Source organism: Klenkia taihuensis, assembly GCF_900112525.1.
In the GTDB taxonomy this organism is placed as follows: domain Bacteria; phylum Actinomycetota; class Actinomycetes; order Mycobacteriales; family Geodermatophilaceae; genus Klenkia; species Klenkia taihuensis.
In genome coordinates this window covers 504,897-562,567 of record NZ_FOMD01000002.1, presented here as the reverse complement: position 1 = coordinate 562,567, position 57,671 = coordinate 504,897, and the positions used below count along the sequence as shown (strand labels likewise).

General features: G+C 74.8%; 49 protein-coding genes and 1 tRNA gene (2 of these 50 cut by a window edge). 21 read left to right on the top strand and 29 right to left on the bottom strand.

Translation table 11 applies throughout. The annotated features are described in order from the left end of the window. The 4 genes in view from BM158_RS10665 to BM158_RS10650 are tightly spaced (at most 40 nt apart) and all read left to right on the top strand, a layout consistent with a single transcriptional unit that may run on beyond the window. A protein-coding gene (locus BM158_RS10665) for an ABC transporter permease (protein WP_229827698.1) crosses the window boundary here: on the top strand, window positions 1-366 show its end. Its footprint begins 558 nt before the window's first position; only the last 366 of its 924 coding nucleotides appear in the window; its start codon lies off the left edge, out of view; it ends in the stop codon at window positions 364-366. Then, window positions 363-2,045, top strand: coding sequence for a dipeptide ABC transporter ATP-binding protein (locus BM158_RS10660; protein WP_091557733.1), 1,683 nt, complete (start codon window positions 363-365; stop codon window positions 2,043-2,045). Before BM158_RS10665 ends, BM158_RS10660 begins: the two co-directional genes overlap by 4 nt. A 40-nt stretch (window positions 2,046-2,085) precedes the next feature. Further along, complete coding sequence (locus BM158_RS10655) at window positions 2,086-2,283, top strand: ribbon-helix-helix protein, CopG family (protein ID WP_191328689.1); 198 nt, start codon at window positions 2,086-2,088, stop codon at window positions 2,281-2,283. Then, a complete protein-coding gene (locus BM158_RS10650; RefSeq protein ID WP_091557730.1) occupies window positions 2,280-2,666 on the top strand; it encodes a type II toxin-antitoxin system death-on-curing family toxin in 387 nt (128 codons plus the stop codon). The genes BM158_RS10655 and BM158_RS10650 overlap by 4 nt, the downstream gene beginning before the upstream one ends. Here BM158_RS10650 and BM158_RS21510 read toward each other — a convergent pair. After that, complete coding sequence (locus BM158_RS21510; protein ID WP_091557728.1) at window positions 2,663-3,067, bottom strand: hypothetical protein; 405 nt, start codon at window positions 3,065-3,067, stop codon at window positions 2,663-2,665. The two genes, BM158_RS10650 and BM158_RS21510, sit on opposite strands and share 4 nt — an antisense overlap. 95 nt (window positions 3,068-3,162) lie before the next feature. Here BM158_RS21510 and BM158_RS10640 point away from each other — a divergent pair, with 95 nt between their 5' ends. The 3 genes from BM158_RS10640 to BM158_RS10630 are packed head-to-tail and all read left to right on the top strand — an operon-like array spanning window position 3,163 to window position 8,050. Beyond that, window positions 3,163-3,927: a VOC family protein gene (locus BM158_RS10640; RefSeq protein WP_091557726.1), complete on the top strand. Its 765-nt coding sequence runs from the start codon at window positions 3,163-3,165 to the stop codon at window positions 3,925-3,927. Window positions 3,928-3,953: 26 nt separating this feature from the next. After that, window positions 3,954-5,954, top strand: a complete 2,001-nt coding sequence (locus BM158_RS10635) for a TPM domain-containing protein (RefSeq protein WP_165628888.1) — start codon at window positions 3,954-3,956, stop codon at window positions 5,952-5,954. A 56-nt stretch (window positions 5,955-6,010) separates the two neighbouring features. After that, window positions 6,011-8,050 carry a TPM domain-containing protein gene (locus BM158_RS10630; RefSeq protein ID WP_131802017.1) on the top strand — a complete coding sequence of 680 codons (2,040 nt, stop codon included), beginning with the start codon at window positions 6,011-6,013 and terminating at the stop codon, window positions 8,048-8,050. Between the two features lie 105 nt (window positions 8,051-8,155). Here the strand turns inward: BM158_RS10630 and BM158_RS10625 are convergent, their stop codons facing one another. From BM158_RS10625 to BM158_RS10600, 6 genes are all read right to left on the bottom strand, one after another. Then, window positions 8,156-9,124, bottom strand: a complete 969-nt coding sequence (locus BM158_RS10625) for a pirin family protein (protein ID WP_091557720.1) — start codon at window positions 9,122-9,124, stop codon at window positions 8,156-8,158. A 1-nt stretch (window position 9,125) separates the two neighbouring features. Beyond that, window positions 9,126-10,139 carry a pirin family protein gene (locus tag BM158_RS10620; protein WP_091557717.1) on the bottom strand — a complete coding sequence of 338 codons (1,014 nt, stop codon included), beginning with the start codon at window positions 10,137-10,139 and terminating at the stop codon, window positions 9,126-9,128. Window positions 10,140-10,181: 42 nt separating this feature from the next. Beyond that, the gene (locus BM158_RS10615) at window positions 10,182-11,594 is read right to left on the bottom strand and encodes a GH1 family beta-glucosidase (RefSeq protein ID WP_091557715.1); all 1,413 of its coding nucleotides are present in this window, start codon (window positions 11,592-11,594) and stop codon (window positions 10,182-10,184) included. A 2-nt stretch (window positions 11,595-11,596) separates the two neighbouring features. After that, the gene (locus BM158_RS10610) at window positions 11,597-12,475 is read right to left on the bottom strand and encodes a carbohydrate ABC transporter permease (protein ID WP_091557712.1); all 879 of its coding nucleotides are present in this window, start codon (window positions 12,473-12,475) and stop codon (window positions 11,597-11,599) included. Continuing rightward, window positions 12,472-13,470: a carbohydrate ABC transporter permease gene (locus BM158_RS10605; RefSeq protein ID WP_091557710.1), complete on the bottom strand. Its 999-nt coding sequence runs from the start codon at window positions 13,468-13,470 to the stop codon at window positions 12,472-12,474. Before BM158_RS10605 ends, BM158_RS10610 begins: the two co-directional genes overlap by 4 nt. 67 nt (window positions 13,471-13,537) lie before the next feature. Then, window positions 13,538-14,845, bottom strand: a complete 1,308-nt coding sequence (locus BM158_RS10600; RefSeq protein ID WP_091557707.1) for an extracellular solute-binding protein — start codon at window positions 14,843-14,845, stop codon at window positions 13,538-13,540. 189 nt (window positions 14,846-15,034) lie between these two features. Between BM158_RS10600 and BM158_RS10595 the strand changes: the two genes are divergently transcribed. Genes BM158_RS10595 through BM158_RS10580 form a run of 4 tightly spaced genes read left to right on the top strand, consistent with a single transcriptional unit; the run spans window position 15,035 to window position 19,616 of the window. Continuing rightward, window positions 15,035-16,072, top strand: a complete 1,038-nt coding sequence (locus tag BM158_RS10595; protein ID WP_229827699.1) for a LacI family DNA-binding transcriptional regulator — start codon at window positions 15,035-15,037, stop codon at window positions 16,070-16,072. A gap of 57 nt (window positions 16,073-16,129) precedes the next feature. Next, a complete protein-coding gene (locus BM158_RS10590) occupies window positions 16,130-17,719 on the top strand; it encodes a circularly permuted type 2 ATP-grasp protein (protein ID WP_091557704.1) in 1,590 nt (529 codons plus the stop codon). Next, window positions 17,713-18,663 (top strand): alpha-E domain-containing protein, encoded by a 951-nt coding sequence (locus tag BM158_RS10585; protein ID WP_091557702.1) that lies wholly within the window; start codon window positions 17,713-17,715, stop codon window positions 18,661-18,663. The genes BM158_RS10590 and BM158_RS10585 overlap by 7 nt, the downstream gene beginning before the upstream one ends. Before the next feature lie 5 nt (window positions 18,664-18,668). Then, a complete protein-coding gene (locus tag BM158_RS10580) occupies window positions 18,669-19,616 on the top strand; it encodes a transglutaminase family protein (RefSeq protein ID WP_091557700.1) in 948 nt (315 codons plus the stop codon). Here BM158_RS10580 and BM158_RS10575 read toward each other — a convergent pair. The 4 genes from BM158_RS10575 to BM158_RS10560 all read right to left on the bottom strand — a co-directional run bounded on the left by BM158_RS10575 (window position 19,600) and on the right by BM158_RS10560 (window position 23,318). Next, window positions 19,600-20,091, bottom strand: coding sequence for a GNAT family protein (locus tag BM158_RS10575; RefSeq protein WP_091557697.1), 492 nt, complete (start codon window positions 20,089-20,091; stop codon window positions 19,600-19,602). The two genes, BM158_RS10580 and BM158_RS10575, sit on opposite strands and share 17 nt — an antisense overlap. 140 nt (window positions 20,092-20,231) lie before the next feature. Then, window positions 20,232-21,167 (bottom strand): hypothetical protein, encoded by a 936-nt coding sequence (locus BM158_RS10570; protein ID WP_091557695.1) that lies wholly within the window; start codon window positions 21,165-21,167, stop codon window positions 20,232-20,234. A 7-nt stretch (window positions 21,168-21,174) separates the two neighbouring features. Beyond that, the gene (locus tag BM158_RS10565) at window positions 21,175-21,882 is read right to left on the bottom strand and encodes a hypothetical protein (protein WP_091557693.1); all 708 of its coding nucleotides are present in this window, start codon (window positions 21,880-21,882) and stop codon (window positions 21,175-21,177) included. Then, entirely contained in the window at window positions 21,879-23,318 is a 1,440-nt protein-coding gene (locus tag BM158_RS10560) for a prealbumin-like fold domain-containing protein (protein ID WP_091557691.1), read from the bottom strand. The genes BM158_RS10565 and BM158_RS10560 overlap by 4 nt, the downstream gene beginning before the upstream one ends. 110 nt (window positions 23,319-23,428) lie before the next feature. On the opposite strand from BM158_RS10560, the gene BM158_RS10555 reads away from it, so the two are divergent. Further along, a complete protein-coding gene (locus BM158_RS10555) occupies window positions 23,429-25,228 on the top strand; it encodes an ABC-F family ATP-binding cassette domain-containing protein (protein ID WP_091557689.1) in 1,800 nt (599 codons plus the stop codon). Window positions 25,229-25,245: 17 nt separating this feature from the next. Here the strand turns inward: BM158_RS10555 and BM158_RS10550 are convergent, their stop codons facing one another. After that, window positions 25,246-25,617 carry a helix-turn-helix domain-containing protein gene (locus BM158_RS10550; RefSeq protein ID WP_207506378.1) on the bottom strand — a complete coding sequence of 124 codons (372 nt, stop codon included), beginning with the start codon at window positions 25,615-25,617 and terminating at the stop codon, window positions 25,246-25,248. A 62-nt stretch (window positions 25,618-25,679) separates the two neighbouring features. On the opposite strand from BM158_RS10550, the gene BM158_RS10545 reads away from it, so the two are divergent. The 6 genes from BM158_RS10545 to mnhG are packed head-to-tail and all read left to right on the top strand — an operon-like array spanning window position 25,680 to window position 32,025. Beyond that, window positions 25,680-28,604 carry a Na+/H+ antiporter subunit A gene (locus BM158_RS10545; RefSeq protein WP_091557683.1) on the top strand — a complete coding sequence of 975 codons (2,925 nt, stop codon included), beginning with the start codon at window positions 25,680-25,682 and terminating at the stop codon, window positions 28,602-28,604. Next, complete coding sequence (locus BM158_RS10540; protein WP_091557679.1) at window positions 28,601-29,197, top strand: Na(+)/H(+) antiporter subunit C; 597 nt, start codon at window positions 28,601-28,603, stop codon at window positions 29,195-29,197. Before BM158_RS10545 ends, BM158_RS10540 begins: the two co-directional genes overlap by 4 nt. Beyond that, a complete protein-coding gene (locus BM158_RS10535; protein ID WP_091557676.1) occupies window positions 29,197-30,777 on the top strand; it encodes a Na+/H+ antiporter subunit D in 1,581 nt (526 codons plus the stop codon). Before BM158_RS10540 ends, BM158_RS10535 begins: the two co-directional genes overlap by 1 nt. Beyond that, on the top strand, window positions 30,774-31,346 hold the full coding sequence (locus BM158_RS10530) for a Na+/H+ antiporter subunit E (RefSeq protein WP_091557672.1): 573 nt from the start codon (window positions 30,774-30,776) through the stop codon (window positions 31,344-31,346). The genes BM158_RS10535 and BM158_RS10530 overlap by 4 nt, the downstream gene beginning before the upstream one ends. Then, the gene (locus BM158_RS10525; protein ID WP_091557669.1) at window positions 31,343-31,633 is read left to right on the top strand and encodes an MrpF/PhaF family protein; all 291 of its coding nucleotides are present in this window, start codon (window positions 31,343-31,345) and stop codon (window positions 31,631-31,633) included. The genes BM158_RS10530 and BM158_RS10525 overlap by 4 nt, the downstream gene beginning before the upstream one ends. After that, a complete protein-coding gene (mnhG, locus tag BM158_RS10520) occupies window positions 31,630-32,025 on the top strand; it encodes a monovalent cation/H(+) antiporter subunit G (RefSeq protein ID WP_091557666.1) in 396 nt (131 codons plus the stop codon). The genes BM158_RS10525 and mnhG overlap by 4 nt, the downstream gene beginning before the upstream one ends. Window positions 32,026-32,029: 4 nt before the next feature. Here the strand turns inward: mnhG and BM158_RS10515 are convergent, their stop codons facing one another. The 5 genes from BM158_RS10515 to BM158_RS10495 all read right to left on the bottom strand — a co-directional run bounded on the left by BM158_RS10515 (window position 32,030) and on the right by BM158_RS10495 (window position 41,450). Continuing rightward, window positions 32,030-35,449 (bottom strand): error-prone DNA polymerase, encoded by a 3,420-nt coding sequence (locus BM158_RS10515; protein ID WP_091557663.1) that lies wholly within the window; start codon window positions 35,447-35,449, stop codon window positions 32,030-32,032. Window positions 35,450-35,467: 18 nt separating this feature from the next. Continuing rightward, complete coding sequence (locus BM158_RS10510) at window positions 35,468-37,060, bottom strand: DNA polymerase Y family protein (protein WP_091557660.1); 1,593 nt, start codon at window positions 37,058-37,060, stop codon at window positions 35,468-35,470. Continuing rightward, window positions 37,057-37,761: a hypothetical protein gene (locus BM158_RS10505; protein ID WP_091557657.1), complete on the bottom strand. Its 705-nt coding sequence runs from the start codon at window positions 37,759-37,761 to the stop codon at window positions 37,057-37,059. The genes BM158_RS10510 and BM158_RS10505 overlap by 4 nt, the downstream gene beginning before the upstream one ends. 92 nt (window positions 37,762-37,853) lie before the next feature. After that, window positions 37,854-39,584: a 2-isopropylmalate synthase gene (gene leuA / locus BM158_RS10500; protein WP_091557654.1), complete on the bottom strand. Its 1,731-nt coding sequence runs from the start codon at window positions 39,582-39,584 to the stop codon at window positions 37,854-37,856. A gap of 264 nt (window positions 39,585-39,848) precedes the next feature. Beyond that, complete coding sequence (locus BM158_RS10495; RefSeq protein ID WP_091558787.1) at window positions 39,849-41,450, bottom strand: phospholipase D family protein; 1,602 nt, start codon at window positions 41,448-41,450, stop codon at window positions 39,849-39,851. A 60-nt stretch (window positions 41,451-41,510) separates the two neighbouring features. On the opposite strand from BM158_RS10495, the gene BM158_RS10490 reads away from it, so the two are divergent. Together BM158_RS10490 and BM158_RS10485 are read left to right on the top strand one after the other, a co-directional pair. Beyond that, window positions 41,511-42,776, top strand: a complete 1,266-nt coding sequence (locus BM158_RS10490; RefSeq protein WP_091557652.1) for an aspartate kinase — start codon at window positions 41,511-41,513, stop codon at window positions 42,774-42,776. Continuing rightward, window positions 42,773-43,813: an aspartate-semialdehyde dehydrogenase gene (locus BM158_RS10485; RefSeq protein WP_091557649.1), complete on the top strand. Its 1,041-nt coding sequence runs from the start codon at window positions 42,773-42,775 to the stop codon at window positions 43,811-43,813. Before BM158_RS10490 ends, BM158_RS10485 begins: the two co-directional genes overlap by 4 nt. Before the next feature lie 18 nt (window positions 43,814-43,831). Here the strand turns inward: BM158_RS10485 and BM158_RS10480 are convergent, their stop codons facing one another. The 9 genes from BM158_RS10480 to BM158_RS10440 form a co-directional block, all read right to left on the bottom strand. Continuing rightward, a complete protein-coding gene (locus BM158_RS10480) occupies window positions 43,832-45,637 on the bottom strand; it encodes a S9 family peptidase (RefSeq protein WP_229827701.1) in 1,806 nt (601 codons plus the stop codon). Window positions 45,638-45,648: 11 nt separating this feature from the next. Continuing rightward, complete coding sequence (locus BM158_RS10475; protein WP_091557642.1) at window positions 45,649-46,695, bottom strand: hemolysin family protein; 1,047 nt, start codon at window positions 46,693-46,695, stop codon at window positions 45,649-45,651. Beyond that, window positions 46,692-48,026, bottom strand: a complete 1,335-nt coding sequence (locus tag BM158_RS10470) for a hemolysin family protein (protein WP_091557638.1) — start codon at window positions 48,024-48,026, stop codon at window positions 46,692-46,694. The genes BM158_RS10475 and BM158_RS10470 overlap by 4 nt, the downstream gene beginning before the upstream one ends. Window positions 48,027-48,081: 55 nt before the next feature. Beyond that, on the bottom strand, window positions 48,082-49,437 hold the full coding sequence (locus BM158_RS10465) for an amidase family protein (RefSeq protein ID WP_229827702.1): 1,356 nt from the start codon (window positions 49,435-49,437) through the stop codon (window positions 48,082-48,084). Then, entirely contained in the window at window positions 49,434-50,312 is an 879-nt protein-coding gene (locus tag BM158_RS10460; protein WP_091557634.1) for a DUF350 domain-containing protein, read from the bottom strand. Before BM158_RS10460 ends, BM158_RS10465 begins: the two co-directional genes overlap by 4 nt. Beyond that, window positions 50,312-51,628, bottom strand: a complete 1,317-nt coding sequence (locus tag BM158_RS10455) for a glutathionylspermidine synthase family protein (protein WP_091557631.1) — start codon at window positions 51,626-51,628, stop codon at window positions 50,312-50,314. The genes BM158_RS10460 and BM158_RS10455 overlap by 1 nt, the downstream gene beginning before the upstream one ends. 1 nt (window position 51,629) lies before the next feature. Then, the gene (locus BM158_RS21505; RefSeq protein WP_131802016.1) at window positions 51,630-52,034 is read right to left on the bottom strand and encodes a hypothetical protein; all 405 of its coding nucleotides are present in this window, start codon (window positions 52,032-52,034) and stop codon (window positions 51,630-51,632) included. Window positions 52,035-52,118: 84 nt separating this feature from the next. Further along, window positions 52,119-52,195 (bottom strand) — tRNA-Pro (locus BM158_RS10445). Window positions 52,196-52,211: 16 nt separating this feature from the next. Further along, window positions 52,212-53,129: a metallophosphoesterase gene (locus tag BM158_RS10440; RefSeq protein WP_091557624.1), complete on the bottom strand. Its 918-nt coding sequence runs from the start codon at window positions 53,127-53,129 to the stop codon at window positions 52,212-52,214. 57 nt (window positions 53,130-53,186) lie between these two features. Between BM158_RS10440 and BM158_RS10435 the strand changes: the two genes are divergently transcribed. Then, a complete protein-coding gene (locus BM158_RS10435; protein WP_091558778.1) occupies window positions 53,187-53,642 on the top strand; it encodes a GatB/YqeY domain-containing protein in 456 nt (151 codons plus the stop codon). Between the two features lie 56 nt (window positions 53,643-53,698). Here the strand turns inward: BM158_RS10435 and BM158_RS10430 are convergent, their stop codons facing one another. The 3 genes from BM158_RS10430 to bagA all read right to left on the bottom strand — a co-directional run. After that, the gene (locus tag BM158_RS10430) at window positions 53,699-55,999 is read right to left on the bottom strand and encodes a penicillin-binding protein (protein ID WP_091557621.1); all 2,301 of its coding nucleotides are present in this window, start codon (window positions 55,997-55,999) and stop codon (window positions 53,699-53,701) included. Window positions 56,000-56,086: 87 nt separating this feature from the next. Continuing rightward, window positions 56,087-57,265, bottom strand: a complete 1,179-nt coding sequence (bagB, locus tag BM158_RS10425; RefSeq protein ID WP_207506376.1) for an ATPase BagB — start codon at window positions 57,263-57,265, stop codon at window positions 56,087-56,089. Next, on the bottom strand, window positions 57,262-57,671 hold the final stretch of the coding sequence (gene bagA / locus BM158_RS10420; protein WP_207506374.1) for an ATPase BagA. Its footprint extends 562 nt past the window's final position; only the last 410 of its 972 coding nucleotides appear in the window; the start codon falls outside the window, past its right edge; its stop codon occupies window positions 57,262-57,264. Before bagA ends, bagB begins: the two co-directional genes overlap by 4 nt.

Genomic DNA, 57,671 nt, shown 5'->3' with positions numbered 1-57,671 from the left:
CTGCGCAACGCCACCCGCTCGCTGCCGCTGATCGTCACGCTCAACGCCTCCGAGGCGATCCTGACCCTCGCCGGGCTGGGCTTCCTGGGCTTCGGCATCCAGCCCACCGCCGCGGCCGAGTGGGGCTTCGACCTCAACCGGTCGATCTCCGACGTCACCAGCGGCATCTGGTGGACCTCGATCTTCCCGGGCGCGGCGATCGTGCTCACCGTGCTCGGGCTGACCCTGGTCGGCGAGAGCCTCAACGACCTGGCCGACCCCCGGCTGCGCAGCCGCCGCCGGGCCGCCGACGTCCCGCCGCCGGCCGACGTCGCCGTCACCCCCGGCGGCGGGCTGGCCGCCGGCACCGAGGGAGGGACCCCGTGACCGGACCCGTCGTCGACATCAAGGACCTGCGGGTCACCTTCGCCACCGACGGCGGGGACGTCGCCGCCGTCAAGGGCGTCTCGCTGCAGCTGCAGCCCGGCGAGGTGCTGGCCATCGTCGGGGAGTCCGGCAGCGGCAAGACCGTCACCGCCCGCACCGTGCTCGGCCTGCTCCCGGAGACCGCGCTGACCCGCGGCGCCGTCGTGCTGCGCAGCAAGGACGGCGGCACGACCTCCGACGTGGTCACCCTGCGCGGCGGTGACCTGCGGTCGGTGCGCGGCCGGGACGCCGCCATGGTCTTCCAGGAGCCGGGCAGCGTGCTCAACCCGGTCTACCCGGTCGGCTGGCAGATCGCCGAGGGCCTGCGCGCCCACGGCGACGTCTCCAAGAAGGAGGCCCGCGAGGTCGCCGTCGACGTGCTGCGCCGGGTCGGCATCCCCGACCCCGAGGAGCGGGTCGACCACTACCCGCACCAGTTCTCCGGCGGGCAGAAGCAGCGCATCGTCATCGCCCAGGCGCTCGCGCTCAACGCCGGCGTGATCATCGCCGACGAGCCGACCACCGCCCTCGACGTCACCGTGCAGGCCGAGATCCTGGACCTGCTGCGCCGCTGCCGCGACGAGTTCGGCGCGTCGATCGTGCTGATCACGCACAACATGGGCGTCGTCGCCGACCTCGCCGACCGGGTCGCCGTCATGTACCAGGGCGAGCTGGTGGAGACCGCCGACGTCGCGACGCTGTTCGCCGACCCGCAGCAGGAGTACACCAGGACGCTGCTGGGCTCCGTGCCCAAGCTCGGCCAGGGTGCTGCGCGTGCCCGCGACCGCGCCGCCCGCCGTCCCGAGGGCTGGGCCGAGCAGCCGGCCGTGGTCACCGCCCGCGACCTGCGGATCGTCTACCCGGGCCGGTTCCGCAAGCCCGACTTCACCGCCGTGGACGGCGTGGACTTCACGATCGCCCCGGGCGAGGTGCTCGGCCTGGTGGGGGAGTCCGGCAGCGGCAAGTCCACGATCGGGCGGGCCATCGCCGGCCTGACGCCGGTGTCGGGCGGGTCGCTGACGGTGCTGGGCACCGAGGTGGCCGGGATCAAGGAGAAGGCGTTCCGCCCGGTGCGCCGGCGGATCGGGTTCGTCTTCCAGGACCCGGCCACCAGCTTCAACCCGCTGCTGACCATCGCCGACGCGGTGGCCGAGCCGCTGGTCGTGCACGGGCAGGCAGGGGACACCGACGGCGCCCGCGGCCGGGTGGACGAGCTGCTCGAGGCCGTGCAGCTGCCGAAGGCGTTCGGCGACCGCTTCCCGCACGAGCTGTCCGGCGGGCAGCGGCAGCGGGCGTCGCTGGCCCGGGCGCTGGCCCTGCAGCCCGAGCTGCTCATCGCCGACGAGCCGACCTCGGCGCTGGACGTGTCGGTGCAGGCCCGGGTGCTGGAGCTGTTCGACGAGCTGCAGCGGGAGTTCGGGTTCGCCGCGCTGTTCATCAGCCACGACCTGGCCGTGGTCGACCTGCTCGCCGACCGGATCGCGGTGCTGCACCACGGCCGGCTGGTCGAGGAGGGCACCGGCGAGCGGGTGCTCGGCGCCCCGCAGGACCCCTACACCCAGCGGCTGCTGGCGTCCCTGCCGGTGCCCGACCCGGCGGAGCAGGCCCAGCGCCGGGCCCGGTGGGCCGCCCTGCGCTGATCCGGCTGACAGTGTGGTACCGCGGCGGTACCGTGACCGGGTGGCGATGAACCTCCGGTTGACCGACGACGAGGCCGAGGCCCTACGGGCCCGGGCCGAGCGCGACGGCACATCCATGCAGGACGTCGCCCGCGCCGCCATCCGGGAGTACGTCAGCGACCGGCCGGCGCGGCTGCGCACTGCCATCAGCCGGGTGCGGGACGAGGACGCCGAACTGCTCCGCCGCCTGGCGCAGTGAGCCGGGGAGGGGAGGTCGTCGACCACCTCTCCGTGGAGGACCTGCTCGAGGTCGCGGCCGGGGTCGTCGACGGGGTCCAGGTCCGCGACCTGGGCATGCTGGCGTCGGCGGCCGCCCGGCCACGGACGACCGTGTTCGGTGCCGACGCCTACCCGACCTCCCCCGAGAAGGTGGCGGCGCTGATGCACTCGCTGGCGCGCAACCACCCGCTCGTCGACGGCAACAAGAGGCTGGCCTGGGCCGCAGGCCGGGTGCTCTGCCTGCTCAACGGGCTCGACCTGGTGCTCGACGTCGACAGGGCCGAGCGGCTCGTCGTCGCGGTCGCCGCGGGTGAGGTGGACGTCGCCGAGGTCGCGGCGGTCGTCGCGGACGGGCTCCGCTAGGACTCCGCGACGAGCTCGCCGAGGCGGGCCCGCACGGGTCCGCCCCGGGGGCAGGCCCACCCGGCCTGCCCGTCGCGGACGGCGAGGTCCATCGGGTGGGTCGTGGGGTGGGCCGGGCAGACCGGCCAGTTCGACCGGTGGGTGCCGGCCAGCGCCTCCCACGCCCATTCCTGCACCTGACCGGCGAGGTCCAGGGCCTGCTCGTCCGCGTCGTCGTGCAGGTCGATCCGCACGCCGGTGCCGCCGCCGAGCCCGGTGCCGACGGCGTCGTCCCAGAGGTAGAGCGAGGGCGAACCGGGGTCGCCGGTCCAGTCCTGGTCGACCACCCGGGGCAGCGGGCCGCCGCTGGTGCGCAGGTCGCGGAGGACGGGCTCGAGCGCGCGGGCGAGGGCGGGGTGCACGGCACCAGCGTGCGGGGGACGGCGGTGGCTGTCCCCCGGATTCCTGTCGGACCCCGGTGGGAGGGTGCCCGCACCACCGACCGCGAGGAGGACCGATGCCCACCCGGACCACGCCCTGGCCCGCCGGCACCCCGTGCTGGATCGACCTGGCCAGCACCGACCTGCCGGCCGCGCGCACCTTCTACGCCGAGGTGTTCGGCTGGCACCTGCCCGAGGGCGCCGAGGCGGCCGGCGGCTACGCCAGCGCCGAGGTCGGCGGCTCCCGGGTCGCCGGGGTGGGCCCGACGATGCGCGAGGGCCAGCCCTCGGCCTGGATGAGCTACTTCGCGACCGACGACGTCGAGGCGTCGGTGGCCGCGGCCCGCGAGGCCGGCGGAACGGTGCACACGGGCCCCGACCAGGTCGGTCCGCTGGGCTCGCTCGCCGTGCTGGCCGACCCGACCGGAGCGGTCTTCGGGCTCTGGCAGGCCGGGCAGCACCCCGGTGTGGAGCGGTACAACGAGCACGGGTCGCTGGTCTGGAACGAGGCGGCGGTGTCCGACCCGGCCGCCGCCCGCACGTTCTACACGGCGCTGTTCGGCTGGTCCTGGGACCCGGTCGAGGGCATGGGCACCTACCAGACCTTCCGGCTCGGCGACCGCTGGCTGGGCGGCCTGGGCGGGGCCGACGACTCCCCGGTGCCCGGCTGGGGTGTCTGCTTCGCGGTCACCGACACCGACGCCACCGTCGCCGCGGTGACCGAGCGCGGCGGTTCGGTGCTGCTGGCGGCGCAGGACTCCCCGTACGGCCGGTACGCCGTGGTCGCCGACCCGCAGGGCGCGGCCTTCTCGCTGATGCAGACCTCCGGCGAGGCGGCCTGACCCCCGGCTGCGACAGGATGGCGGCCATGCCACGACGCCGCGCCGTGCTACCGGTCCTGCTGACCCGCCTGGTGGTCGCCCTCGGGCTCGTGGTGGGGCCGGTGCTGCTGGCCGGGCCGGCCGCGGCGCAGGCCCCGTCGCGGCTGGCCACCGAGGTGACCGACGACGCCGGGGTCCTCTCGGACGCCGACCGGTCGGCCGTCCAGCAGGCCATCGACGGGCTGCGCGACGACCAGGGCGTCCAGGTCTTCGTGGCCTTCGTCGACTCCTTCGACGGCACCCCCTCGGAGGACTGGACCGAGGAGACCGCGCGGCTGTCGGACCTCGGGGACGACGACGTGCTGCTGGCCGTCGCCGTCCAGGACCGCTCCTACTCGGTGTCGGCGTCCTACGAGCTGGTCGACGACGCGCAGTTCGCCGACCTCTCCGCTGCCGTCGAGGACCGCATCCGCGAGCAGGACTGGGTCGGCGGCGTGCAGGCGCTGACCGACGAGCTGCGCCCGGACCGCACCGGCTGGTGGGTCGCCGGCGGGGTGGTCGCCGCCGGCGCGGTCGGCGGTGGCGGGTACGCGCTGGTCCGCCGCAGGCGCCGGGCCGCCGAGGAGGCCGAGACCATCCGCCGCAACGGCCCGTTCCCCGACGAGAGCACCGAGCAGCTGCGCAACCGGGTCGGCAGCGGCCTGCTCGAGGTCGACGAGGCGGTGCGGGCCAGCCAGCTCGACCTCGACTACGGCCGGTTGCAGTTCGGCGAGCAGCCCGTGGCCGAGCACGCCACCACCCTGGCCACGGCGCGGGGCGAGCTGGACCGCGCCTTCGCCATCCAGCAGGAGCTCGACCTGGTCGAGACGCCGGACACCCCGGTGGAGGACCGGGCGGTGCGGGAGAAGCTGGCCGAGCAGCTCGAGCTGCTGCACGCCGCCGACACCCGCCTGGACGCCGCGGCCGCCGAGTTCGCGGCCCTGCGCGACCTGGAGAACACCGCTCCCCAGGTGCTGGCCGGGCTCGCCGGCCGGGTGACCGCGCTGCGCGGGCGGCTCCCCGGCGAGGCCGCCCGGGTGGCCGGCCTGCAGCAGCGCTACGCACCGTCGTCGACGGCCGAGGTGGCGGACGTGGTGCCCCGGGCCGAGCAGGCCGTCGCCTCCGCCGAGGCCGCCCTGGCCGCCGGGCAGCAGGCGGTGGCGGCCGGCACCGGTGGCCGGGCGGTCGGTCCGGTGCACGCCTGCGAGGCCGCGATCACCGCGGCGCAGACCCTCCTCGACGGCGTCGGCCGGCACGAGCAGCAGCTGGCCGCGGCCGACACCGAGGCGCCCCGGCTGCTGGCTGAGGTCGACGCCGAGCTGGCCCGGCTGCAGACCGTGCCGCCCGCCGAGCTGGCCGCCGCCGGTGGTGGCGACGCCGCCGGGGTGCTCGCCTCCGCCGGGGCCGCCCGCACCGCCGCGGAGCAGGCCTTCCGCACGACGCCGCGCGACCCGTTGACCGCGGTGGCCCGGTTGACCGAGGCCGACACCGTGCTCGACGCCGCCCTGCTCGCGGTGGACCAGGCCCGCGAGCGCACCGCGAAGGCGACCGAGCAGCTGCCGGCCGCGCTGGCCTCGGCCCGCGCGGCGGTGGGCGACGTCCGCGGTCGGCTCTCGCTGGGCGGCGGCGGGGTCGGCAGCTCGGCCCGCACCCGGCTGGCCGACGCCGAGCGGCAGCTGGTCACCGCCGAGGGCGCCGCCGGCGCCGACCCGGTGGCCGCACTGGCCGCCGCCGTCGGAGCGCGCAGCTCGGCGGACGCGGCCCGGCAGCAGCTGCAGGCCGACCTGGACGCCGCCCGCCGAGCCGCGCAGGCCCGCGACCGCGACTCCGGGTGGGGCGGGTCCGGCGGCGGGTGGAGCTCGGGCGGGTCGTGGGGCGGCGGCCGGTCCTACCGGTCCTCCAGCAGGTCCCGGTCCTCGTCGTCGCGGTCCTCGTCCCGGTCGTCGTCGGGCCGGCGGTCCAGCGGCAGCCGGTCGGGCGGACGGCGCAGCCGCGGCGGCCGCTTCTGACCCCGGCGTCCACAGGCGCTGCGGCGACGGGGACCGCGGACGGGGACGATGGGGGCATGCGCCCCCCGCTCCGCCTGCTGGCTGGTTCCGCCCTCGGACTCGTCGTCGCCCTCACCGGCGCCGGCCCGGCGCTGGCCGACGAGCCGTTCGCCCCGACCTCGCAGCTGGTGGACAACGCCGACGCGCTGACCAGCAGCCAGGAGAGCACGGTCACCGACGCGCTCCAGCAGCTGCGCAGCGAGGACGGCACCCAGCTCTACGTGGTCTTCGTCGACACCTTCGACGGGGCCCGGGCGGAGGACTGGGCCGAAGAGGCCTACCAGCTGCGAGGCATGGGCGGTGACGACGTCCTGTTCGCCGTCGCGGTGGACGATCGCAACTACTCCCTGGCCGGCAACGCCGGGGGGAACACCACGGAAGCCGACCTGCAGGCGATCGTGTCCAGCGACGTTGAGCCGTACCTGTCCGACCAGGACTGGGCCGGCGCTGCGACCACCCTGGCGCAGGAGCTGCAGCCCAGCGATGCCGGCACGTACGCCTTCGGCGGGCTGGTCGGGGTCGCCGTCCTCGGCGCCGGCGGCTACGCGCTGGTCCGCAACCGGCGGAGGAAGAAGGTGCTGGAGGCATCCCGCGCCCGGGCCGCCGAGATCGCCGCAGCCGAGGAGGCCGCCCGCGACCCGTTCCACGGCACGTCCACCCAGGACCTGCACTACCGCGCCAGCGGCGAGCTGCTGTCGCTGGACGAGGCGGTGAAGACCAGCGCCATCGACGTCGACTACGCCCGCGCCCAGTACGGCCCGGACTCGGTGACGGCGTCGGCCGCGGCGCTGCAGGAGTCCCGCGACGAGCTGGCCCAGGCCTTCCAGATCCGGCAGGAGCTCGACGACGAGATCCCGGAGGACGAGCCCACCCAGCGCCGGATGCTCGCCGAGCTGCTGGCCCTCACCGGGTCGGCCCGGGCCCGGCTGCAGCAGCAGGCGTCGGCGCACCGCGAGCTGCGGCGCCTGGAGGACGACGCCCCCGCCGCGCTGCAGCGCATCGAGCCCGAGATCGACCAGGTGGCCGGCCGCATCGCGCCCGCCGAGCAGACCCTCGCCGACCTCTCCGGCCGCTACGCCCGCTCGACCTGGGCCGCGGTCGCCGAGAACGGTCGCGAGGCCGGGGAGCGGGTCGAGCTGGCCCGCCGCGCGGTCGCGCACGGCCGCGAGGAGCTCGCCGCCGGGCGGCAGGCGGGCGCGGTGCCCGCCGTCCGCGCGGCCGAGGAGGCGCTGGCCCAGGCCCGCCGCCTGCTCGCCGCCGTCGACAAGCTGGTCGCCGACCTGCAGGCCGCACCCGAGCGGTTCACCGCGGTGCGCGAGGAGACCGAGCGGGACATCGCCGAGGCCAGGGCCCTGCTGGAGCGCGGCGTGGACACCCCCGGCCTGCGGGAGCAGCTGGCCCGTGCCGAGGCCGCGCTCACCGCGGCGCAGCGACCCACCCCGGACGGCGAGCTGCCCGACCCGGTCGCGGCCACCCGTGCCCTCGACGACGCCGACCAGGCGCTGGAAGCCGCGCTGGAGCCGGCCCGCGACGCCCGGCAGCAGCAGGAGCGCGCACTGGCCCACCTCAGCCAGGCCCTGAGCGCGGCGGCCGGCACCGTCGACGCCACCAGCGACTTCATCGCAACCCGGCGCGGCGCGGTGCGCGCGCAGGCCCGCACCCGCCTGGCCGAGGCCGACCGGCACCTGGACGAGGCCAACCGGCTGGCCGCCGCCAAGGACCCGGTCTCCGCGCTGCGCGAGGCCCAGCAGGCCCAGCGGATGGCGCAGGAGGCCATGTCGCAGGCGCAGCGGGACGTGCACGAGTTCCAGCAGGGGTCGGGCTACGACCAGTACGGCGGTTGGGGCCCGAGCACCCGGCGGGGAGCCGGTTACGGCAGGCGCGGCGGCAGCGTGGGCGAGGCCATGATCGGCGGCATCGCCGGCGCGGCGCTGGGCAACATCCTTTTCGGCGGCCTGGGCGGTGGCTACGGCGGCGGCTACGGCGGCGGCGACGGCGACTTCGGCGGGGGCGGGGACTTCGGCGGCGGCGACTTCGGCGGTGGCGGCAGCTTCTGACTGGAGGCCACCCCGACCCCGGCGTCACCTGACGGTCGGGACCCACAACCGGTGGCGAACGGGTCCCAGCCGTCACGTGACGCCCGGCGGGGTGGGGGAACGCGACTAGCGCTCCCGCCCGCGGGGCTTGAGCGGCACCGGGGGCATCGGCGGTGCGGGGGTGCGCTCGCCGTCCTCGAAGCCCTCGACGTGGCCGAACCGCTCGCCGGCCTCCCACTGCTCGCGGAACCCGGCCACCTCGTCGCCCTCCCGGCCGACGAAGTTCCACCACATGACGATCTGCTCCTCGAACGGCTCCCCGCCCAGCAGCAGCAACCGCGAGGGCGCCGAGGCCGAGACGCGCAGCGTCCGCCGTCCGGTGCCGAGGTAGAGCATCGAGCCGTGCTCGACGGGGGCGCCCTCGACCACCGAGGACCCCGACGAGGCGAGCACGGCGTGCTCGAAGCCGGGCTCCAGCGGCACCTCGACGTCGGCGCCGGCCTCCAGCGCCAGGTCGACGCCGACCATGGGCGACCAGGCGGTGCCGGGCGAGGTGGCCCCGCCGAGGGACCCCATGAGCACGGTCGCCGTGAGGCCGTCGGAGGAGAAGCCCGGCAGCGCGGCGTGGTGCTCGAAGGCCGGCGCGGTGTCGCGGGAGGCGTCGGGCAGCGCCACCCACAGCTGCGCGCCCTGCAGCAGCCGGGGGTGGGGGACCGGGGACTGCTCGGAGTGGCTGATGCCGTGCCCGGCCGTCATCAGCGCCAGCTCGCCCGGCCCGAAGGAGACGTCGCTGCCGAGGGAGTCCTTGTGGTGCACCCGGCCCTCGATCAGCCAGGACACCGTCTGCAGCCCGGTGTGCGGGTGCGGGATCACCTGCATGCCGTCGGTGCCGGCGACGTCGTCGGGGCCGTAGTGGTCGACGAAGGCCCACGGGCCCACCATCCGGCGGCCCAGGGTCGGCAGCAGCCGCCGGACCTGCATCCGCTCGCCGAGGGTGACCGTCTTGCCGGGCAGCAGGTCCAGGACCGGGCGCGGCGCCACGGGCCCCAGCCCGCCCAGCAGGTGCGGGGAGGGCCGGGGCTCGAGGTCGCTCACGTCAGGAATCCTGCCCGGCGGCAGAGCCGACGTCGACCGTGTCGCGCACCCCCGTGTGCGGGACGTGCGCGGCCGGGATGCTGCCCAGCCGGCCGGCCTGGAAGTCGGTGAAGGCGTCCATGACCTCCTGCCGGGTGTTCATCACGAACGGCCCGTACATCGCGATCGGCTCGCGGATCGGCCGCCCGCCCAGGATGACCACCTCGAGCGAGGGGGTCCGGCTGTCCTGGTGCTCGGCACCCTTGACGGTGACCGTGTCGCCGGGGCCGAAGACGGCGAGCTGCCCGCCGGTCACCGGGTGGTCGTCGATGCCGACCTTGCCGTTGCCGCTCAGCACGTAGACCAGCGCGTTGAACGACGGGTCCCACGGCAGGTCGAGGGTGGCCCCCGGCGCGATGGTCGCGTGCACCATCGCCATCGGGGTGTAGGTGGTCCCCGGCCCGGCGTGCCCGCCGACGTCGCCGGCGATCACCCGCAGGAACGCACCGGCGTCCGGGCTGGCCAGCAGCACGGCCTGGTCGGCGCGCAGGTCCTGGTAGCGGGGCTCGACCCACTTCTGCGCCTTCGGCAGGTTGACCCACAGCTGCAGGCCGTGGAACAGCCCGCCGCTGACCACCAGCGACTCCGGCGGCCGCTCGATGTGCAGCACGCCCCCGCCGGCGGTCATCCACTGCGTGTCGCCGTTGGTGATCGACCCGCCGCCGCCGTGGCTGTCGGCGTGCTCGAAGGTGCCGTCGATGATGTAGGTGACGGTCTCGAAGCCCCGGTGCGGGTGCCACGAGGTGCCCTTCGGCTCGCCCGGCGCGTACTCGACCTCGCCCATCTGGTCCATGTGGATGAACGGGTCGAGGTCGCGCAGGTCGACCCCGGCGAAGGCCCGGCGGACCGGGAAGCCCTCGCCCTCGAAGCCGCGCGGCGCGGTGGTGACCGAGCGGACGCGGCGGCGCACGGTCCGCGGTGCGGGCACCGGGACCCGGGCCAGCGTGGTGGTGTCCTCGACGGTGACGGCGGGCATCCCGACCTCCTGAGTTGAGTGCTCAACTACCTGTCGGCCACCCTAAGGCATCGACGCCGTCCGGTGTTCCCGCAGCACGTCGGCGTAGACCAGGGCACTGTCCTTCGGCGTCCGCACCTGGGTCGGGTAGTCCACGTGCACGATGCCGAAGCGCTGCGCGTACCCCCGTGCCCACTCGTAGTTGTCCAGCAGCGACCAGGCGAAGTACCCCCGGACGTCGACCCCGGCCTCGACCGCGTCGGCGACCGCGGCCAGGTGGTCCAGCAGGTAGGCCACCCGCTCCGGGTCGTGCACCCGGCCGTCGGACCCGACCTCGTCGGGCCAGGCCGACCCGTTCTCGGTCACCACCAGCGGCAGGTCCGGCGCCAGCGACCCCAGCCAGCCCAGCAGCGAGGTGAACGCGGGGGCGTCGATGCCCCAGCCCATCGTGGTGGTCGGGCCCTCGGGCTCGAGCTCGTCGACCTGCTCGGCGCCGATGAAGGAGGAGTGCTTCCCCGTCGGGGCGCCGGTGTCGCGGACGACGGAGCTGAAGTAGTAGTTCACGCCCAGCCAGTCCAGCGGCGCGGCGATGACCTCCAGGTCGCCGTCCTGCACCGGCAGCGGGGCGCCGGCGGCGGCGAGGTCGGCGACCACGTCCTCCGGGTAGGCGCCGGTGACCACCGGGGTCACGAACATCCGGTTCTGCTGGCCGTCGCAGCGCCGGGCGGCGTCGACGTCGGCGGGGGAGTCGGTGGCCGGCGCCATCGGCGTGAAGTTCAGCGTCAGCCCCAGCGAGGTCGCCCCCTGCTCGCGCAGCGCCCGGGTGCCCAGGCCGTGCGCGAGCAGCAGGTGGTGGGTGGCCCGCGAGGCGGCGACGGCGTCGCGGACCCCCGGGGCGTGCTGGCCGGACATGTGGCCCAGCAGTGCGCTGCACATCGGCTCGTTGAGCGTCGACCAGTGCGTGACCCGGTCCCCGAGCGCGCCGTGCAGCACCTGCGCGTAGTCGGCGAACCGGTGGGCGGTGTCCCGGTCGGTCCACCCGCCGCGGTCCTGGAGCGCCTGCGGCAGGTCCCAGTGGTAGAGCGTCAGCCAGGGCTCGACGCCGGCGCCGAGCAGCTCGTCGACCAGCCGGGAGTAGAAGTCCACCCCGCGCTGCTCGACCCGGCCGGCGCCCTCGGGCAGCACCCGCGACCACGACGTGGAGAACCGGTAGGCCGACAGCCCCAGCTCGGCCATCAGCGCGACGTCCTCGCGGTAGCGGGCGTGGTGCTCGGCGGCCACGTCGCCGGTGTGGCCCTGGTAGGTCGTGCCGGGGGTGTGGCTGAAGGTGTCCCAGATGGAGGGGCCGCGGCCGTCGGCGGTGACGGCGCCCTCGATCTGGTAGGCCGCGGTGGCCGCGCCGAAGGTGAAACCGGGCGGGAACCGGAGGCCGGTGGCCCGGGGGGAGGGAGCGGTGGTGGTCTGCAGGGTGGTCATGATCAACCTTTCACGGCGCCGGCCATGATGCCGCCGACGATCTGCTTGCCCAGGAGGGCGAAGACGAGCAGGACGGGGAGGGTGCCGAGCAGGGTGCCGGCCATGATCACCGCGCGCTGGGGCACGTAGCCCGAGCCGAGGTTGGCGATGGCGACCTGCACGGTCGGGTTGGCCGCGGTGAGCGCGATGATCGGCCAGAAGAACTCGTTCCAGGCGGTGAGGAAGGTCAGCATCGCCAGCACCGCCATCGCCGGGCGGGCCACCGGCACCACGATGGAGAAGAAGATCCGGTGGGTCGAGGCGCCGTCGACCCGGCCGGCCTCCAGCAGCTCGTCGGGCAGCGCGGTGACCAGGTACTGGCGCATGAAGAACACGCCGAAGGCGCTGACCAGCGTGGGCAGGACGACCGCCTGCAGCGAGTCCACCCACTTCAGCTCGGCGATCATCATGAACAGCGGGATCACCGCCAGCTGGGTGGGCACCATCATCGTGCCGACCACCAGGGCCAGCAGACCGCCGCTGCCCCGGAAGCGCAGCTTGGCGAAGGCGAACCCGGCCAGCGTGCAGAACAGCACGGTGCCGACGGTGATCGAGCCGGCCACGACCACCGAGTTCACGATGGCCAGCCCGAGCGGGGCCTGGTCCATCGCCGCCGACACGTTCTCGAAGAACGTCGCGTTCGGCAGGAACGGCGGCGGGGTGGCCGCGATCTCGGCGTTGGTGTGCGACCCGGCGACCAGGCTCCAGTACAGCGGGAAGACCGACAGCAACCCGGCCAGCACCAGCAGGGTGTAGGCGACCGGCCCGGCCCGCCCGGCCTTCGTGCCCGGCCGTCGGCCGCTGGTCCGCGCGGGGGTCGGCGGGGTGAGGACGGCGGTCATCGGCGGGCTCCCTCGCGGCGCGCGCGGTACCGGCCGACCAGGGCGGCGGAGCCGACGACGGCCAGGATGATCAGGAACATCGCCCACGCCGTGGTGGCGGCCTGGCCGATGTTGAAGTTGGTCCAGCCCTGCTGGTACATCAGCAGGCCCAGCGTCTGGTACTGGTTGCGGGCCCCGCCGGTGGTCGCCCCGTTGCCGCCGAACAGCAGCGGCTCGCCGAACAGCTGCACCGCGCCGATGGTGGAGACCACGACGGTGAACAGGATCGTGGGCCGCAGCGACGGGATCGTGACGTGCAGGAACTGCCGCCACTTGCTCGCGCCGTCCATCTCGGCGGCCTCGTACAGCTCGCCGGGGATGGACTGCATCGCGGCCAGGTAGATCAGCGCGTTGTAGCCGGTCCACCGCCAGGTGACGATGACGGCGATGGCGACCTGGCTGGACAAGGTGCCCGACTCCCAGTCGATGCGGTCCAGGCCGACGGCCTCCAGCGCGGTGTTGATGATCCCGTAGTCGCGTCCGAACAGGGTGGCGAACACCAGGGTCGCCGCGGCGATGCTCGTGGCGTAGGGGACCAGCATGAGCGTGCGGAAGAAGGTGCGGCCGCGCAGCTTGTAGTGCAGCAGGTGCGCCAGGCCCAGGGCCAGGCACAGCTGGGGGACCGTGGAGAGGACCCCGATGGTGATGGTGTTCCGCAGCGCGTTCCAGAAGAAGTCGTTGGTCAGCAGCGCGGCGTAGTTGTCCAGGCCCACGAAGGTGCCGCCGCCGATGTCCGAGAGCCGCGCGTCGTGCAGCGAGACCCACGCGGTGAACAGGAACGGGAAGAGGCTGAAGGCGCCGAAGACGACGAAGAACGGCGCGACGTAGGCGTAGCCCCACCGGTTGCGCGACAGCGACGGGCCGCGGCGGCGCGGGACGGGGGGCGGGGTCGGGTCGGGCGGGACGGGGACGGCCGGCGCGGTCACGGTCCGCGGGCTGTCGTCGGCGAGGGTCACGGGCTCTCCTGGGCGGGGGTGGACGGGGGACGGCGCCCCGGGCGGGGGACCCGGGGCGCCGTGCCGGTCAGCCGGTGATCTGCTCGATCGCGGCCAGCGCGTCGGCGTAGGCCTGGTCGGGGTCCCGGCTGCCGTCGGCCACCGTGGTCAGGGCCGCGGAGAAGGCGTCCTGGATCTGGGTGTCGTACGGGCTGATCGGGGTGCGCCGGACGGCGGCCGCCGCCTCGCCGAACACCTGGCCGATCGGGGCGTCGCTGAAGTACTCGCTCACCGCGTCGGCGACCTCGGGGCTCTCGGCGGCCACCGAGCTGGAGGGGAAGAAGCCCTGCTCGGTGAACATGCGCACCTGCTGCTCCGGGGCGGTCAGCCACTCGGCCAGCGCCGTGGCCTCCTCGACGTGCTCCCCGCTGCTGGGCACGCCGAGCCACGAACCGCCCCAGGTGCTGCCCGACTCCGACTGCCCGGGCAGGGTGGCGATGTTCCACAGCCCGGCGCCCTCGTCGCCCAGCTGCGAGGTGATGTAGCTGAGCATCCAGGACGGGCAGGCGATGGTGGCGAACGCGCCGTTGGCGAAGGCGGCGTTCCACTCGTCGCTGAACTGGGCCAGGCGGGCGGTCAGCCCGTCGCCGGCGGCCTGGCTGGCCAGCCCCCAGGCGGACTGGACGCCGTCGCTGTCCTCGACGACGGGGTTGCCGTCCTCGTCGGCGTAGGTGGTGTCGCCCTGCCGGACGGCGGGGGCGAAGACCGAGTTCGGGCTGTCGACGAAGGCGCTGCCCTCCTGCCGGGTGGGCGAGGCGAGGTACTGCTGGCCGGTGGCCAGGTAGTCGTCCCAGGTCGGCCACAGGGCGCTGACCGCAGCCGGGTCGGTGGGCAGCCCGGCCTGCGCGAAGAGGTCCTGCCGGTAGCACATGGCCTGCGGGCCGGCGTCCGTGCCGAGGCCGATGACGCGGCCGTCGTCGGTGCTGGCCTGGTCCCACTTCCAGTCGTAGTACGAGCTCTCCAGCTCCTCGGCGTTGTCCTCCGCGGCGAAGTCGACGAAGGCGTCGGCGTGGTTGGCCGCGACGTCGGAGACGAAGCCGATCTCGATGCCCTGGATGTCGGCCATGCCCGACCCGGCGGCCAGCCGGGTCTGGAGGGCCTGGTAGTAGGGGCCGGACTGCGCCACGACCGACTGCTCGATCCGGATCTCGGGGTGCAGGTCCATGTACTCCTCGTAGAGGCCGGCCTCCTCGTAGCCGAAGGTGCCGTACAGGCCGAGGGTCAGGGTGATCTGGTCACCGTCGTCGCCCCCGTCCGAGCCTCCGCAGCCGGTGGTGAGCAGGGCCAGGGCGAGCGTTGCTCCGGCAGCTGCGCGCGCCCGTCGTCGTACCGTCATCGGACCTCCCAGGTAGCCGTCGGGTCGTGCACCGGTGCCCGCCGACGGGGCCCGTGAGAACGCTCTCACGGGTTTCGGACGGAAGCGTGGCGGGGGTCACAGGAGCCTGTCAAGGACCTGGGCGAAATTCGTGGGAGCGCTTCCACGGACCCCTTCCGTCGAGGGCCCGGATGCCGCACGATGGCCCCCGTGACCACCGAGCTGACCAGCGGCGCCCGGCCGGGCACGCCCACCCTCGACGAGGTGGCCGTGCTCGCCGGGGTGTCGCGGGCGACGGTCTCGCGGGTGGTCAACGAGTCGCCGAAGGTCAGCCCGGAGGCCCGCGAGGCGGTCCAGGCGGCCATCGCGCAGCTGCGCTACGTGCCCAACCGGATGGCCCGCAGCCTGGTCACCCGGCGGACCGACACGGTGGCCCTGGTGCTCAGCGAGCCCAACACCCAGGTCTTCAGCGACCCGTTCTTCGCCAGCATCGTGCACGGGGTGTCCGCCGCCCTGGTCGACACCGAGCTCACCCTGGTGCTGCTCACCGCCCGGGACGCCCGCGAGCAGCAGAAGATCGCCCGCTTCGCGCGGCAGGGCCACGTCGACGGCGTCGTCCTCATGTCGCTGCACAGCGAGGACCTGCTGCCCGACGTGCTCAGCGGCGCCGGCGTCCCGCTGGTGCTGTGCGGGCGGCCCTACGACGGGCGGTCGGTGGCCTACGTCGACGCCGACAACGTCGGCGGCGCCCGGGTCGCGACCGAGCACCTGGTCGGCCTGGGCCGGCGCCGGGTGGCCACGGTGACCGGCCCGACCGACATGATCGCCGGGGTCGACCGGTACACCGGCTGGCAGCGCGCCACCGCGGACGCCGGCCGGGCGGTGGACCCCGCACTGGTCGCGCACGGCGACTTCACCGAGGCAGGCGGCGAGGCCGCGATGGCCCGGTTGCTGGACCAGGCCCCCGACCTGGACGCCGTCTTCGTCGCCTCCGACCCGATGGCCGTCGGCGCCCTGCGCGCGCTGCGGGCCGCCGGGCGCCGGGTCCCCGAGGACGTCGCGGTCGTGGGCTTCGACGACGCCGAGGTCGCCCGCACCTGCGACCCCCCGCTGACCACCGTCGCGCAGCCGCTGGACCTGATGACCGGCGAGCTGGTCGAGCTGCTGCGCCGGCAGATCGAGGGCGTGGCCGCGCCGGCCGAGACCCGCACCTGCCCCACCCGCCTGGTGGTCCGGGGATCGGCGTGATCCGGTCCCGCGCGCGTCGAAACGCGCCGTTCACCGCCCGGAACTAGGTTCACCGCCATGGCGGACCTCTTCGACGGCTACCCCCTCGGGGAGCAGTGGGACGAGATGTTCGGCGCACCGGCCCAGCCGCGGCCGCCGTACGCCGGGCTGTTCGGCTCGCTGCAACCGATGTCGGGCGAGGAGCTGGCCGCGCGCGCCGACGTGCTGAGCCAGACCTACCGCGACGCCGGGGTGACCTTCGCCCACGCCGGCGAGGAGCAGCCCTTCCCGCTGGACATCGTCCCGCGCATCATCGGTGCCGACGAGTGGGCCCACGTCGAGCGCGGCGTGGCCCAGCGGGTGCACGCGCTGGAGGCCTTCCTCGCCGACGTCTACGGCGCCGGCCAGGTGTTCGCCGACCGCGTCGTGCCGCGCAGCGTGATCACCACCAGTGCGCACTTCCACCGCGCAGCGCACGGCCTGGTGCCGCCCAACGGCGTGCGGGTCCACGTGTCGGGCATCGACCTGGTCCGCGACGAGGCCGGCGACTTCCGGGTGCTCGAGGACAACCTGCGCTCGCCGTCCGGGGTCAGCTACGTGATCACCAACCGGGCGGCGATGAGCCAGGTGCTGCCGGAGCTGTTCGGCGACCACCGCATCCAGCCGGTCGCGGACTACCCGTCCAAGCTGCTCGCGGCGCTCAAGGCCGCCGCCCCGGCGTCGGTCAGCGACCCGGTGGTCGTCGTCCTCACCCCCGGCGTCTACAACTCCGCCTACTTCGAGCACGCCCTGCTCGCCCGCCAGATGGGCGTCGAGCTGGTCGAGGGCCGCGACCTCGTCTGCTCGGGCGGGCAGGTCAGCATGCGGACGACGGACGGCCAGCAGCGGGTCGACGTCATCTACCGCCGCATCGACGACGAGTTCCTGGACCCGGTGCACTTCCGCTCCGACTCGGTCATCGGCTGCGCGGGCGTGCTCAACGCCGCCCGGGCCGGCCGGGTGACGATCGCCAACGCCGTGGGCAACGGCGTCGCCGACGACAAGCTGATCTACACCTGGGTGCCCGACCTCATCCGCTACTACCTGGGCGAGGAGCCGGTGCTGGCCAACGCCGACACCTACCGGCTCGACGACCGCGACGCCACCGAGTGGGTGCTGGAGAACCTCTCCTCGCTGGTGCTCAAGCCGGTCGACGGGTCCGGCGGCAAGGGCATCGTCATCGGCCCGCGCGCCGACGAGCAGACCCTCGAGGGGCTGGCGCTCAAGGTGCGCGAGAGCCCCCGCGACTGGATCGCGCAAAAGCCGATCGGGTTGTCGACGTCCCCCACGCTGATCAACGGCCGGATCGCCCCGCGGCACGTCGACCTGCGGCCCTTCGCGGTCAACGACGGCAAGGACGTGTGGGTGCTGCCCGGCGGGCTGACCCGGGTGGCGCTGCCGGAGGGCGAGCTGGTGGTCAACTCCAGCCAGGGCGGCGGGTCCAAGGACACCTGGGTGATCTCCGGTCCCCGCCCGGCCGACGCACCCCCGCCGGACCGCACGCAGATCGAGTTCACCACCGCCGACCTCCCGGCCGAGCCGCCCGCGCAGGACCCGGGCCCGGCCAACGACAACGCGGTGGGCCAGGGCCAGCAGCAGCAACAGCAGCAGGGGGTGCAGCCGTGCTGAGCCGGATCGCCGAGTCGCTGTTCTGGATCGGCCGCTACGTGGAGCGCGCCGACGACACCGCCCGGATCCTCGACGTGCACACCCAGCGGCTGGTCGAGGACCCCTGGATCGACGAGCGGCGGGCCTGCCACAACCTGCTGTCCCTCATGGGCATCCCGTGCGAGCCGGCCGAGGCCGACACCGAGCGGGTGCTGGCCACCCTCGCCTTCGACCGGATCGCGCCCAGCTCCATCGTCGGGGCGCTCAGCGCCGCCCGGGAGAACGCCCGCGGGGCCCGCGAGGTGCTGTCGGCGGAGATCTGGGAGTCGCTCAACGTCACCCACAACGCCCTGCCGCAGCAGCGCACGATGGCCCGCCGGTACGGCCCGCACTCGCTGTTCCGGTTCGTCCGCGAGCGCTCGGCGATGGTGTTCGGCCTGGCCGACGCCACGATGAGCCGGGACGAGAGCTGGCTGTTCCTCATCCTGGGCCGCTCGCTGGAGCGCGTCGACATGACCAGCCGGATGCTGTCCACGCGGGTGCTGGCCGGCGACGCCGCGCCGTCCTGGACGCTGGTGCTGCGCTCGACCGGCGCCTACGAGCCCTACCTGCGCACCTACCGCGGCGCGGTGAACTCCAGCCGGGCCGCGGAGTTCCTGCTGCTGGACCGGCTCTTCCCGCGGTCGGTGTTCGCCGCGCTCGAGCAGGCCGAGGGCTGCCTGGCCGAGCTCGAGCGCTCCAACGTCCGCGACGGCCACCGGATCGGCGTGGCCGGCGAGGCGCACCGGATCGTCGGCCGGGCCCGCACGATGCTGGAGTTCATGGGCACCGAGGAGATCCTGGCCCAGCTGCCCACCCGGCTCGACGAGCTGCAGCGCACCTGCTCGGCCGCCAGCGAGGCCGTGACCAGCAGGTTCTTCACCGAGCAGGCACCCCAGGTGTGGGTGCCGGAAGCCGTGGGGTGAGCGGGATGACCCAGTCCCAGTCCCAGCGGGTGCCCGAGCCGGTCACCGGGCCGCTGCCGCGGGCGGCGGTGCCGCAGACCGCGCCCCCGCCCTCGGCCCCGCCCGGGGTGGAGCGGTGGCGGCTGCAGATCGTGCACCGCACGAAGTTCGCCTACGCCGGGCCGGTGCGCAGCTCCTACAACGAGGCCCGGATGACGCCGGAGAACTCGACCCGGCAGACCACCCTGCGCTCCCGCGTCGAGGTCGAGCCGGCCGCGACCATGCAGGCCTACCGCGACTACTGGGGCTCGACGGTCACCGCCTTCGACCTGCACGGCCCGCACCGCGAGCTCTCCCTCGTGGCCACCTCGGTGGTCGAGGCCGGCCCGGAGCCCGAGCAGGCCCCCGTCGTCGACTGGGCCGAGCTGGCCACGCCCGACGTCCTCGACCGGTTCGGCGAGATGCTGGCCCCCACCCGGCTCACCGCCATGGACGCCCCCGTCGTCCGGGCGGTGCGCGACGCGGTCGGCGACGCCGACCCCCGCGAGGCGGGCCTGCGGGTGTGCCGGTTCGTGCACGACCACATGCAGTACCTGTCCGGGTCCACGCACGTGAAGACCACCGCGATGCAGGCCTGGACCTCCGGGCGCGGGGTCTGCCAGGACATGGCGCACGTGTCGGTCGGGCTGCTGCGCGCCCTCGGCATCCCCGCGCGCTACGTCTCGGGCTACCTGCACCCGCGCCCCGGCGCGGCCATCGGCGAGCCGGTCAAGGGCGAGAGCCACGCGTGGGTGGAGTGGTGGGACGGCTCCTGGACCGGCTACGACCCGACCAACGTCGTCGACGTCGCCACCCGGCACGTCACGCTGGGTCGCGGCCGCGACTACAAGGACGTGCCGCCGCTCAAGGGCATCTTCTCCGGCCCGCGCAGCGAGGGGCACTCGGTCGTCGTCGAGGTCACCCGCCTGGCGTGACCTCGGGCGGGCGGTCCATCGGGGGAAGGTGGGCCGTCCGCTCCGGCACCCGGTGCCGCCACCAGTCCGGCGCCGCTGTCAGCCAGCTGTCGCCGAGGTCGGTGAGCCGGCCGTCGCTGCGCAGCGACGCCCAGCCGAAGGCCACCCGCACGCCCGCGGCCGCCATCAGCAGCTTCGCGGCCACCCTCAGCCGGCGGTGCTGCGGGGCCACGAACACCTGACCGACGACGCCGGTGGCCGCCGTCCAGCGGACCGCGCCGACCTGGTTGGCCCACCCGACGTCCAGCCGCGGCAGCACGTCCTCGCCCACCACGGCGCCGTCGTCCAGGTGCGCGGTGGAGAAGGCGACCAGGTCGACGTCCCCGCCCGGGGCGTCCGGCCCGGCCGCGCGCAGCACGCACCACAGGTGCGGGGCCCGCGGGGCGACGTCGGGGGAGACCAGCACCCGGGACGGCGCCCGCCCCGGCTGCGGCACGTGCGCCTCGACCTGCCACCCCGCCGGGCGCGCCGGCGGGCCGGGGAGGTCGACGACGGCGCCGTCGGGGAAGGCGTCGGACGCGGTGCCGACCAGGACGTGCCCGGCGCCGACGGCGTGCCGGGCGTACCAGAGGGAGGTCAGCGGGCGGCCCGACGGCGCCCGGCGACGACCGCGCCGGCGCCGGCGACCAGCAGCCCGCCACCGACCAGCGCGGCCGGCACGGCGTCGAACCCGGTGGTGGCCAGGGTCGGCGCGGCGGTGGCGGCGGGGGTCGCCGCGGACGGCACCACGGGGATGACCGGCGCGGCCTCCGCGACCGGGTCGGGCGCGGGCGCACCCGGCGCCACCGAGGGGTCACCGGGCTGGCCGCCGGACAGCTGCTCGAGCGGGTCGTAAAACACGATCGAGCCGGTGACGCCGTCCCGGTCCATGCCGTCGCCGGCCGGCGTCACCGACGGCGCGAAATCCATGGTCGTGCCCGGGGCGTCGACGACGGGGACCAGCTCGCCCGGGAACTCGACGGGCTGCCAGGTGCCGACCCCGTGCACGACGGCGTCGTCCCCGGCCGGCAGGTCGAACAAGCCCGAGGAGGGCGCCTGCACCTGGGTGATCGTGAACGTCTGGCCCGGCCAGACGCGGAGCAGGCCGGTGTCGGGGTCGACGTAGTCGCTGCCCTCGGGGAAGGCGCAGTCCCCGGCCTGGTCGGTGGTGCAGGAGACGCTGGAGGGGGTGCCGGTCTCGTCGGTGTCGTCCGGGAAGGCGACCTCGACGACCGCGCCCGACATGTCCTCCTCCTCCGGGGCGTCCACGTCAGGGTCGGGGGCGACCGAGATCTGCAGCTTGCCCATGCCGAAGTCGACCGGCTCCTCCGGCGTGCCCAGGTAGGAGGCGGGGGAGTTGGTCAGCACCACGGGAGCGAGGGCCGGGGCCTGCTCCGGGGTCTGGTCGGCCGGGGCCGTCGGGTCGACCATCGCCGAGGCGGCCGGTGCGGTCACCGTGCCCAGCGCGACGGTGGCGAGCAGCAGCCCGCCGACCTGGAGCGGACGGCGGGACAGGCGCGCGCGGGAGGTCACGCCCGGCCTATCGGCGGGCCCCGGTCGGGTCGTGACCGCCGGGACGGGGCGGGTCGGGGACGAGCTGGCGGGCCGGGACGCCGACGGCCTCGTCCGCGGGCGTCATCGGCGGCTGCCGCTCGCCGCCCGCGGGCACCCGGGCCCGCCACGCCGGCGACTGCGCGGACAACCAGGCGTCACCCAGGTCGGTCACCCGGCCGTCGCTGACCAGGGGTGCCCACCCGAGCGCCGACCGGACGGCGTCGGCCGTCACCACGACGCGGGTGCCGATCCGCCGTCGCCGGGCCCGCGGGGAGACGTACACCTGCGACACCAGGCCGGTGGACGGCGACCAGCGCACCGCGGCGACCTGGTCGGCCCAGGTCACGCCCGCGGTGGCCAGGGTGTCCACGCCCACCACCCGGCCGTCGGCCAGCGCGGCGGTGGAGAACGCGACCAGGTCGACGGCCTCCCCGTCCCCGGCGGGACCGAGCACGAACCACAGGTGCGGGGAGCCCGCGGCGAGCTCGGGCGAGACCTGCACCGTCACCGGCACGTGGCCGGCGTCGCGCACGTGGGCCTGCGCCAGCCAGCCCGCCGGGTGGGCCGGCGGGCCGGGCAGGTCGACGACGGTGCCGTCGGGGAAGCCGGGGCCGGCGACGGACACCAGCACGACCCCGCCCGCCGGGACGGCGTGCCGGGCGTACCAGACCGCCGTCCCGACCGGGGAGCTCACGCGGTGCGCCGCCGCCGCGTGCCGGCGACGGTGAGCACCGCGCCGCCGCTCAGGGCCAGGGCGCCCAGGCCGAGCAGCGGGGCGACCTCGACGCCGGTGTGCGCCAGTGCGGGCGTACCGGCGGCGGTCACGGTGAAGGTGACGCTGCTGGTCGCGCCGCTGGTCAGACCCACCGCGGTGACGGTGTGGGTGCCGGGCTCGAACCCGGCCGGCAGGGTGAAGGTGAACGTGGCGACGCCCTGGGCGTCGGCCACCGCGGTGCCGAGGTCGACGGGGGTCGAGTACAGCGTGCCCCGCACGGTCTCACCGGGCGTGAACCCGCCGGCGGTGATCGTCTGCTGACGACCGGCGGCCACCGTGGGGGCCGCGGCGGTGGCCGCCCCGGTGGTGCGGGGGGCGGTGGTGGGCGGGGTCGTGGTCGGCCCGGCCACCGTCAGCCGGAACGCGGTGTCCCGGGTACCGACCGAGGTCGCCGCCGGGACCGCGAAGGCGCGGGGCGCGACCGAGGGGGAGGCCGAGCCGGCCGGCCCGCTGGTCTGCACCACCAGGTAGTCACCGGGCAGGTGGGCACCCGGGAAGGTGGCCAGGCCCGAGGCGTCCGTGGTCGCGGTGAGGGGGTCGGCGTCGGGGTCGCAGGCGCGGTCCACCGCGGGGCACAGCTCGAAGCCGGCGCCGGCCAGGGGTGCATCGCCGGTCAGTGCCACCCCGAGGGTGCGGTAGCCGTGCTCGACGGGCAGGCCCACGAAGACCGTCGGGTAGATCTGGGCGGAGGGGCCCGTGGTGCTGTAGCCCTGCAGGGGGGTCGTCGGCGCGTCGAGCAGCTGGCCCGAGGTGGGCGGGCTGACCAGGGTCAGGGTGAAGACGGAGTTGTCCGGCAGGTGGGGGAAGCCGTTCCTCAGGGGCACGGTGCTGTCGGCGTCGAAGGTGCAGCCGGCGAAGGAGTCGTAGTCGATCGTGCAGGTGCCCCCGGCGGTCGAGGGGGCGCCCTCGACCTGGCTGAACTGCAGGTGCAGACGGGCACCGGTCGCGTCGAGGTCCTCCCCGTCGGGCAGGTCGTCGGTGACCAGGTCGAGGGCGAGCTTCCCGGTCCCGAAGTGCGCTCCCGTCGGCGTGGTGGTCGACGCCGTCGGCTGCTCGGCGGATGAGGAGGTCGCCGGCGACCCCGACGAGGTGGAGGCCGAGCTGCTGCTCGTGCTCGAGCCCGCGTCCGCCGTCGTCCCCGTGCTGGTGGTGTTGGTCGTCGCCCCGGTGTCCGTCTGGTCCGGCGGCGTCAGCAGCTCCGGCGCCGGGGCCGAGGTCGTGGCCGACGGCTCGGTCTGCGGCGCCGGGGTCTCCTCGGCCAGTGCGGCGGGCGCGGCGGCGACCCCGAGGGTGGTGGCGGCGAGGACCAGGCCGCCCAGCTGGAGGGGGCGGCGGGCGAGCAGGCGCGAGGTCACGGCGCGGCTATCGGCAGTGCACCACCGGGTCGGTACCGATCTGCTGGTCACGGCACGGACAGCCCTCCGCCGACGGTCGGCCGACCCGGCCTGGAACACTCGGGGGCCTCATGACATCTCCGCTCAACCTGGTCTCCCTGGAACGCGTCTCCAAGGCCCACGGCACCACGGTCCTGCTCGACGACGTCTCCCTGGGCATCGCCGCGGGGGAGCGGATCGGGGTCGTCGGCCGCAACGGCGGCGGCAAGTCCACCCTGCTGTCGGTGATCACCGGCGCGGAGCCGCCCGACGAGGGCCGGGTGACCATGCGCGGCGGCACCGCGCTGGGCGTGCTGGACCAGAGCGGCACCCTCCCGCCGGGCGCGACGGTGCACGACGTCGTCCTGTCCGGCTTCGGCGCCGAGCACGAGTGGGCCGCCGACGCCGCCGTCCGGTCGGTGCTCACCGGCCTGGAGCTCGACCGGCTCGGCCTGGACGCCCCGGTCGCCCCGATGTCGGGTGGCGAGCGGCGCCGGGTCGCGCTGGCCGCGCAGCTGGTCCGGCCGCTGGACCTGCTGGTCCTCGACGAGCCCACCAACCACCTCGACGTCGAGGGCGTCGCCTGGCTGGCCGAGTACGTCAAGGCCCGCGCCGGTGGCCTGCTGGTCGTCACCCACGACCGCTGGTTCCTCGACGAGGTCTGCACCACCACGTGGGAGGTCGCCGACGGCTCGGTGCACGCCTACGAGGGCGGGTACGCCGCCTACACGCTGGCCCGCGCCGAGCGCGCCCGGATCGCCAACGTCACCGAGGAGCGGCGGCTCAACCTGGTCCGCAAGGAGCTGGCCTGGCTGCGCCGGGGCCCGCCGGCCCGCACCAGCAAGCCGAAGTTCCGCATCGAGGCCGCGCAGGCGCTCATCGCCGACGAGCCGCCGGCCCGCGACTCGATGCAGCTGGCCAACTTCGCCGCGCGCCGGCTGGGCAAGACCGTCTACGAGCTGGAGGACGTGTCCTACGCCGTCCCCACGGACGACGGTCCGCGCACCCTGTTCAGCCACCTGGACTGGAACGTCGGTCCCGGTGACCGGATCGGCGTGGTCGGCGTCAACGGCGCCGGCAAGACCTCGCTGCTCAAGCTGCTGGTGGGCGAGAACGAGCCCGACGCCGGCACGGTCAAGGTGGGCCAGACGGTGTCGGTGGCCTACCTGTCCCAGCACGTCACCGAGCTGCCGCCGAAGGCGCGCGTGCTCGAGGCCGTGCAGGAGGTCTCCCGGATCGCCCGGCTGGGCAACCAGGAGGTCTCCGCCTCGACGCTGGCCGAGCGGTTCGGGTTCGCCGCCAACCGGCAGTGGACGCCGGTCGGCGACCTCTCCGGCGGCGAGCGGCGCCGGCTGCAGCTGCTGCGGCTGCTCATGGCCGAGCCCAACGTGCTGGTCCTCGACGAGCCGACCAACGACCTGGACATCGACACCCTCACCGCGCTGGAGGACCTGCTCGACGGGTTCCCCGGCACCGTGCTGGTCGTCAGCCACGACCGGTACTTCGTCGACCGGGTCTGCGACACCGTGGTCGCCCTGCTCGGCGACGGCTCGCTGGCCCAGCTCCCGGGCGGGGTCGAGGAGTACCTGCGCCGCCGCGCCGCGGGCCAGGCGCAGCTCTCCACCGCGGCCGGGTCGCCGTCGGGGGGAGCCCCGGCCGCACCGCAGGTCAGCGCCGCCGACGCCCGGGCCGCCCGCAAGGAGGTCCAGAAGCTCGAGCGCCGCATGCTGAAGCTGGACGGCGACGAGAGGAAGCTGCACGACCAGCTGCTGGCCGCCGCCACCGACCACGCCAAGGTGGCCGACCTCAACGCGCAGCTGCTCGCCGTGCAGGCCGAGAAGGACCAGGTCGAGACCGCCTGGCTGGAGGCCGCCGAGCTCGCCGAGGGCTGACGCACACCCTGCCGCGGTCAGTCGGGCGGCGCGGGCTCCTCGTGGTGGCAGCGGCGCTGGTGCTCCAGGACGTCGGCCAGCTTGATCCGGCGGTGGCTGCCCGGCTGGTCGTAGGGGATCGCGCCGTGCTCCAGCAGCCGGACGACGGTGGGCCTGCTCACCCCGAGCAGGTCGGCCGCCTCCTGCGTGGTCAGCGTGCGCTCGTGCGGGGTGAGCGTCACCGCCGCGCCGTGCGCGAAGGCGTCCAGCGCCGTGACCAGCACCTCGGCGACCTCGGCGGGCAGGTCGACCGCGCGCCCGTCGGAGCCGCACAGCCGCCACGGGCCCGGCGGCAGGGCCGGCAGCGAGGCCGGCGGGTGCACCGTCGACTCGCGCATCCGGGACTCCACGGGCAGACTGTAAATCGAACGAAACGAAACTGCGCGCCGATCGACGACCCCGACGGAGACCTGTGGGCCTGCTGCTCCTCGCACACCTCGTGGCTGCCGTGCTGGCGCCCGTCCTGGTGCACTGGTGGGGTCGCTCGGCCTACTACGCCCTCGCGCTCGTCCCCGCGGCCGGCTTCGCCTGGCTGCTCGCCCAGCTGTCCACCGTGCTCGACGGCGGCACCGTCGACGAGCGGACGACGTGGATCCCCGCGCTCGACCTCGACGTCACGCTGCGGCTGGACGTCCTCGCGCTGTCGGTCGCGGCGCTGGTCACCGGGGTCGGGGCGCTGGTGTTCGTCTACTGCGCCCGCTACTTCGAGCCCGGGGACGAGGGGCTGGGCCGGTTCGCCGGCGTCCTCATGGCCTTCGCGGGCTCGATGCTCGGCCTCGTCGTGGCCGACGACATGCTGCTGCTCTACGTGTTCTGGGAGCTGACCACCGTCTTCTCCTTCCTGCTGATCGGCGGCAGCGGCGCCAAGGTCGCCGGCCGCCGCGCCGCGCAGCAGGCCCTCGTCGTCACCACCGCGGGCGGGCTGGCGATGCTCGTCGGTCTGGTGATGGTCGGCCAGGCCAGCGGCAGCTACCTGCTCAGCGAGGTGGTCGCGGACCCCGGCAGCGGTCCGCAGGTCACCGTCGGGATCATGCTCGTGCTGGCCGGCGCGGTCACGAAGTCGGCGATGGTGCCCTTCCACTTCTGGCTGCCCGCCGCCATGGAGGCGCCCACCCCGACCAGCGCCTACCTGCACGCCGCGGCGATGGTGAAGGCCGGCATCTACCTGGTCGCCCGGCTGGCCCCCGGCTTCGCCGACACCCCGGGCTGGAAGCCGGTGCTCATCGGCCTGGGCCTGGCCACCATGCTGCTCGGCGGCTACCGCGCACTGCGCCAGTACGACCTCAAGCTGCTGCTCGCCTTCGGCACCGTCAGCCAGCTGGGCTTCCTCGTGGTCCTGCTCGGCACCGGCAGCCGGGAGGCCGCGGCCGCCGGCGTGGCGATGCTGCTGGCGCACGGCCTGTTCAAGTCCACCCTGTTCCTCTGCGTCGGCGTCGTCGACCACGCCTGCGGCACCCGAGACCTGCGCGAGATCTCCGGCCTCGGCCGCCGGCTGCCCGTCCTGGCCGTCACCGCCGGGCTGGCCGCGGCCTCGATGGCCGGCCTGCCGCCGCTGCTGGGCTTCGTCGGCAAGGAGGCGGCCTTCACCGCCTTCCTGGACGGCGGGCTGGAGTCGCGCACCTGGGCCCTGCTGACCCTGCTCGGCCTCGTCCTCGGCTCGGTGCTCACCGTCGCCTACACCGCGCGCTTCCTGTGGGGCGCCTTCGGCAGCGGGGGAGCGGTCCGCCGCTGCGCCGCCGGGGAGCCCCGGCCCGCGCACCTGCACCGGCCCGGCCCGGCCTTCCTCGCCGCGCCCGTGCTGCTCGCCGCGCTGGGCCTGCTCGCCGGCCCCTTCTCCGCCCTCCTCGAGCCGCTGGTCGCGCCCTACGCCGACACCCTGCCGCTGGTCGCGGAGGAGGCCGAGGAGCTCAAGATCTGGCACGGCCTGCAGCCGGCCCTGCTGCTCTCGCTGGTCACCGTGCTCGGCGGCCTCGCGCTGTTCACCGGCCGGGACGCCGTCGCCCGCCTGCAGCGCCGGATCGCCGTCGACGCCTCCGCCGACGAGGGCTACTGGCACGCCATGCGCGGCCTGGACCGCGTCGCCCAGACCAGCACCCGCAGCACCCAGCGCGGCTCGCTGCCCACCTACCTCGGCGTCATCCTCACCGTGCTGGTCGTGCTGCCGGGGTCGGTGCTGGTGTTCCGCGCGCCCTGGCCGGACGCCGTCCGGCCGTGGGACACCCCCGTGCAGGCCGTCGTCGGCGTGGTCATCCTCGGCGCGGCCGCGCTGGCCGTGCGGATCCGGCAGCGGCTGTCCGCCGTCCTGGTCGTCGGCGTCACCGGCTACGGCGTCGGCGTGCTGTTCGCCCTGCAGGGCGCCCCCGACCTCGCGCTCACCCAGTTCCTGGTCGAGACGCTCACCCTGGTCACCTTCGTGCTGGTGCTGCGCAAGCTGCCCAAGGACATCTCCGAGCGGCACCGGGCCAAGGAGCGCACCGCCCGCGGGGTCGTCGCCCTCGCCGTCGGCGCGCTCATGGCCGGGGTCGGCGTGGTCGCCCTCGGCGCCCGGACGGCGACGCCGGTCTCGGTCGACTTCCCCGAGCAGGCCTACTCCTTCGGCGGCGGCGAGAACATCGTCAACGTCACCCTGGTCGACATCCGCGCCTGGGACACCCTGCTGGAGATCTCGCTGCTGGTCGTGGTGGCCACCGGCGTCGCCAGCCTGGTGTTCATCCGGCAGCGCACCGGCGCCGTCGCCCGGGCCACCGGCGGTGACACCCGCTCCGCCCGCGGCCGCCGCGCCCCGCGCGACCGCTGGCTGGCCGCCAGCGCCACGCTCTCCCCGCAGCGCCGGTCGGTGATCCTCGAGGTGGTCACCCGGGTGCTGTTCCACACCATCGTCGTGCTCAGCGTCTACCTGCTCTTCAGCGGCCACAACGTGCCCGGCGGCGGGTTCGCCGGGGGCCTGGTCGCGGGCCTCGCGCTCGTGCTGCGCTACCTGGCCGGCGGCCGCTACGAGCTCGGCGAGGCCGCCCCGGTCGACCCCGGCAAGCTGCTCGGCGCCGGCCTGCTGCTGGCCGGCACCACCGGCATCGCCGGCCTGGTCCTGGGCGTCGACGCCCTGCAGACCACGATCCTGCAGCAGACGCTGCCCGTGCTCGGCGACGTCAAGCTGGTGACCTCGCTGTTCTTCGACTTCGGCGTCTACCTCATCGTCGTCGGCCTGGTGCTCGACGTGCTGCGCAGCCTCGGCGCGCAGATCGACGCCGACGAGGAGCACGCCGACGACGACGGCGACCCGGCCGAGGGCCCCGGCGGGCACGAGGCGCTCGCCACCACCGGGGGCGGTGCCCGGTGATCCCCACCGTCGTCCTGCCGGTCATCATCGGCGGCCTCTACGCCGCCGGTGTCTACCTGCTCCTGGACCGCAGCCTGACCCGTGTCCTGCTGGGCTTCCTGCTGCTGGGCAACGCGACCAACGTGCTGATCCTGTCCGCCGGCGGGGTGGCCGGGCTCGCCCCGATCCTCCCCGTCGACGACGTCGGCGACATCAACGACCCGCTGCCGCAGGCGCTGGTGCTCACCGCCATCGTGATCACCTTCGGCATCTCCGCGTTCGTGCTGGCGATGATCTACCGCTCCTGGCGGCTGGTCCGCGACGAGGTCGTGCAGGACGACGCCGAGGACCTGCGGGTGGCCACCCGCGAGGAGGTCGACGCCGACGAGCGCGACCCCGAGGACATGCCGCTGGCCGACCGTGGCCCCGGCGACGGCTTCACCGTCGAGCGCGAACCGCTGGTCGGGGAGGTCACCCCGCCCTCCGACGACGTCGACCTGGAGCTGGCCCGCGCGGAGGCGGCGGAGAACGAGTCCGCCGAGGCCCGCGCCGCCGGCGACCCCGACCGCACCCCCGCGGGTGGCCGCCCCGTCGACCGGGAGGAGGAGCACTGATGGAGGACCTCATCCGGGTGCTCACCCCGCTGCCGGTGCTGCTGCCGCTGCTCGGCGCGGCCGGCGCGCTGCTGGTCGGCCGGCACCCGCACACCCAGCGGGTGCTGTCGGTCGTGGTGCTCTCGGGCGTGCTGGCCGTCTCGGTCGCGCTGCTCGTGCTCGCCGACGACCAGGGCGCCACCTCGGTCTCCGTCGGCGGGTGGCCGGTGCCGCTGGGCATCGTGCTGGTCGTCGACCGGCTCTCCGCGCTCATGCTCGTGGTCGCCAACACCGTGACCCTCGGCGTCCTGGTGTTCGCCGTCGGGCAGGGCATGGCCGACGGCGAGGAGACCGACACCCCGCTGTCGATCTTCCACCCGACCTACCTGATCCTGGTCGCCGGCGTGAGCAACGCCTTCCTGGCCGGCGACCTGTTCAACCTCTACGTCGGCTTCGAGGTGCTGCTGGCGGCCAGCTACGTGCTGCTCACCCTGGGCGGCACCGCGGGCCGGATCCGCGCGGGCATCACCTACGTGGTGGTCAGCCTGATGAGCTCGCTGGTCTTCCTGGCCGCGATCGCGCTGGTCTACGCCGCCACCGGCACGGTCAACATGGCCCAGCTCGCCGTCCGGCTGGGCGAGCTGCCCGCCGGCACCCAGCTGCTGCTGCAGTCGATGCTGCTGGTCGCCTTCGGCATCAAGGCCGCGGTCTTCCCGCTCTCGGCCTGGCTGCCCGACAGCTACCCGACCGCCCCGGCGCCGGTCACCGCGGTGTTCGCCGGGCTGCTCACCAAGGTCGGCGTCTACGCCATCATCCGCACCAACACGCTGCTGTTCCCCGACGGGGCGCTGGACGACGTCCTGCTCTGGGCGGCGCTGGCCACGATGGTCATCGGCATCCTCGGCGCCGTCGCGCAGACCGACATCAAACGGATGCTGTCGTTCACCCTGGTCAGCCACATCGGCTACATGGTGTTCGGCATCGCCCTGGGGACGGCGGCGGGGCTGGCCGGCGCGGTGTTCTACGTGGTGCACCACATCGCCATCCAGACCACGCTGTTCCTGGCCACCGGGCTGGTCGAGCGCCGCGGCGGCACCACCAACACCGAGAAGCTCGGCGGGCTGGCCAAGGCCTCCCCGCTGCTGGCGATCCTCTTCTTCGTCCCCGCGATGAACCTGGCCGGCATCCCGCCGCTGTCGGGGTTCATCGGCAAGCTCGGCCTCATCGAGGCCGGCGTCGCGCTCGGCGGCGCCGGGCCCTACGTGCTGGTCGGCGGGGCGGTGGTGACCAGCCTGCTCACCCTGGTCGCCGTCGCCCGCGTGTGGGGCCGGGCCTTCTGGCGGCCGCGCGCGGTCGACACCGCCGACGAGGACCTCGAGGCCACCCGCCCGGCCGCGGGCACCTCGGCCACCACCGCCCAGCTGCAGGAGAACCGGCTGCCCCGGCTGATGGTCGCGGCCACCGCGGGCTTCGTCGTCGTGACCTTGGCGCTGACCGTCTTCGGCGGCGTGCTCTACGGCGTCGCCGACCGCGCCGCGGTCGACCTGCTCGACCGGACGCCCTACCTGGAGTCGGTGTTCGGGCTGGAGGTGATCAGGTGAGCGCGCGGGTGGGCCGGTTGCGCCAGCAGGGGCTGCTGCTGGTCTGGCTGGTGCTGGTCTGGAACCTGCTGTGGGGCACCTTCTCCTGGGCGAACCTGCTCAGCGGGGCCCTGCTCGCGGTCGTGGTGACCACGCTGCTGCCGCTGCCGCCGGTCACCACCAGCGGGCGGTTCCGGCCGCTGGCCGCGCTGCGCTTCCTCGGCCGGTTCCTCCTGGACCTGCTGGTGTCCAGCGTGGAGGTCTCCTGGCTGGCGTTCCGGCCGGGCCGGCACCGCTCGGCGATCATCACCGTGCAGCTGCGCACCGACTCCGACCTGCTGCTCACCGTCATCGCCGAGGCGCTGTCGCTGGTGCCCGGGTCGCTGGTGCTCGACCTGGACCGCGAGCGGAAGGTCATGGCCATCCACCTGGTGCAGGTCCGCGACGCCGCCCACGTGGAGCGGCAGCGGGCGAACGTGCTCGGGATGGAGGACCGCGTGGTGCGGGCGTTCGGCTCCGCCGAGGACATCGCCCGCCTCGACGACCCGAGCACCGAGACGCCCGAGACCGAGGGGGTGGGCCGGCGATGACCGTCGTCGCGATCGTGTGCTTCGCGCTGCTGGGCGCGGGGGCGGTGCTGATCCTGGCCCGGCTGGCCCTGGGCCCGTCGCTGCTGGACCGGGTGGTGTCCACCGACGCCCTGCTGGTCACCATCGCCTGCGGCATCGCCGTCTACTGCGCGGTGTACCGCGACATCTCGCTGGAACCGGTGCTGCTGGTCGTGGCGCTGCTGGCCTTCGTCGGCTCGGTGTCGGTGGCCCGCTACATCGGCGGCATGCTGGTCAAGGCCGAGGAGACCCCGGAGGAGCGGTCATGACCGTCGCCGACGTCGTCGCCTCGGTCTGCCTGGTCGCGGGCAGCTTCCTGTGCCTGACCGCCGGGCTCGGCCTGGTGCGCTTCCCCGACGTGCTCAACCGGATGCACGCGGCCACCAAGCCGCAGGTGCTCGGCGTGCTGCTGGTGATGACCGGCGCGGTCATCCGGCTCGTCGGCCAGCCCATCGTGTGGATGCTGGTGCTGGTCGCGGTCTTCCAGCTGCTCACCGCCCCGGTCAGCGCGCACCTGGTCAGCCGGGTCGCCTACCGGCGCCGGCACGTGCGCCGCGACCTGCTGCTGGTCGACGAGCTCGGCGTGCCCGCCCCGTCGGGGTCCACCGCCGCGGCCCGGGCCGACGAGCCCGCCGAGGGTCCGGAGCGCGCCGGCGGCTGAGGCGTCACCGGAAGTCGCGGGACGTCGTCCGGGCGGTGATCGCCAGCTTCTCCAGCCGCTCGGCGACCAGGTTCACCACGCCCGCGTTCCGCTCCAGCCGGCCGTGCACCACCAGTGCCGAGGACTCCCGCGCGACCCGCCGGTGCCGCGCCCACACCCCGGTGGACACGATCACGTTCACCAGCCCGGTCTCGTCCTCCAGGTTGAGGAACGTGGTGCCCCCCGCCGTCGCCGGGCGCTGCCGGTGGGTGACCACCCCGCCCACCCGCACCCGGGTGCCCGACGTCGCGGTGAGCAGCCCGGACGCCGGCAGCACCCCGGCGGCGTCGAGCTGGGCGCGCACGTGCTGCACCGGGTGGCTGGCGGGGGAGATCGCGGTGGCCCACAGGTCGGCCATCGTCTCCTCGGCGGGGCTCATCCCCGGCAGCATCGGCGGCGGCTCCACCACCCCGGACCCGGGCAACCGGTCGGCCCGCTCCTGCGCCGCCCGGCCGGCCTCCCACAGCGCCTGCCGGCGGGTGAGGCCCAGCCCGTCGAAGGCCCCGGCGGTGGCCAGCGCCTCCAGCTGCGGGGCGGTCAGCCCGGTGCGCAGCACCAGGTCGGCCAGCGAGGTGAACGGCCCGCCCTCGTCGCGGGCGGCCACGACCCGCTCGGCGTCGGCCTCGCCGATCGACCGCACCCCGGCCAGCCCCAGCCGGACGGCGAACCCCTCGTCGAGGCGGTGGTCGGCGGTGTCGAAGGGGGCGTGCGGGTCGAACTCGCCGGTCGGCGGCTGGTCGGGGGCCCGGCACGCAGCGGGCCCGACGGGGCGTGGGCCGTCGTCGGTGCGTTCGAGGTCGGCGTGCACCCCGGACCGCAGGACGTCGGGGGTGAGCACCTGCACGCCGTGCCGGCGGGCGTCGGCGACCAGGGTCTGCGGGGAGTAGAAGCCCATCGGCTGGGCGCGCAGCAGCGCGGCCAGGAACGCCGCCGGGTAGTGCAGCTTGAACCAGCTGGAGGTGTAGACCAGCAGCGCGAAGCTGATCGAGTGGCTCTCGGCGAACCCGAAGTTCGCGAACGCCTCGATCTTGGCGTAGATGCTCTCGGCCAGCTCCCCGGTGATGCCGTGCGAGGCCATCCCCGCGAACAGCGTGGCCCGCAGCGACCCGATCTTCTCCTTGCCGCGCTTGGACCCCATCGCCCGGCGCAGCAGGTCGGCGTCGTCGCCGGTGCACCCGCCGACGGCGACGGCGATCTGCATGAGCTGCTCCTGGAACAGCGGGACGCCCAGCGTGCGGGCCAGCACCGGCTCCAGCAGCGGGTGCGGGTAGGTGACCGGCTCCTGGCCCAGCTTGCGCCGGATGAACGGGTGCACCGCGCCGCCCTGGATGGGCCCGGGCCGGATCAGCGCGATGTCGATGACCAGGTGGTAGAACTCGCGCGGCTGCAGCCGGGGCAGGGTGCCCATCTGCGCCCGGCTCTCGACCTGGAAGACCCCGACGGAGTCGGCCCGGCAGAGCATGTCGTAGACCCCGGGCTCCTCCTTGGGCACCGAGTCCAGCGTCCAGCGCTCCCCGGTGTGGTCGGCGACGAGGTCGAAGCAGTACTGCAGCGCGGCCAGCATGCCCAGCCCCAGCAGGTCGAACTTGACCAGCCCCATCGCGGCGCAGTCGTCCTTGTCCCACTGCAGGACGGTGCGCTGCTCCTTGCGGGCGTGCTCGATCGGGCACACCTCGCCCACCGGCCGGTCGGTGAGCACCATGCCGCCGGAGTGGATGCCCAGGTGCCGCGGGAAGCCCAGCAGCTGCTCGGCCATCTCCACCACCGCCGGCGGGATGTCGTGCTCCTCGGTGGTGGCCACCGACCCCCACGTCTCGACCTGCTTGGACCAGGCGTCCTGCTGGCCGGTGCTGTAGCCCAGCGCCTTGGCCACGTCGCGCACGGCCAGCTTGGGCCGGTAGGTGATCACGTTGGCCACCTGCGCGGCGTTGCGCCGGCCGTAGCGGCCGTAGACGTACTGGATCACCTCCTCGCGGCGGTCGGAGTCGAAGTCGACGTCGATGTCGGGCTCCTCGTCGCGGGTGGTCGACAGGAACCGCTCGAAGGGCAGCCCGAAGCGGACCGGGTCGACCGCGGTGATCTCCAGCAGGTAGCAGACCAGCGAGTTCGCCGCCGACCCGCGGCCCTGGCAGAGGATGCCGCGCTGCCGGGCGTAGGCGACCAGGTCGTGGACGATGAGGAAGTAGCCGGGGAAGTCCTTGGCCTCGATGACGTCGAGCTCGCGGTCGACCCGCTGCGCGTAGTCGCGCTCGAAGGCCGCCGACCAGGTCCCCGGCGGGCCGAACCGCGCGGCCGCGCCCCGGGCGACCAGCTCGCGCAGCCAGCTCATCGGGGTGTGCCCGGGCGGGAGGTCCATCCGCGGCAGCTTCGGGCGGGCCAGCTCCAGCGGGAAGGCCAGCGCGTCGGCGATCTCCACCGACCGGGCCACCGCCCCCGGGTAGCGGGCGAACCGGGCCGCCATCTCGGCCCCCGACCGCAGGTGCGCCGCGCCCGTGGCGGGCAGCCACCCGTCGATGCCGGTCAGGTCGCGCCGCGCCCGGACGGCGGCCAGCGCCCCGGCCAGCCGCCGACCGTCGGGGGTGGCCACGTGCACGTTGCCGGTGGCCACCACCGGCAACCCGGCCGCAGCGGCCAGCCCCGCGACGGCGTCGTTGGTGCGGGAGTCGGTGGGGTGGCCGTGGTCGACGAGCTCGGCGACCACGTTGTCCCGGCCGAACAGGGCGGTGAGCCGGTCCAGCTCGGCGGCCGCGGCGTCGTGCCCGCCGGTGGCCAGCGCGCTGCGCACGCTGCCCTTGCGGCAGCCGGTGAGCACCAGCCAGTCACCGCCGGCGTCGGCGGCCAGCTCCTCCAGGTCGTAGACCGGCCGGCCCTTCTCCGCCCCGCGCAGCTGGGCGCGGGTGATCGCCGCGGCCAGCCGGTGGTAGCCGGCGGTGCCGCGGGCCAGCACCAGCAGGTGGGTGCCCTCGGGGTCGGCGACGCCGTTCTGCGGGCCGGTCAGCCCCAGCGACAGCTCGGCGCCCACCACGGTGCGCAGGCCGTGCGCGCGGGCGGCCTCGGCGGCGCGGACCACGCCGTAGAACCCGTCGTGGTCGGTGACCGCCAGTGCCGACAGCCCCAGCCGCACCGCCTCGGCGACCAGGTCCTCGGGGTGGCTGGCGCCGTCGAGGAAGCTGAAGTTGGTGTGGCAGTGCAGCTCGGCGTAGGGCACCACCGGCTGCGCCGGGGGCCGGGGCAGCAGGTCGGCCGGCGGGACGTAGGGCTGCCGCTTGCGCGACCAGGCCGGGCTGTCGCCGCCGTCGCCCTGCTCGGGCCGGCCGGGCCGGTGCCGGTCGGAGAGCGTGCGCTCCAGCTCCGACCACGGGATGGGTGGGTTCTGCCAGCCCATCAGGACTCCTCGCGGGTCTCAGTCATAGCGGGCCTCGACCCACCAGTGGCCGGCCGACACCAGCAGCAGCCAGGCGCTGCCGTCGACCCCGACCACCTGCAGCCGGGCGAGGAAGCCGGTGGGGTGGCCGCGGGCGTCGTCGGTCCACCAGCGCTCGTCGGCCGGCCACGGGCCCGCCCACGCCTGCACCGGCTGCCAGCCCACCGGCCAGCCCGCGGCCGGGCGACCGCCCTCGTCGACCCGGAACCGGGCCGGGGCGACCGACAGCGTGCCCCGGTCGTCGAGGACGGCGGGGGAGCCGGCGGCGCCGACGACGGTGGCCTGCGCGGGGCGGGTGAGCACGGTGGAGGGCAGCGGGGGCGGCAGCCGGCCCGGCCACGGCGGCTCGCCGGGACGGGCGGGCAGCGGCCGGTCGCCCCAGGGCACGAAGGTGGTGCGGTCGGCCGGCCCGCGCCCGCCGCCGACCACGCTGGTGCCCACCGCGCGGTGGCCCAGCCGGCTCTGCACCCGGGTCAGCGCCTGGTGCACGTGGTCGTCGGGGCCCCCGCCCCACAGGCCCTCGGTGTGCGCGCCCTGCGGCTCGACGTCCTCGGGCAGCAGGTCGACCCGGGCGACGGGGGCGCCGAGCCCGCCGCCGGCCAGCTGCCAGCGCACCCGGTCGAGCACGTCGTCGGCGGTGAAGAAGCGGGGGTGCAGCCAGCGGCGGGAGACCACCCCGCCGAGGTCGTCGGTCACCTCGACCCGCAGCCCGGTGCAGACCAGGACCTGCCCGGCCAGGCCCGCGACCAGCTGCTCGGCGGCCGGGCGCAGGGTGGCCACGACCTGGTCGGCGCGGTCGAGCGCGGGGTCGAGCTCGACGGTGCGGCCCAGCTCGGGCAGCGGGGCCCGCCCGCCGGCGGCGGCCACGTCGTCGCCGCGGGCCAGCCGGTGCGCCCGGCCGCCGGAGCTGCCGAAGCGGGCCAGCACGTCGCCGGGGGACAGGTCGGCGAAGGCGCCCACGGTGCGCAGGCCCAGCCGGCGCAGCAGGTCGGGGGCGTCGGGGTCCAGCACCGGCGCCAGCACGTCGACCGGCAGCCCGGCCAGGAACGGCCGGTCGCCGCCGGTGGGCACCACCTGGTAGCCGGGCAGCCGCTCGGCGGTGCGGGCGGCCTGCTCGGCGCTGAACGGGCCGTCGGCCACGCCCACCCGGGCGTCGGGGACGCCGGCCTGCTCGAGCACGTCGAGGAGCACGGCCGCGGCCGCGGTCTCCCCGCCGAGGTAGCTCGCCGACCCGCGGGCGGGGACCGCGCAGGTGCCCGGCCGGAGGACCTGCACCCCGGGGGCGACCGCCTCGACCGCGCGCAGCACCGGCTCGAAGGCGCGCGCCTCGGCGCCCGGGTCGTGCCGCAGCACGACCAGCTCGGCGCACCGGGACTGCGCCTCGCGCACCCGCAGCCCGCGGCTCACCCCGGCCGCGCGGGCGGCGGGGGAGACGGCCAGCACCTGGCCGCGGTCGACGACGGCCACCGGGCGCCGGGACGGCCCGCCGGGACCGGTGCCCTGGCCGCCGAGGACCGCAGCGGTGACCGGCCAGTCGGGGCACCACAGCACGAGGGTCCGGCGGGCGCTCACCCGGCGGCCCGGACGACCTGCGCGACCGGACCGGTCACCGGGGTGACCCGGCCCTCGTGGTCGGGCAGCCACAGCCGCGTCCGCTGCGGCCGGGCCGACCGGCGGGACTGCACCACGACCTCGGCGACCCGCCCGGTCAGGTGGCCGTGCCCGTCGCCCAGGCCCTGCCAGTCGCTGCCGGTGACGGCCAGCTCGGCGGTGCTCTGCGGCCAGCCGGGGGCGCCGAGGGGGGTGCACGCCACCAGCGCGGTGCCGCGCTGGCGCAGCCGGGCGGTGAGCCGCTCGACCGCGGCACCGGCCACCCGGCCGACCGGCCCGACCAGCACCACGGTCAGCGCGCCGACCAGCGCGTCGACCACGGCCACCGGCTCGGCGCCGGGGTCGGGGACCAGCACGGTGCGCGACAGGTCGACGCCCATGCCCGCCGCGGCCTCGGCGCCGAAGCCGGGCAGCCCGACCACGCCGCACCACTCGCCGGCCGCCGACGGCCCGGCCAGCAGCGCGGTGGCCAGCGCGACCGACCCCTGCACGGAGTAGACCGACCCGGTGTGCAGTGCCCCGCCGGGCAGCAGCGCGGCCAGGGCCGGCAGCGTCTCCAGCGCCCGCCGCGAGGTGGTGGTGCCGAAGCGCCGGTCGGCCCGTGCCGCCGCCGACCGGGCGGCCGCCAGCCGCTCGGCGAGCTCGGGCGGTAGGACGGTCACCGGGCAAGGATCGAACACGTGTTCGATCGGTGTCAAACCGGCAGGCCGTGCGGCGTGGCGGTCCACCCGATCGGGTGGACCGCCCGCGCGGGCTACCGCAGGGCGCGGTTGACGGCGCTGACCACGGCGCGCAGGGAGGCGCTGACGATGTTGGGGTCGATGCCCACGCCCCACAGCACCCGCTCGCCCACGGCGCACTCGACGTAGGCCGCGGCCTTGGCGTCGCCACCGGCGGACAGCGCGTGCTCGGCGTAGTCCAGCACCCGGACGTCGACGTCCAGCGCCCGCAGCGCGTCCACGAACGCCGCGATCGGGCCGTTGCCGCGACCGGTCAGGGTGACCGGTACGCCGTCGTCCACCAGCTCGACGGTCATCTGGTCGGTGCCGGAGCCGTCGGCGGTGTGCTGGTGCCCGGTCAGCGCCAGCCGGCCCCAGGGGGCGTGCGGGTCGGGCAGGTACTCGGAGGAGAACGCCGCCCACATCTGCTCGGCGGTCACCTCGCCGCCCTCGTCCTCGGTGTGCCGCTGGACGACGGCGGAGAACTCGATCTGCAGCCGGCGCGGCAGGTCCAGCTGGTTCTCGGTCTTCATGATGTAGGCGACGCCGCCCTTGCCGGACTGGCTGTTCACCCGGATCACGGCCTCGTAGCTGCGGCCGACGTCCTTGGGGTCGATCGGCAGGTAGGGCACCGCCCACGGGATGTCGTCGACGCCGACCCCGGCGGCCGCGGCGTCGGCCTTCATCACCGCGAAGCCCTTGTTGATGGCGTCCTGGTGGGAGCCGGAGAACGCGGTGTAGACCAGGTCGCCGCCGTAGGGGTGCCGCTCGTGCACGCCGATCTGGTTGCAGTACTCGACGGTGCGGCGGACCTCGTCGATGTCGGAGAAGTCGATCTGCGGGTCGATGCCCTGGCTGAACAGGTTCAGGCCCAGGGTGACCAGGTCGACGTTGCCGGTGCGCTCGCCGTTGCCGAACAGGCAGCCCTCGATGCGGTCGGCGCCGGCCCGGTAGCCCAGCTCGGCGGCCGCGACCGCCGTCCCGCGGTCGTTGTGCGGGTGCAGCGAGAGGACGACGGAGTCCCGCCGGCCCAGGTTGCGGTGCATCCACTCGATCTGGTCGGCGTAGACGGTCGGCTCGGCCATCTCAACGGTGGCCGGCAGGTTGAGGATCGTCGGGTTCTCCGGCGTGGGCTCCCAGACGTCGGTGACCGCGTTGCAGATCTCGACCGCGAACTCCAGCTCGGTGCCGGTGAAGGACTCGGGGGAGTACTGGTAGCGGATCTCGGTCTCCGGCATGCCCTCGGCCAGCTTGCGGACCAGCCGCGCGCCGTGGACGGCGATGTCGACGATGCCGGCCCTGTCGGAGTTGAAGACGACCCGGCGCTGCAGGGTGGAGGTGGAGTTGTACAGGTGCACGATCGCCTGCTTCGCGCCCGCCAGGGACTCGAAGGTGCGCTCGATCAGCTCGTCGCGGGCCTGGGTGAGCACCTGGATGGTGACGTCGCCGGGGATCAGGTCCTCCTCGACCAGCTGCCGGACGAAGTCGTAGTCGGTCTGGCTGGCGGCGGGGAAACCGACCTCGATCTCCTTGTAGCCCATCTGCACCAGCAGCTCGAACATGCGCCGCTTGCGGTCGGGGGTCATCGGGTCGATCAGCGCCTGGTTGCCGTCGCGCAGGTCGACCGCGCACCAGCGGGGGGCGACGGTGGTGACCTTCTCCGGCCAGGTGCGGTCGGGCAGACCGATCGCGGCGAACGGCGCGTACTTGCCGATCGGCATCGCCGAGGGCTGCTGGGCGTTGCGGGCGTGCGGGTGGGTGCTCATGGCTGGTGGCTCTCCTGGATGCCGTGGTGTGCGGACCGGCAGCGCGGGACGGGCACGCGCGGACACCGCGGCGAGGGGGCCGACCTAGGAGAGGGCCTCGCCGCGGCGGATAAGGAGGAGGCTGCCGCGCACGGGGTCACCGTAGCAGCGTCCGGGTCGGTGGACGTCGCACCGGCAGGGGCGGTCGGGGACGCGCGACGTCGCGGGTGGAGGTCGGGCGGGGTGGGAGGACGTGGCCGGTGACCCCCCCGGCCCCGGGGGTCGTCAGTAGGAGCGGCGCAGGCGGAGGCGGAGGGGACGGCCGTCGGGGTCGTGCACCAGGCGGTACAGCGGGGTGGCCCACAGCCGCTCCAGCCGGGTCAGCTCCGGACGGCGGTGCACCCGCAGCCGGCCCGGCGGGCGCGGGCCCACCCGGCCGCCGGCGTGCCAGGCGTCCAGGGCCTCGGCGGAGGCGACGCAGGCGGCCACGAACGCGTCCGGGTCGACCAGCCCGTCGTCGTCGGGGGCGTCCAGGTGCTCCCGGGCGAGCTCCAGCCGGAGGTCGCGGGCGAAGGTGCGGGCGCCGTCGCCCAGGCCGGCGGGGTCCCGCGGTTCGCGCTCGTCCCGGGTGGGGTCGAGGACGGCGTTGGACAACTCGCTGTCGTGGGTCCACGAGCGGCGGTTCATGTTGTCGCTGCCGACCTCGGCCCACACGTCGTCGACCACGCACACCTTCGCGTGCACGTAGACCGGCGTCCCCTCGTGGTTCTCCAGGTCGAACACGTGCACCCGGCCCGGCGCGGACTCCTGCAGCAGCGTCATCGCCTCGGACTGCCCCAGCTGCTGGGGCCGCTCGGAGAACGCGCCCTCCTGGTCGGGCACCCGCGGCACCACGACCACCAGCTGCAGCGTCGGGTGCTCCCGCAGCGACGCGGCCAGGTGGCCGGCCACGTCCTTGCTCCACAGGTACTGGTCCTCCAGGTACACCAGCCGGCGGGCCCGCTCGAGGGCCTTGGTGTAGCCGCGGGCGATCGACCGCTCGCCCTCGGGCGCGAAGTCGAACGCCGGCCACACCTTCGGGTAGGTGCGCAGCGTCTGCACCACGTGCGGCCCGCACGGCGGGGGCGGCGGGGGCTGCGCGGGCAGCGGCGTCGCGTCCATCTGGTTGCGGCCCAGCCACTGCTCGGTCTTGTCGTGCACCCAGGCGACCGGGTTCTCCGAGGCGGGGCTGGTGGGGTCGTCCCAGCGCTCCCGGAACGCGTCGTCCAGGACGCCGACCACCGGGCCGCGCAGCTGCAGCTGCACGTCGTGCCAGGGCGGGGTGTCCCCGTAGGCCGAGGACATCGACTGCGGCTGGGGGTCCCCGCGGTGCTCGGCGTCGTCCCGGCGGGTGTGGCCCAGGTCGATGCCGCCGGCGAACGCGACGTCCCGCGACGGGTCCTCCGGGTGCCGGCAGACGACCAGCTTCTGGTGGTGGCTGCCCAGCCGGCGCACCCGCTGGTCGCGGACGACGACCGCGCCGTCCTCCTCCAGCTCCCGGTCCAGCGAGGCGTTCTGCTCCTTGGAGAAGCTCAGGCCGTCCCAGTGCGAGCGCCAGACCAGCCCGCGCACGCACACCCCGCGGCGCGCGGCGTCGGAGAACAGCTCGTCCACCGTCGGCCCGTCCGGCCGCAGCTTCTGGTCGGGGTCGCCGCGCCAGTCGGTGAAGAACAGGTGGTCGCCGGGGCCGAGGTCGCGCACGGCGTCGACCAGCCGGTCGAAGTAGGCGGCCCCGTGCACCAGCGGCTCGGCCAGGTTCCCCTCCGTCCAGGCCGGCAGGTCCGACGACGGGTTGTCCCGTTCGGCCCCGGTCAGCAGCCAGGCAACGACGTCCTCGGTCTCGGGCACGCCCGTGATCACACCACCGGTGCGGCGTCCCCGCTGCTCGCGCCGGTAGTCTCGGGCCCCGTGGCCCTGGTCGTGCAGAAGTACGGCGGTTCCTCCGTCGCCAACGCCGAGCGCGTCAAGCGCGTCGCCGAGCGGGTCGTGCAGGCCAAGAAGAACGGCCACGACGTCGTCGTGGTCGTCTCCGCGATGGGCGACACCACCGACGACCTGCTCGACCAGGCATCCCAGATCACCCCCGACCCCCCGGGCCGCGAGCTGGACATGCTGCTCACCGCCGGCGAGCGCATCTCGATGGCGCTGCTGGCCATCGCCATCTCCACCCACGGCTACCAGGCGCGGTCGTTCACCGGCTCCCAGGCCGGGGTGATCACCACCTCCAGCCACGGCAAGGCCCGCATCATCGACGTCACCCCGGGCCGGCTGCGCTCCGCGCTGGACGAGGGCTCGATCGTCATCGTCGCCGGGTTCCAGGGCGTCAGCCAGGACACCAAGGACATCACCACGCTGGGCCGCGGCGGCTCCGACACCACCGCGGTCGCCGTCGCCGCCGCCCTGCAGGCCGACGTCTGCGAGATCTACACCGACGTGGACGGCGTGTTCACCGCCGACCCGCGGATCGTCCCCAACGCCCGGCGGCTGGACACCGTCACCTACGAGGAGATGCTGGAGCTCGCCGCCTGCGGGGCGAAGGTCCTCATGCTGCGGTGCGTCGAGTACGCCCGCCGCTACGGCATCCCGGTGCACGTCCGCAGCTCCTACTCCCAGCTCCCCGGCACCACGGTGACCGGTTCGATGGAGGACCTCACGGTGGAACAGGCGATCATCTCCGGCGTCGCGCACGACCGCAGCGAAGGCAAGATCACCGTCTACGGCGTGCCCGACCGGCCGGGCGAGGCGGCGGCGCTGTTCCGCGTCATCGCCGACGCCGAGATCAACATCGACATGATCGTGCAGAACGTGTCGGGCGCGGCCTCCAAGCTCGCCGACATCTCCTTCACCCTGCCCAAGTCCGACGGCCCCGCCGCGCTGGCCGCGCTGGAGAAGGTCAAGCACACCGTCGGGTTCGACCACGTCGAGTTCGACCAGCACATCGGCAAGGTCTCCCTGGTCGGCGCCGGCATGCGCTCGCACCCCGGCGTCTCGGCCAAGTTCTTCGGTGCGCTGGCCGACGCCGGGGTCAACCTGGAGCTGATCAGCACCTCGGAGATCCGCATCTCGGTGGTCTGCCGCGACACCGACCTCGACCTCGCCGTCCGCGCGGTGCACGACGCGTTCGAGCTCGGCTCCGACGTCGAGGCCGTCGTCTACGGGGGGACCGGGCGATGAGGGAGCTGCACGTCGGCGTCGTCGGCGCCACCGGCCAGGTCGGTGTCGCGATGCGGCAGATCCTCGCCGAGCGCGGCTTCCCGGCCGCCAGCGTGCGGTTCTTCGCCTCGGCCCGCTCGGCCGGCACCCGGCTGCCGTGGGGCGACGGCGAGGTCGTCGTCGAGGACGCCGCCACCGCCGACCCCGCCGGCCTGGACGTCGCGCTGTTCTCCGCCGGCGCCACCACCTCCCGCGCCCAGGCGCCCCGGTTCGCCGCGGCCGGCGTGGTCGTCATCGACAACAGCTCGGCGTTCCGCAAGGACCCCGACATCCCGCTGGTCTGCAGCGAGGTCAACCCCGACGACGTCGACCTCGCCCTCACCGGGGACGCCCCGGGCCGGATCATCGCCAACCCGAACTGCACCACGATGGCCGCGATGCCGGTGCTCAAGCCGCTGCACGCCGAGGCCGGCCTGACCCGCATCGTCGCCAGCACCTACCAGGCCGTGTCGGGCTCCGGCGTGGCCGGCGTCCGCGAGCTGCACGGCCAGGTGCAGGCCGTGGTCGAGAAGGCCGACGCGCTGGCCTACGACGGCCGGGCGCTGCAGTTCCCCGCACCGGAGAAGTACGTCGCGCCGATCGCGTTCAACGTGCTGCCGATGGCCGGCTCGGTGGTCGACGACGGCTCGTTCGAGACCGACGAGGAGCAGAAGCTCCGCAACGAGAGCCGCAAGATCCTGCACATCCCCGACCTGCGGGTCTCCGGCACCTGCGTGCGGGTGCCGGTCTTCACCGGCCACTCGCTGTCGCTGAACGTCGAGTTCGCCCGGCCGCTGTCGGTGGAGCGGGCCCGCGAGCTGCTGGCCGGTGCGCCGGGTGTCGAGCTGGTCGACGTCCCCACCCCGCTGCAGGCCGCCGGCCAGGACCCCTCCTACGTCGGCCGCATCCGGCAGGACGGCCCGACCGGGCTGGCGCTGTTCGTGTCCAACGACAACCTGCGCAAGGGCGCGGCGCTGAACACGGTGCAGATCGCGGAGCTGATCGCGGCCCGGGGCTGATCCCCGGGCCGCGCCCGCTCACGGGGTGACGTGCCGCAGCGCGAAGTCCAGCGCGGTCTCGACCTGCCGGATGGTCTCCTCGACCACCAGCGACCCGTGCCCGGCGTCGAACCGGTAGACCTCGTGCGGCTTGCCCCGCTCGGCCAGGGCCTCGAGGTAGTTGTCGATCTGCCGGATCGGGCAGCGCGGGTCGTTGGCGCCGGCGACCACCAGGACCGGGACGGCGACGTCGTCGACGTAGGTCAGCGGGGAGGACCGGCGGTACACCTCCGGCACCTCCTCGGGGGACCCGCCGAACAGCGCGCGGTCGTAGGCGCGCAGGCCCTCCATCTCGTCCTCGTAGGCGGCCAGGTAGTCCGCGACCGGCACCTCGGCGATGCCCGCGGCCCACCGGTCGGGTTGGGTGCCCAGGCCCAGCAGGGTGAGGAACCCGCCCCACGAGCCGCCGGAGAGGATGCACCGGGCCGGGTCGACGACGCCCTCGGCGACCAGCGCGTCCTGCACGGCGGCGACGTCCTCGAGCTCGGTGAGCCCGGGCCGGCCGGTGAGCGCGTCGCGCCACGCCGAGCCGTAGCCCGACGAGCCGCGGTAGTTCACGTGCACCACGGCGTAGCCGGCGTCGACGTAGGCCGCCCGGCGGGCGCGGTAGGAGTCGTCGTCGGCGGCCTCGGGGCCGCCGTGCACCAGGAACGCGGTCGCGAAGGGCCCCTCGCCCGCGGGGCGGACGAGCAGGGCGTGCACGTCCCCGCCGGGGCCGGGGACCCAGCGGTCCTCGACCGGGTAGCCGGCCGGCGGCTCGTCCCCGGGGGCGGCCAGCACGACCGGGCCGTCGGCCCGGCGGATCACCGGCGGCCGCTGCGACGACGACCAGGCCAGCTCCACCGAGCCGTCCGGGCGGGCGGTGGCCCCGCGGACGACGCCCGGCGGGGTGTCCAGCTTCGTCAGCTCGCCGGTGGCCAGCGCGTAGCGGTACAGCTCGCTGCGGGCGGCGTGGTCGTGGCCCACCAGCAGCGCGGAGCCGTCGGGGTACCAGCCGGCGGTGACGTCGCCGGGGAGGTCGAGCACCAGCTCGGTCTCGGTGTCGGTGGCCAGGTCCCACACCAGCAGCTCCTCGCGGCCGCGGCGCTCGTGGCCGACCAGCAGCCGCAGGTCGCCGGGGACGGGGGAGAAGCCCAGGGCGTGCAGCCCCAGCTCCTCGCCGTCCCACTTCTCCGCGACCACCCACGGGCTGTCGGGCTCGGCCTGGGAGTGCCCGTCGGGGATGCGCGCCACGTCGAGCACCCGCAGGGCGGGGTAGCGGGGGTCGCCGTGCTCGGAGTGGGAGAGCACCAGCCGGTCCTCGTCGCGGGACAGCGCGTCGACCGAGGCGGTGTCCGGCGTCCGGTAGAACACCCGGGGCTCCCCGTCGCGGGGCACCAGCCACAGCTCGCTGCCGTCGTCGGTGGACCGGCCGACCGCGACCAGGGTGCGGCCGATCTCCAGGCCGGCGGGGTAGGCCGGCTCCACCTCGGGGACGGCGACGACGTCCTCGCCGCCGGCGAAGGGCTGGGTCCGCCAGACGCCGAACTCGTCGCCGTCGGTGTCGGCGAACCACCACACGGTCTGCCCGTCGGGGCTGAGCGTGGCGGCCAGCGTGCCGTTGGGGCGGTCGGTGACCTGGCGCTGCTCGCCGGTGTCGCGGTCCCAGGTGTACTGCTCGACCACGCCGGTGACGTCGGAGGCGAACAGGCAGCGCTGCGGGGCGTCCTCCGCCCAGTCGGGGAGCGAGACGCGCGGGGCGCGGAAGCGGGCCTGCCAGCGGGCGGTGACGTCGGGGGGGAGCACGCCCCCATCCTTCACCGCCCGGCGGTGGCGCTCTGCACGGAGGCGTCCCGGACGTCGCCGATCAGCTGCTCCAGCACGTCCTCCAGCGCGACGACGCCCAGCAGCGCGCCGTCCTGGGTGACCGTGCCCAGGTGCACCCCGGCCTTGCGCATGGCCTGCAGCACCTCGGGCAGCGGCTCGTCGGGGGCGACCTCGACGAACTGCTCGAGGGCGTCGTCGGGCACCGGCTCGTCGCGGCCGGCCAGGCCGAGGACGTCCTTGACGTGCACGTAGCCGGCCCAGGTGCCGTCGGGGTGCACCACGGGGTAGCGGCTGAACCCGTGCTCGGCGACGACGGACTCCAGGTCGCGCGGGGTGGCCGACCGGGGGACGGCGACCAAGTCGTCGGCGGGCAGCAGCACCGAGCGGGCGTCGTGGGCCTCGAAGGACAGCGCGCCCTCGGCGAGGGAGGACACCTCGTCGCCGAGCAGGCCCTGGCTGCGCGACTGGGTGATCATCGAGCGGATCTCGTCGCTGTCGAAGCTGGCCGCGACCTCGTCGGTGGGGGTGACCCCGAAGAGCCGGACGAAGGCGTTGGCCAGGCTGTTGAAGAACCAGATCAGCGGCTTGAGCACCGTGACGACCTTCGCCATCGGCGGGCCGAGCACGACGGCGGCGCGGTCGGGGCCGGCGATGGTGATGTTCTTGGGCACCATCTCGCCGAGCACCATGTGCAGCACGGTGACCAGGCTGAGCGCGATGACCAGCGCGATCGGGTGCAGCAGTCCCTCCGGGACGCCGGCGGACTCCAGCGGCACCTCGATGAGGTGGGCGACGGCGGGCTCGCCGACCGCGCCCAGGCCCAGCGAGCACAGCGTGATGCCCAGCTGCGCGCCGGCCATCATCTGCGACACGTTGCGCATCGCGTCCAGCGTCCGCTGCGCGCGGGCGGAGCCGGCGGCGGCGCGGGGCTCGATCTGGTCGACCCGGGCCGAGACCAGCGCGAACTCGGCGGCGACGAAGAAGGCGTTGCCCAGCAGCAGGGCGACCAGGATGGCCAGGGCGAGGACGTCGTTCACGCCTGCGCCACCTCGTGCTGACGGGCCGGGACCTCGGACCCGCCCGGGAGGGGGTCGGCCCGCAACCCGGCCACCCGCCGTCCGTCCAGCGCGGTGACGGTGAGCCGGTGGCCCTCGACGTCCACGGTGTCGCCCTCGGCGGGCAGCCGGCCCAGCCGGGTGACCACGAACCCGGCGACGGTCTCGTAGCGGCCCTCGGGCACCGGGACGCCGGTGCGCTCGCGGACCTCGTCGGGGCGCAGCAGGCCGGAGATGTCCCACCCGTCGTCGCGGCGGCGCAGCTGGCGCAGCGGGCGGTCGGTCTCGTCGGTGATCTCCCCGACCAGCTCCTCGACGATGTCCTCCAGGGTGACGACGCCGTGCGTGGCACCCCACTCGTCGACGACCAGGGCCAGCTGCATGCCCTCCTCGCGGAGCAGGTCCAGCAGCGGGTCCAGGTGCAGGGAGCTGGGGACGGCGAGCACCGGCCGGGCCAGGTCGCCCGCGGTGACGGTGCCCCGGTCGGCCTCGGGGACGGCGACGGCCTGCTTGACGTGCACCAGCCCGGTGACGTCGTCCAGGTCGGAGTGCCAGACGGGGAACCGGCTGGCGCCGGTGGCGATGGCGGCGTCGATGACCTGCTGCGCGGTGGCCCCCTCGGCCAGGGTCGCCAGCCGGGTGCGCGGGGTCATCACGTCGGTGGCGTACTTGTCGCGCAGCCCCAGGGAGCGGTCCAGCAGCCGGGCCGCGGTGGTGGACAGGTCGCCCTCCTCGGCGCTGCGCCGGGCGACGGCGGCGAGCTCGCCGGCGCCGCGGGCGTCGTCGAGCTCCTCGCGGGGCTCGAAGCCCAGCCGGCGGACGATGCCGTTGGCCAGCCGCTGCAGGGCGCGCACCACCACGCCGAAGACGGCGGTGAAGGCGCGCATGCCGGGGGCGACGACGGAGGCGACGGCGAGCGGGCTGGCGATGGCCAGGTTCTTGGGGCCGAGCTCCCCGATCAGCATCTGCAGCGTGGTGGCCAGCACGATGCCCACGACGACGGCGACGGTGGTGGCGCCGGCGGGGGACAGGCCGAGGGACTCCAGCGGGCCGTCGAGCAGCCCGCCGATGGCCGGTTCGGCGAGGTAGCCGACCAGCAGCGTGGTCAGCGTGATGCCCAGCTGCGCGGCCGACAGCTGCGTGGACAGGCCCTTCAGCGCCTCGACGACCCCGCCGGCGCCGCGGCGTCCCTCGGCGGCGGCCTCCTGCGCCTGGCCGCGGTCGACGGTGGTGAAGGAGAACTCGGCGGCGACGAAGAACCCGGTGAGCACGGTGAGCAGCACCGCAACGAGCAGGAGCAACCATTCGGACATCGGGTGCCAGGGTGCGGGTTGGCCGACGCAACCGCGCGCCGACCGGGTGTGCCGTTCAGGACAGCAGCTGCTCCACCCGGCGGGCCACGGCCAGCAGCGCGGCGTCCTCGCCGGGCAGGGTCTCCAGCGACAGCCCGACCGGGAGGCCGGCCGGGCTGGTGCCGCAGGGCAGAGACACCGCGGGCATGCCGGCGGTGGAGCCGGGGCCGGTGTTCTGGATGGTGGTGCCGAAGACCGGCACCTGCTCCCCGCCGAGGTCGGTGGTGTCGTCGTCGCCCAGCGGCGGGGCGGTCAGCGGCACGGTGGGGTAGACCAGCGCGTCCAGCCGGCCGCCGCCGTCCAGCTCGTGGGCGGCGGCGTAGGCCGCGCGCAGCGCCTCGCGCAGCTGCAGGCACTCGGCGTAGACCGACCCGGGCACCGGGTCGCCGATCGCGTGCTCCAGCGCGCCGCGGACGTCGGGGCTGGCCACCCCGGCCACCAGCTCGTCGAACGACGGGCCGGACGGCAGCGACCCCAGGTAGCCGGGCAGGGTGCGCAGCACCTCGTGGAAGACGATCGGGAAGCCGCAGCGGGCGTCGAGCTCGTGCGCGGCGACGACCTCGACCTCGACCAGCTCGACCCCGGCGTCGGCCAGGCGGTCCAGGGCGCGGCCGACGGCGTCGGCGACGTCGGCGGCCAGGCCGTCGAAGAACCCGGGCAGCGGGACGCCCAGGCGCAGCATGCGGGCGTGCGGCACGGTGGCCGGGGTGGCGCCGGCGACCACCTGGTCCAGCAGCACGACGTCGGCCACGGTGCTGGCGAACGCGCCGACCGTGTCGCGGGTGCTGGAGATGGACACCACGCCGTCCAGGCCGCCCCAGCGGCCGGTGGTGGGCCGGTGGCCGACGACGCCGCAGTGCGCGGCCGGCACCCGCATGGAGCCGCCGGTGTCGGTGCCCAGCGCCACGGGGACGACGCCGGTGGCCACCGCGACCGCCGACCCGCCGGAGGAGCCGCCGGCCGAGCGGGTGGGGTCGTGCGGGTTGCGCACGGGGCCGTAGGCGGCGTTGTTGCTGGTTATCCCGAAGGCCAGCTCGTGCAGGTTGGTCTTGCCGACGACGGTGGCCCCGGCGGCGCGCAGCCGGGCGACGGCGGAGTGGTCCCGGCCGGGGCGGGAGCCGTGCAGGGCCGGCGTGCCCCCGCTGGTGGGCAGGTCGGCGACGTCGACGTTGTCCTTGACCGCGATCGGGATGCCGGCCAGCGGGCCGTCGGGGGAGAGGTCGGGGTCGATGCGGCCGGGGTCGACGACGGCGAGGAAGGCGCCGAGCTCGTCCGTGCCGTGGGCCCGGGCGGCGGCCGCGGTCAGCCGCTCGGCGGCGGTGCCGCCGGTGCGGGCGCGGGCGAGGTCCAGCCGCTCGGCCCCGACGGTCACAGCTGGGCCGCCACGACGGTGGCCACCGGCAGGGCGACCACCACGAACAGGCCCGACATCAACCCGGACGCCACGACCTGGCCGTCGCGCTGGATGGAGGCCACGGTCACCCCGCGCAGCACGACCAGGTCGATGAGGAAGCGGAACAGGTACAGGGTGAGGACGGCGACGAGCACGGTGGCGGCGAAGGCGGCCAGGCCGGCGCCCCAGCCGGTGAAGTCGCCGGCCACGCCGACCCGCACGACCAGGGAGACGGCGACCAGGATGCCGGCGATCTCGAACGCGGCGGGCAGCGACCCGGCCGCGATGCCGCGCCGGATGACCCCACGGGTGACCAGGTCGTGCAGGAAGTACACGCCGACGACCACGGCCAGGCCGAGGACGGCGAAGACCACGGTGCTGGCCAGCCCGGTCTGCCAGGACGGCGAGCTGCCGATGAGCGAGCCGTTGAGGATCAGCCCGAGGCCCAGGTAGAAGCCGGCCTCGACGACCCCGACCGCCACGTTGCCCTCGCGCATGGCCTGCACGTTGTCCACCCGCAGCAGCACGACCTTGTCCACCACGACCCGGGCGACCAGCAGGGCCACGAACACCCAGGCGCCCTCGACGAGGAGGTTCGTGATCGCGCCCCAGCCGATCTCGTCGAACCGGTACTCCAGCGAGTTCAGCATCCCGACGACCAGCGCCGCGGACAGCGAGAGCCGCTGCACCATGTAGCCGGTGTTGCCGCGGGTGATGATCTCGGCGTTGTCGTCGAAGGAGGTCAACGCGTTGACCAGGTACCAGAACGCGGCCACGAAGGCGGCGACGACGACCACCTGCAGGGCGGCGATCGGCCAGTTGGCGAGGTAGTCCCGGGCGGTGTCGAGGAACATCAGGCTCCCTGCTGGGTGGGGCTGCCGTGGCCGACGACGTGCGGCACGAAGTGGCTCTGGTTGTCGGTGATGAGGCCCTTGCTCTCCCGGATGCCGAGACCGGCGGGCTCGCCGTCGACCATCCAGATGCCGAGCACGGGGTGGTGCGAGCCGTCGGGGCCGGGGAAGTCCGGCAGCGGGGCGAAGGACTGCAGCACGTAGCCCTCCTCGCCGTAGCCGCCGCCGGTGGAGGCCAGGGTGCGGCCGTCCTCGTAGATGGTGATGTTGGCGCCCTCGCGGGACAGCAGCGGCTTGCGCACGTGCGACTCGGCCATCCACCCGGGGACGTCGTCGTCGGCGAAGTAGGCCGGCAGGATCAGCGGGCTGCGGGCCGGGTCGGTGCCGAACAGCTGCCACAGCACCGGGAGCAGGCCCTTGTTGCTCCAGAGCATCTTCCAGGGCGCCTCGATCCACACGGTGCCGCCGGGGCGGGCCATGTCGGCGAAGGCGGCCCGGCCGAACTCCTCGTGGACGATCCACTCCCAGGGGTAGAGCTTGAAGAGGACGTCGATGTGCCGGCCGTCGGCGGGGTCGCCCTCGAAGAAGCCGCCGGTGGCCTCGTCCAGGGTGATCTGGTTCATCATGATCGACCGGGTGGCGTACCGCGGGCGGCCGCCGTCGCGGACCTGGGTGCAGGCGTCGCGCATCATGAACGTGTTGAACAGGTCCTCGCCGGAGCGGTCGGCGCCGTCGCAGGCGAAGTAGACGACCGGGTCCTTGCGCAGGTCGCGCTCGACGAGCCCGAGGTTGCGCTCCCAGGCCCGGGTCAGCCGCTCGAACACCGAGTTCCACTGGTCGGCGCCCTGGCCGGTGTCGCGGAACCACTCCCACTGCACGTACGCCGTCTCCGGCAGCGAGGTGGGGGTGTCGGCGTTGAACTCCAGCAGCTGCGGCCGGCGCAGGGTGGGGTCGATCCGGGACTGGGGGCTCGTCCCGCCGTAGCGGACGTCGAAGCGGCCGAAGACGCTCTGCTTGGACGGCTCCTCGTTCCAGGTGCTGATGACCAGGTCGTGGGTGTACTCCGGGATGCCCATCCGCAGCATCAGCTCGGGGTGGGCGACCATGTGGTCACCGGCCTCGACGCACATCTCGAACAGGGTGGCGGCGTCCCGCTCGAGCTGGGCGATCTCCACCGCGGTGAAGTCGTAGAACTCGCCCTCGCGCCAGTAGCTGGTGCTGCTGCCGTCGGGCAGCACGGTCTCCCAGTAGGTCAGGCCCTGGGCGGTGACGGTGTCCTGCCAGCCGGGCCGGACGACGCCGTCGTGGACGCGGCGCACCTCAGCTCCCCGAGGAGCCGAAGCCGCCGTGGCTGCTGCTGCCGCCGCCGTCGATGCTGGTGCCGAACCCGCCGGAGCGGCTGCCCCCGCTGCCGCTGGTGTAGCTGCCGGAGGAGGGCAGGCCGGCGTTGGCGCGGGCGGTGCTGTCGGTCGGGTTGATCGTGGTGCCGCCCGAGGGCACCACGGCGCCCCGGGACAGGGAGCGGCCGGGGGAGCCCAGCCAGATGAAGTAGCCCCCGCCGCCGCTGTAGCCGGAGTCGCAGTAGTCGTCGTCGACGACCTGGTTGGACTGGTCGACGCAGTAGGCGACCTCGTCCTCGCCGCTGGAGCACCCCGAGGCGGTGAAGGCCAGCACCATGGCCGCGGTGAGGGCGGGGACCCGGCGGAGGCCGGTGGCGCGGTTCACGGCGCGGATCATGGCACAGGAACAGGATCGGTCGCGCCCGGGACGCAGAAGGCCCGCTCCACGGGGGAGCGGGCCTTCTGGTGGTGGTCGGGGTGACAGGATTTGAACCTGCGGCCTCGTCGTCCCGAACGACGCGCGCTACCAAGCTGCGCCACACCCCGAGAGCCGTCGTGAAGCCTAGCCCACCGTCTGCGGGGAGCCGACAGGGGTGTCCCGGGCGACCAGCGTCAGAAGGGTGGCCTCCGGCGGGCAGCAGAACCGGTAGGGCGCGTACGGGCTGGTCCCGAGCCCGGCGGACACGTGCAGCCAGGTGTCCCCGCTCCACCGGTGCAGCCAGCGGGCCTTGTCCCGGCTGATCCCGCAGTTGGTGACCAGCGCGCCGTAGAAGGGCACCCGCAGCTGCCCGCCGTGGGTGTGGCCCGACAGCACCAGGTCGTGGCCGTCGGCGGCGAACCGGTCGAGCACCCGCGGCTCGGGGGAGTGCACCAGGCCCAGCCGGAGGTCGGCGTCGGGGTCGGTGGGCCCGGCGACGGCGTCGTAGTCGTCCCGCCCCAGGTGCGGGTCGTCCACCCCGCGGACGGCGACGGTGCGCCCGTCGACCTCGACGGTCGCGGTGCCGTTGGTGACGTCGGCCCAGCCACGGGCGGTCATGCCGTCGCGCAGGTCCCGCCAGGGCAGCTCGTCGCCGTGCACCCGCTTGTGGTTCGTCCGGAAGTACTTGAGCGGGTTCTTCGGCCGGGGCGCGAAGTAGTCGTTGCTGGCCAGGCAGAACAGCCCGGGCCGGTCCAGCAGCGGCTCCTGCGCGGCGAGCACGATCGGCACGGTGTCGTGGCCGGCGAGGTTGTCCCCGGTGTTGACCACCAGGTCGGGGTCCAGGGCGTCGAGGGCGGCCACCCAGTCCCGCTTGGAGGTCTGCGCCGCCGTCATGTGCAGGTCGGACAGGTGCAGCACGGTCAGCGGCCGCTGGCCCGGGGGGAGCACGGGGACGGTGAACCGGCGCAGCGTCCAGTGCACCCGCTCGACGAGGCTGGCGTAGCCGAGGGTGGCCAGGCCCGCGGTCACGAGTCCGGCGGGCACGGCGAGGGCGGGGCGCACCCGAGGAGCCTAAGCGGGGAGGGAACCGGGTTGGCCGGCCGTGCGACGCTGGAGGACGTGTCCGACCTCAAGAACAAGCTCCGCGACGACCTCACCACGGCCATGAAGGCCCGGGACGAGCTGACCACCGCCACCCTGCGCATGGTGCTGGCCGCGGTCAGCGCCGAGGAGGTGGCCGGCAAGGAGGCCCGCGAGCTCACCGACGACGAGGTGCAGGCGGTGCTGCGCCGCGAGGCCAAGAAGCGGCGCGAGGCCGCCGAGGCCTTCGGCGGCGCCGGCCGGGCCGAGCAGGCCGCGCGCGAGCAGGCCGAGGGCGACGTGGTCGCGGCCTACCTGCCCGCGCAGCTGTCCGACGAGGAGCTGACCGCGCTGGTCGCCGGCGTGGTCGCCGCGACCGGGGCGAGCGGCATGGGCGACATGGGCAAGGTCATGGGCCGGGCGAACGGCGAGGTGGCCGGGCGCGCCGAGGGCGGCCGGGTCGCCGCCGAGGTGCGCCGCCAGCTCTCCGCCTGACCCCCGTACGCGACGAGGGCCGGACGACCTGGTGGTCGTCCGGCCCTCGTCGCGTCTCAGCCTGGTTGGCCGTCCCCGTTGGTGTCCGGGGCGTCCGGGTCGGCCGGTGGCGCCGGCTGGCCCTCCGTCGGGGCCGGGGGTGCCGCGGCCGAGCCGTTGCTGACCTGCACCTGCACCGAGCCGCCCTGCTGCACCCGGGTGCCCGTCCCCGGGCTGGTGCCCAGGACGGTGCCGGCCGGCTGGTCGGAGTCCACCGACACCTGGCCGCCGTAGCTGAGCCCGGCGCCGGTGATGGCCGACTGGCACTCGCTCACCGAGCTGCAGCCGGGCACCGCGCGGGTGTTGCCGTTGGCCACGGTGTCGTCGGCCGGCGGGAAGGGTGCGGTCTCCTGCGCGGTGAGGATCGGCTCCATCGCGTCGTTCCAGATGGTGGCCGGCTTGTTGCCGCCGAAGCCGCCGACGTTCTGGTTCTCCTTGGGGTTGAGCACCATCACGCTGGCCGTGTACTCGGGCGTGTACCCGACGAAGGCGGCGGAGAAGTTGCTCTGCGACGTCCCGGTCTTGCCGGCGATCTGGTGGCCGGGGACGTAGGCCCGGGCGCCGGTCTGTCCGGAGTTCCCCGGCTCGACGTCCTTGCGCAGGATCTGGTTGAGCGTGTTCGCGACGCCGGCGGGGATGGCCTCGGCGTTGCAGGAGTCACCGGTGTTGATCACCGTGCCGTCGGGCAGCGTGGCCGGGGCGCCGTTGCGGTCGACGATGGACACCACCGGTGTGGGGTCGCACTGCGTGCCGCTGGCCGCCAGCGTGGAGTAGGCGCTGGCCAGTGCCAGCGGGCTGGTCGCCTCGGCGCCGAGGGTGAACGACCCCCGCTCCTCGGCGATGATCTGGTCGGCGTTGGCGTCGATGGAGCTCAGGCCCATCCGCTGGGCCATCCGCACCGGCGCCTCGACGGAGCCCAGGGCGTCCTCGAGGGCCACGAAGTAGGTGTTGGAGGACATGTACAGCGCCCGGACCATGTCCAGCGTCGCCGGGTAGGTGCCGGCGTTGCTCACCCGGTAGGGCGCGCTGCCGTTCTTGAACACCCGCGACGTGTAGGAGTTGCCGGTGGTCAGCGTGTAGTACTGCGAGTAGCCCTGCTCCAGCGCCGCGGCGGCGGTGAAGACCTTGTAGGTCGAGCCGGAGCCCTGGCTGGACGCGGTGTTGAGCACCACCGACTCGCAGGCCGGGTTGGCCGCGTCCGAGCAGTACTGCCGGTTGACGCTCATCGCCAGCACGTGGCCGGTGCCCGGCTCCACGGCGGTGTAGATGCCGGCCAGCGAGTCGCCCATGGGCAGGGTGTTCAGCACGGCCTGGTCGCCGGCGGCCTGCATGTCCGGGCGCAGCGTGGTCTGGATCGTGTAGCCGCCGTTGTCGATCTGCTGCTGGGTCATGCCCAGGCCCAGCAGGTGGGTCTGCAGGTAGGCGCAGAAGAAGCCGCCGAGCGAGGCGTCGGTGCAGTTGCGGGCCGGGGGCTGGCCCTCGGCGGTGGCGACCGGCTGGGCCAGGGTGTCGGCCAGCTCCTGGTCGGTGATGTGGCCCAGCTGGTGCATCCGGGTGAGCACGGTGTCCCGGCGGGCCTGGGCGTTCTCCGGGTTGGCCAGCGGGTCGTCGTTGGTCGGGCTCTGCACCAGACCGGCCAGCACCGACGCCTGGGCCAGGTCCAGGTCGACTGCGTTGACCGAGAAGTAGCGCTGGGCGGCGGCCTGGATGCCGTAGGCGCCGGCGCCGAAGTAGGCGATGTTGAGGTAGCGGGTGAGGATCTCGTCCTTGGAGTAGGTCTCCTCCAGGGCAAGCGCCAGGCGCGCCTCGCGCAGCTTGCGGCCGACGGTCTGCTCGTCGGCGGCCTCGCGCTCCTCGGGGGTGTCCGCGGTCTGCAGCAGCGTCTGCTTGACCAGCTGCTGGGTCAGCGTGGACCCGCCCTCGGCGACCCCGCCCGCGGCGATGTTGGCGGCCAGCGCGCGCAGCGTGCCCTGCACGTCGAGGCCGTTGTGCTCGTAGAACCGGCTGTCCTCGATGTCGACGATCGCCTGCTTCATGATCGGCGAGATCTGGTCGGCGGTCACCGGGGTGCGGTTGTTCTCGTAGAAGTGCGTGATGACCGAGCCGTCGGCGGCGAGCACCGTCGTCATGCCGACCGGCGTCTGGTCGGTGAGCTCGACCGGCAGGGCGTCCAGCAGCGAGGCGGAGTTGCGGGCCACCAGCCCGCTCCCGCCGACGAAGGGCAGCATCATGCCCGCCACCAGCGCGCCGGCCACCACGACGGTGGCGGCGAGCTTGGCCAGGGTGGCGGCTCGGGAGGGTGCACGGGTCTCGGACATCGCCAGCCAAGGTACCCGGCAGGATCACCCGTTCGGGCGTGTCGGCGGGGACGCGCGGACCGTGCGGTCACACCCGTCCCGGGCGGCTCAGCGCCGGGCGGGCAGGATCCGGGAGCGCGGGGTGCCGGTGCCGGTGTCGCCGTCGGCCGCGGTGAGCGCGGCGGCCATCACCTGCAGGTCGTCGAGGTCGTGCACGTCCCCGGCCGCGGCCGGCACGGTGCGGACGGCGACGTCGGGGTGCGCGCGGGCGAACCGGTCGGCCAGCCGCTGCTCCCGGGCGGCCTGGGCCATCCGGTCGGCGTGCACCCGCAGCGCGGCGGCGGCCAGCTTGGCGCCCTTGCCGCCGGTCTCCGCGACCGCCTCGGCCGCGGCCTCGGCGCGGGTGGCCGACAGCGCCGTGGTCGCCGGGGGGTGGGTGCGGTTGAGCACCAGGCCGGCCAGCGGCATGCCCTCGGCGGAGAGCCGGTCGACGAAGTAGGAGGCCTCGCGCAGCGCGTCGGGCTCGGGGGTGGCGACGACCAGGAACGCCGTCCCGGGCTGCTTGAGCAGCTCGTAGGTGGCCGTCGCCCGCTCGCGGAACCCGCCGAACATGGAGTCCAGCGCGGCGATGAAGGTGGCGATGTCGCCCAGCAGCTGGCCGCCGAGGATCTTGGAGATGACCCGGCTGAACAGGCCGAACCCGGCGCTGACCACGCGCAGCCCGGCCCGCCCGCCGGCCCGGGCCGGGGCGGTGAGGACCCGGATCATGGTGCCGTCGAGGAACCGGGAGAGCCGGTCGGGGGCGTCCAGGAAGTCCAGCGCGGACCGGGACGGCGGGGTGTCCACGACGATGAGGTCCCAGGTGTCGCGGGCCCTCAGCTGGCCCAGCTTCTCCATGGCCATGTACTCCTGCGTCCCGCCGAAGGAGGACGACAGCGCCTGGTAGAAGGGGTTGGCCAGCACCTGCTCGGCCCGCTCCGGGGTGGAGTGCGCGACCACGACGTCGTCGAAGGTCCGCTTCATGTCCAGCATCATCGCGTGCAGCTGGCCGGGGCCCCCGGTCTCGATCCGGCGGGGCTCGTTGTCCAGCTCGGCCAGGCCGAGGGACTGCGCCAGCCGCCGTGCCGGGTCGATGGTGAGCACCACGACCGAGCGCCCGGCGGCGGCCGCGGCCAGCCCCAGCGCGGCCGAGGTGGTGGTCTTGCCGACCCCGCCGGCGCCGCAGCACACGATGATCCGGGTGGCCGGGTCGCGGACCACCGCGTCCAGCTCGAGACCGGCGCTCACCGGAGCACCTCCAGCCGGGCGGCGAGCTCCTGCAGGGCGCCGAGGTCGACCGGGCCGGTGACCAGGGGCAGCTCGGTGACCGGGCGGCCGAGCTCGGCGACGGCCCCGCGCAGCGCGTCCTGGGACCGCCAGCGCCGGGCGTGCTCCACGGCCTCCTCGGCCAGCCCCGCGGCGATGGCCGGGTCGTCGGGCAGCCCGCCGGCGGCCAGTGCGGGGGCCAGCTCGGCGGCGGTCAGCCGGCCCTCGGCCGCGCGGGAGAGGCTGGCCGCCGGCAGCAGCGGCTCGGTGGCCATGTTCACCAGCACCGAGCCGACCGGCAGGCCGGTGGCCTGCAGCTCGGCGATGGCGTCGGCGGTCTCCTGCACGGGCATCTCCTCCAGGAGCGTCACCAGGTGCACGGCGGTCT

Excerpts from the sequence above, each read along its gene's own strand:
- BM158_RS10640 (WP_091557726.1), top strand. The coding sequence starts at position 3,163 with ATGCCCACCCGGACCACGCCCTGGCCCGCCGGCACCCCGTGCTGGATC.
- BM158_RS10635 (WP_165628888.1), top strand. The coding sequence starts at position 3,954 with ATGCCACGACGCCGCGCCGTGCTACCGGTCCTGCTGACCCGCCTGGTG.
- BM158_RS10630 (WP_131802017.1), top strand. The coding sequence starts at position 6,011 with ATGCGCCCCCCGCTCCGCCTGCTGGCTGGTTCCGCCCTCGGACTCGTC.
- BM158_RS10620 (WP_091557717.1), bottom strand. The coding sequence starts at position 10,139 with ATGCCCGCCGTCACCGTCGAGGACACCACCACGCTGGCCCGGGTCCCG.
- BM158_RS10615 (WP_091557715.1), bottom strand. The coding sequence starts at position 11,594 with ATGACCACCCTGCAGACCACCACCGCTCCCTCCCCCCGGGCCACCGGC.
- BM158_RS10610 (WP_091557712.1), bottom strand. The coding sequence starts at position 12,475 with ATGACCGCCGTCCTCACCCCGCCGACCCCCGCGCGGACCAGCGGCCGA.
- BM158_RS10600 (WP_091557707.1), bottom strand. The coding sequence starts at position 14,845 with ATGACGGTACGACGACGGGCGCGCGCAGCTGCCGGAGCAACGCTCGCC.
- BM158_RS10590 (WP_091557704.1), top strand. The coding sequence starts at position 16,130 with ATGGCGGACCTCTTCGACGGCTACCCCCTCGGGGAGCAGTGGGACGAG.
- BM158_RS10580 (WP_091557700.1), top strand. The coding sequence starts at position 18,669 with ATGACCCAGTCCCAGTCCCAGCGGGTGCCCGAGCCGGTCACCGGGCCG.
- BM158_RS10555 (WP_091557689.1), top strand. The coding sequence starts at position 23,429 with ATGACATCTCCGCTCAACCTGGTCTCCCTGGAACGCGTCTCCAAGGCC.
- BM158_RS10535 (WP_091557676.1), top strand. The coding sequence starts at position 29,197 with ATGGAGGACCTCATCCGGGTGCTCACCCCGCTGCCGGTGCTGCTGCCG.
- BM158_RS10525 (WP_091557669.1), top strand. The coding sequence starts at position 31,343 with ATGACCGTCGTCGCGATCGTGTGCTTCGCGCTGCTGGGCGCGGGGGCG.
- mnhG (WP_091557666.1), top strand. The coding sequence starts at position 31,630 with ATGACCGTCGCCGACGTCGTCGCCTCGGTCTGCCTGGTCGCGGGCAGC.
- BM158_RS10515 (WP_091557663.1), bottom strand. The coding sequence starts at position 35,449 with ATGGGCTGGCAGAACCCACCCATCCCGTGGTCGGAGCTGGAGCGCACG.
- leuA (WP_091557654.1), bottom strand. The coding sequence starts at position 39,584 with ATGAGCACCCACCCGCACGCCCGCAACGCCCAGCAGCCCTCGGCGATG.
- BM158_RS10485 (WP_091557649.1), top strand. The coding sequence starts at position 42,773 with ATGAGGGAGCTGCACGTCGGCGTCGTCGGCGCCACCGGCCAGGTCGGT.
- BM158_RS10470 (WP_091557638.1), bottom strand. The coding sequence starts at position 48,026 with ATGTCCGAATGGTTGCTCCTGCTCGTTGCGGTGCTGCTCACCGTGCTC.
- BM158_RS10460 (WP_091557634.1), bottom strand. The coding sequence starts at position 50,312 with ATGTTCCTCGACACCGCCCGGGACTACCTCGCCAACTGGCCGATCGCC.
- BM158_RS10430 (WP_091557621.1), bottom strand. The coding sequence starts at position 55,999 with ATGTCCGAGACCCGTGCACCCTCCCGAGCCGCCACCCTGGCCAAGCTC.